The organism is Streptomyces sp. enrichment culture (assembly GCF_964272895.1).
Taxonomy (GTDB): Bacteria; Actinomycetota; Actinomycetes; order Streptomycetales; family Streptomycetaceae; genus Streptomyces.
This window is the reverse complement of record NZ_OZ186833.1, coordinates 1-56,709: the sequence shown is the minus strand read 5'-3', so window position 1 is coordinate 56,709 and position 56,709 is coordinate 1. Positions and strand designations below refer to the sequence as shown.

General features: G+C 70.2%; 50 protein-coding genes (1 of these 50 only partly in view). 21 read left to right on the top strand and 29 right to left on the bottom strand.

The features are described 5' to 3' along the window. The 8 genes from ACSU6M_RS33830 to ACSU6M_RS33795 all read right to left on the bottom strand — a co-directional run. Nucleotides 1-335, bottom strand: partial view of an alkaline phosphatase family protein gene (locus tag ACSU6M_RS33830; protein ID WP_437075557.1) — the start only. Its footprint begins 1,069 nt before the window's first position; the window shows 335 of its 1,404 coding nt (coding positions 1-335); it begins with the start codon at nt 333-335; its stop codon lies beyond the left edge, outside the window. Continuing rightward, on the bottom strand, nt 332-1,501 hold the full coding sequence (eboE, locus tag ACSU6M_RS33825; protein ID WP_437075555.1) for a metabolite traffic protein EboE: 1,170 nt from the start codon (nt 1,499-1,501) through the stop codon (nt 332-334). The genes ACSU6M_RS33830 and eboE overlap by 4 nt, the downstream gene beginning before the upstream one ends. Next, nucleotides 1,501-2,382, bottom strand: coding sequence for a TatD family hydrolase (locus ACSU6M_RS33820; protein WP_437075554.1), 882 nt, complete (start codon nt 2,380-2,382; stop codon nt 1,501-1,503). Before ACSU6M_RS33820 ends, eboE begins: the two co-directional genes overlap by 1 nt. Next, nucleotides 2,382-3,038 carry an EboA domain-containing protein gene (locus ACSU6M_RS33815; protein WP_437075553.1) on the bottom strand — a complete coding sequence of 219 codons (657 nt, stop codon included), beginning with the start codon at nt 3,036-3,038 and terminating at the stop codon, nt 2,382-2,384. The genes ACSU6M_RS33820 and ACSU6M_RS33815 overlap by 1 nt, the downstream gene beginning before the upstream one ends. Further along, on the bottom strand, nt 3,035-3,931 hold the full coding sequence (locus ACSU6M_RS33810; RefSeq protein WP_437075551.1) for a sugar phosphate isomerase/epimerase family protein: 897 nt from the start codon (nt 3,929-3,931) through the stop codon (nt 3,035-3,037). Before ACSU6M_RS33810 ends, ACSU6M_RS33815 begins: the two co-directional genes overlap by 4 nt. Beyond that, on the bottom strand, nt 3,928-4,782 hold the full coding sequence (locus ACSU6M_RS33805; protein ID WP_437075549.1) for an SCO3242 family prenyltransferase: 855 nt from the start codon (nt 4,780-4,782) through the stop codon (nt 3,928-3,930). Before ACSU6M_RS33805 ends, ACSU6M_RS33810 begins: the two co-directional genes overlap by 4 nt. After that, the gene (locus ACSU6M_RS33800; protein WP_437075547.1) at nt 4,779-5,933 is read right to left on the bottom strand and encodes an inositol-3-phosphate synthase; all 1,155 of its coding nucleotides are present in this window, start codon (nt 5,931-5,933) and stop codon (nt 4,779-4,781) included. The genes ACSU6M_RS33805 and ACSU6M_RS33800 overlap by 4 nt, the downstream gene beginning before the upstream one ends. Before the next feature lie 93 nt (nt 5,934-6,026). Then, nucleotides 6,027-7,223 (bottom strand): ScyD/ScyE family protein, encoded by a 1,197-nt coding sequence (locus ACSU6M_RS33795; RefSeq protein ID WP_437075546.1) that lies wholly within the window; start codon nt 7,221-7,223, stop codon nt 6,027-6,029. 569 nt (nt 7,224-7,792) lie between these two features. On the opposite strand from ACSU6M_RS33795, the gene ACSU6M_RS33790 reads away from it, so the two are divergent. After that, nucleotides 7,793-8,716, top strand: a complete 924-nt coding sequence (locus ACSU6M_RS33790; RefSeq protein WP_437075545.1) for an aromatic prenyltransferase — start codon at nt 7,793-7,795, stop codon at nt 8,714-8,716. 82 nt (nt 8,717-8,798) lie between these two features. On the opposite strand, the gene ACSU6M_RS33785 is transcribed toward ACSU6M_RS33790, so the two are convergent. From ACSU6M_RS33785 to ACSU6M_RS33775, 3 genes are all read right to left on the bottom strand, one after another. Beyond that, complete coding sequence (locus ACSU6M_RS33785; RefSeq protein ID WP_437075543.1) at nt 8,799-9,788, bottom strand: sigma-70 family RNA polymerase sigma factor; 990 nt, start codon at nt 9,786-9,788, stop codon at nt 8,799-8,801. 263 nt (nt 9,789-10,051) lie between these two features. Next, entirely contained in the window at nt 10,052-10,354 is a 303-nt protein-coding gene (locus ACSU6M_RS33780) for a hypothetical protein (RefSeq protein ID WP_437075542.1), read from the bottom strand. Nucleotides 10,355-10,470: 116 nt separating this feature from the next. Next, nucleotides 10,471-11,613, bottom strand: a complete 1,143-nt coding sequence (locus ACSU6M_RS33775) for an AfsR/SARP family transcriptional regulator (RefSeq protein ID WP_437075540.1) — start codon at nt 11,611-11,613, stop codon at nt 10,471-10,473. A gap of 482 nt (nt 11,614-12,095) precedes the next feature. On the opposite strand from ACSU6M_RS33775, the gene mvk reads away from it, so the two are divergent. From mvk to ACSU6M_RS33740, 7 genes are all read left to right on the top strand, one after another. Next, a complete protein-coding gene (mvk, locus tag ACSU6M_RS33770; RefSeq protein WP_437075539.1) occupies nt 12,096-13,325 on the top strand; it encodes a mevalonate kinase in 1,230 nt (409 codons plus the stop codon). After that, entirely contained in the window at nt 13,315-14,370 is a 1,056-nt protein-coding gene (mvaD, locus tag ACSU6M_RS33765; protein WP_437075538.1) for a diphosphomevalonate decarboxylase, read from the top strand. The genes mvk and mvaD overlap by 11 nt, the downstream gene beginning before the upstream one ends. Further along, complete coding sequence (locus tag ACSU6M_RS33760; RefSeq protein ID WP_437075536.1) at nt 14,367-15,491, top strand: phosphomevalonate kinase; 1,125 nt, start codon at nt 14,367-14,369, stop codon at nt 15,489-15,491. Before mvaD ends, ACSU6M_RS33760 begins: the two co-directional genes overlap by 4 nt. Continuing rightward, entirely contained in the window at nt 15,488-16,582 is a 1,095-nt protein-coding gene (gene fni, locus ACSU6M_RS33755; protein ID WP_437075535.1) for a type 2 isopentenyl-diphosphate Delta-isomerase, read from the top strand. The genes ACSU6M_RS33760 and fni overlap by 4 nt, the downstream gene beginning before the upstream one ends. After that, the gene (locus ACSU6M_RS33750; protein WP_437075533.1) at nt 16,579-17,640 is read left to right on the top strand and encodes a hydroxymethylglutaryl-CoA reductase; all 1,062 of its coding nucleotides are present in this window, start codon (nt 16,579-16,581) and stop codon (nt 17,638-17,640) included. Before fni ends, ACSU6M_RS33750 begins: the two co-directional genes overlap by 4 nt. A gap of 3 nt (nt 17,641-17,643) precedes the next feature. Continuing rightward, nucleotides 17,644-18,813: a hydroxymethylglutaryl-CoA synthase gene (locus ACSU6M_RS33745; RefSeq protein ID WP_437075531.1), complete on the top strand. Its 1,170-nt coding sequence runs from the start codon at nt 17,644-17,646 to the stop codon at nt 18,811-18,813. A 153-nt stretch (nt 18,814-18,966) separates the two neighbouring features. Beyond that, nucleotides 18,967-19,956, top strand: a complete 990-nt coding sequence (locus ACSU6M_RS33740; RefSeq protein ID WP_437075530.1) for a 3-oxoacyl-ACP synthase III family protein — start codon at nt 18,967-18,969, stop codon at nt 19,954-19,956. A 134-nt stretch (nt 19,957-20,090) separates the two neighbouring features. Here ACSU6M_RS33740 and ACSU6M_RS33735 read toward each other — a convergent pair whose 3' ends face one another. The 8 genes from ACSU6M_RS33735 to ACSU6M_RS33700 form a co-directional block, all read right to left on the bottom strand. Further along, nucleotides 20,091-23,594: a condensation domain-containing protein gene (locus ACSU6M_RS33735; protein WP_437075528.1), complete on the bottom strand. Its 3,504-nt coding sequence runs from the start codon at nt 23,592-23,594 to the stop codon at nt 20,091-20,093. A gap of 537 nt (nt 23,595-24,131) precedes the next feature. Next, nucleotides 24,132-24,884 (bottom strand): thioesterase II family protein, encoded by a 753-nt coding sequence (locus tag ACSU6M_RS33730; protein WP_437075526.1) that lies wholly within the window; start codon nt 24,882-24,884, stop codon nt 24,132-24,134. A gap of 249 nt (nt 24,885-25,133) precedes the next feature. Beyond that, a complete protein-coding gene (locus tag ACSU6M_RS33725) occupies nt 25,134-25,955 on the bottom strand; it encodes an AfsR/SARP family transcriptional regulator (RefSeq protein ID WP_437075524.1) in 822 nt (273 codons plus the stop codon). 194 nt (nt 25,956-26,149) lie between these two features. Continuing rightward, entirely contained in the window at nt 26,150-26,986 is an 837-nt protein-coding gene (locus tag ACSU6M_RS33720; RefSeq protein WP_437075523.1) for an AfsR/SARP family transcriptional regulator, read from the bottom strand. A 153-nt stretch (nt 26,987-27,139) separates the two neighbouring features. Further along, complete coding sequence (locus tag ACSU6M_RS33715) at nt 27,140-27,814, bottom strand: ScbR family autoregulator-binding transcription factor (RefSeq protein ID WP_437075521.1); 675 nt, start codon at nt 27,812-27,814, stop codon at nt 27,140-27,142. Nucleotides 27,815-28,167: 353 nt separating this feature from the next. Continuing rightward, entirely contained in the window at nt 28,168-29,031 is an 864-nt protein-coding gene (locus tag ACSU6M_RS33710; protein ID WP_437075519.1) for an AfsR/SARP family transcriptional regulator, read from the bottom strand. A 316-nt stretch (nt 29,032-29,347) separates the two neighbouring features. Beyond that, nucleotides 29,348-30,940: an acyl-CoA carboxylase subunit beta gene (locus ACSU6M_RS33705; protein WP_437075517.1), complete on the bottom strand. Its 1,593-nt coding sequence runs from the start codon at nt 30,938-30,940 to the stop codon at nt 29,348-29,350. Nucleotides 30,941-31,015: 75 nt separating this feature from the next. Further along, on the bottom strand, nt 31,016-31,204 hold the full coding sequence (locus tag ACSU6M_RS33700; RefSeq protein ID WP_437075516.1) for an acyl-CoA carboxylase subunit epsilon: 189 nt from the start codon (nt 31,202-31,204) through the stop codon (nt 31,016-31,018). 343 nt (nt 31,205-31,547) lie between these two features. On the opposite strand from ACSU6M_RS33700, the gene ACSU6M_RS33695 reads away from it, so the two are divergent. Further along, nucleotides 31,548-32,474 carry a ScbA/BarX family gamma-butyrolactone biosynthesis protein gene (locus ACSU6M_RS33695; RefSeq protein ID WP_437075514.1) on the top strand — a complete coding sequence of 309 codons (927 nt, stop codon included), beginning with the start codon at nt 31,548-31,550 and terminating at the stop codon, nt 32,472-32,474. A gap of 134 nt (nt 32,475-32,608) precedes the next feature. Here the strand turns inward: ACSU6M_RS33695 and ACSU6M_RS33690 are convergent, their stop codons facing one another. Beyond that, nucleotides 32,609-33,253: a ScbR family autoregulator-binding transcription factor gene (locus ACSU6M_RS33690; RefSeq protein WP_437075513.1), complete on the bottom strand. Its 645-nt coding sequence runs from the start codon at nt 33,251-33,253 to the stop codon at nt 32,609-32,611. Nucleotides 33,254-33,562: 309 nt separating this feature from the next. Then, nucleotides 33,563-34,228: an HAD family hydrolase gene (locus tag ACSU6M_RS33685; RefSeq protein ID WP_437075511.1), complete on the bottom strand. Its 666-nt coding sequence runs from the start codon at nt 34,226-34,228 to the stop codon at nt 33,563-33,565. A 196-nt stretch (nt 34,229-34,424) separates the two neighbouring features. Between ACSU6M_RS33685 and ACSU6M_RS33680 the strand changes: the two genes are divergently transcribed. Beyond that, nucleotides 34,425-35,189: a glucose 1-dehydrogenase gene (locus ACSU6M_RS33680; protein WP_437075510.1), complete on the top strand. Its 765-nt coding sequence runs from the start codon at nt 34,425-34,427 to the stop codon at nt 35,187-35,189. A 71-nt stretch (nt 35,190-35,260) separates the two neighbouring features. Here ACSU6M_RS33680 and ACSU6M_RS33675 read toward each other — a convergent pair whose 3' ends face one another. Next, the gene (locus ACSU6M_RS33675) at nt 35,261-35,662 is read right to left on the bottom strand and encodes a DUF6009 family protein (RefSeq protein ID WP_437075508.1); all 402 of its coding nucleotides are present in this window, start codon (nt 35,660-35,662) and stop codon (nt 35,261-35,263) included. Next, nucleotides 35,659-37,128: a DNA primase family protein gene (locus ACSU6M_RS33670; RefSeq protein ID WP_437075507.1), complete on the bottom strand. Its 1,470-nt coding sequence runs from the start codon at nt 37,126-37,128 to the stop codon at nt 35,659-35,661. The genes ACSU6M_RS33675 and ACSU6M_RS33670 overlap by 4 nt, the downstream gene beginning before the upstream one ends. A gap of 702 nt (nt 37,129-37,830) precedes the next feature. Between ACSU6M_RS33670 and ACSU6M_RS33665 the strand changes: the two genes are divergently transcribed. The 3 genes from ACSU6M_RS33665 (at nt 37,831) to ACSU6M_RS33655 (ending at nt 39,804) form a co-directional block, all read left to right on the top strand. Continuing rightward, nucleotides 37,831-38,403, top strand: a complete 573-nt coding sequence (locus ACSU6M_RS33665; RefSeq protein ID WP_437075505.1) for a transcriptional regulator — start codon at nt 37,831-37,833, stop codon at nt 38,401-38,403. Nucleotides 38,404-39,043: 640 nt separating this feature from the next. After that, nucleotides 39,044-39,496 carry a MarR family transcriptional regulator gene (locus ACSU6M_RS33660; protein WP_437075503.1) on the top strand — a complete coding sequence of 151 codons (453 nt, stop codon included), beginning with the start codon at nt 39,044-39,046 and terminating at the stop codon, nt 39,494-39,496. After that, nucleotides 39,493-39,804 (top strand): replication initiation protein, RepL2, encoded by a 312-nt coding sequence (locus tag ACSU6M_RS33655; RefSeq protein WP_437075501.1) that lies wholly within the window; start codon nt 39,493-39,495, stop codon nt 39,802-39,804. The genes ACSU6M_RS33660 and ACSU6M_RS33655 overlap by 4 nt, the downstream gene beginning before the upstream one ends. Before the next feature lie 107 nt (nt 39,805-39,911). Here the strand turns inward: ACSU6M_RS33655 and ACSU6M_RS33650 are convergent, their stop codons facing one another. After that, entirely contained in the window at nt 39,912-41,075 is a 1,164-nt protein-coding gene (locus ACSU6M_RS33650) for a ParB/RepB/Spo0J family partition protein (RefSeq protein WP_437075500.1), read from the bottom strand. Beyond that, complete coding sequence (locus ACSU6M_RS33645; RefSeq protein ID WP_437075498.1) at nt 41,072-42,337, bottom strand: ParA family protein; 1,266 nt, start codon at nt 42,335-42,337, stop codon at nt 41,072-41,074. Before ACSU6M_RS33645 ends, ACSU6M_RS33650 begins: the two co-directional genes overlap by 4 nt. Nucleotides 42,338-42,634: 297 nt before the next feature. Between ACSU6M_RS33645 and ACSU6M_RS33640 the strand changes: the two genes are divergently transcribed. Then, nucleotides 42,635-42,946, top strand: a complete 312-nt coding sequence (locus ACSU6M_RS33640; protein WP_437075497.1) for a hypothetical protein — start codon at nt 42,635-42,637, stop codon at nt 42,944-42,946. Nucleotides 42,947-43,127: 181 nt separating this feature from the next. Beyond that, the gene (locus ACSU6M_RS33635) at nt 43,128-43,676 is read left to right on the top strand and encodes a sigma factor-like helix-turn-helix DNA-binding protein (RefSeq protein ID WP_437075495.1); all 549 of its coding nucleotides are present in this window, start codon (nt 43,128-43,130) and stop codon (nt 43,674-43,676) included. 775 nt (nt 43,677-44,451) lie between these two features. On the opposite strand, the gene ACSU6M_RS33630 is transcribed toward ACSU6M_RS33635, so the two are convergent. Further along, on the bottom strand, nt 44,452-44,880 hold the full coding sequence (locus ACSU6M_RS33630; protein WP_437075494.1) for a hypothetical protein: 429 nt from the start codon (nt 44,878-44,880) through the stop codon (nt 44,452-44,454). Between the two features lie 306 nt (nt 44,881-45,186). On the opposite strand from ACSU6M_RS33630, the gene ACSU6M_RS33625 reads away from it, so the two are divergent. After that, a complete protein-coding gene (locus tag ACSU6M_RS33625; RefSeq protein ID WP_437075493.1) occupies nt 45,187-45,816 on the top strand; it encodes an LUD domain-containing protein in 630 nt (209 codons plus the stop codon). Between the two features lie 244 nt (nt 45,817-46,060). Continuing rightward, nucleotides 46,061-46,825: a glucose 1-dehydrogenase gene (locus ACSU6M_RS33620; RefSeq protein WP_437075491.1), complete on the top strand. Its 765-nt coding sequence runs from the start codon at nt 46,061-46,063 to the stop codon at nt 46,823-46,825. A 147-nt stretch (nt 46,826-46,972) separates the two neighbouring features. Here ACSU6M_RS33620 and ACSU6M_RS33615 read toward each other — a convergent pair whose 3' ends face one another. Together ACSU6M_RS33615 and ACSU6M_RS33610 are read right to left on the bottom strand one after the other, a co-directional pair. Then, nucleotides 46,973-47,785, bottom strand: a complete 813-nt coding sequence (locus ACSU6M_RS33615) for an LLM class F420-dependent oxidoreductase (protein ID WP_437075489.1) — start codon at nt 47,783-47,785, stop codon at nt 46,973-46,975. An 18-nt stretch (nt 47,786-47,803) separates the two neighbouring features. After that, nucleotides 47,804-48,985, bottom strand: coding sequence for a cytochrome P450 (locus ACSU6M_RS33610; protein WP_437075487.1), 1,182 nt, complete (start codon nt 48,983-48,985; stop codon nt 47,804-47,806). A 384-nt stretch (nt 48,986-49,369) separates the two neighbouring features. On the opposite strand from ACSU6M_RS33610, the gene sigJ reads away from it, so the two are divergent. The 4 genes from sigJ to ACSU6M_RS33590 all read left to right on the top strand — a co-directional run bounded on the left by sigJ (nt 49,370) and on the right by ACSU6M_RS33590 (nt 54,548). Next, nucleotides 49,370-50,311: an RNA polymerase sigma factor SigJ gene (sigJ, locus tag ACSU6M_RS33605; RefSeq protein WP_437075485.1), complete on the top strand. Its 942-nt coding sequence runs from the start codon at nt 49,370-49,372 to the stop codon at nt 50,309-50,311. Nucleotides 50,312-50,663: 352 nt separating this feature from the next. Beyond that, nucleotides 50,664-52,160 carry an FAD-dependent monooxygenase gene (locus tag ACSU6M_RS33600; protein ID WP_437075484.1) on the top strand — a complete coding sequence of 499 codons (1,497 nt, stop codon included), beginning with the start codon at nt 50,664-50,666 and terminating at the stop codon, nt 52,158-52,160. A gap of 284 nt (nt 52,161-52,444) precedes the next feature. Further along, a complete protein-coding gene (locus ACSU6M_RS33595) occupies nt 52,445-53,488 on the top strand; it encodes a ketoacyl-ACP synthase III family protein (RefSeq protein WP_437075482.1) in 1,044 nt (347 codons plus the stop codon). 391 nt (nt 53,489-53,879) lie between these two features. After that, nucleotides 53,880-54,548, top strand: coding sequence for a sigma factor-like helix-turn-helix DNA-binding protein (locus tag ACSU6M_RS33590; RefSeq protein WP_437075481.1), 669 nt, complete (start codon nt 53,880-53,882; stop codon nt 54,546-54,548). A 41-nt stretch (nt 54,549-54,589) separates the two neighbouring features. Here the strand turns inward: ACSU6M_RS33590 and ACSU6M_RS33585 are convergent, their stop codons facing one another. Continuing rightward, nucleotides 54,590-55,639 (bottom strand): methyltransferase, encoded by a 1,050-nt coding sequence (locus ACSU6M_RS33585; protein ID WP_437075479.1) that lies wholly within the window; start codon nt 55,637-55,639, stop codon nt 54,590-54,592. Nucleotides 55,640-56,709 lie beyond the last annotated feature (1,070 nt).

Genomic DNA, 56,709 nt, shown 5'->3' with positions numbered 1-56,709 from the left:
CACCAGCAGATGTTGGCGACCGTGTATCCGGGGTGGCGGCGGCGTGCCGCGTCCCACAGCTTGTCGCCGCCCACGAGCTTGTTGTGCTGGCGCCACAGCAGGACCTCGCCGAGGTCGCGGAAGTACCAGCCGTTGCCGACGATGCCGTGCTCGCTCGGCGGTGCGCCGGTGAGCAGCGTGGCCTGCACGGAGCAGGTGACGGCGGGCAGCACCGGGGCGAGTTCGGCCTGCCAGCCCGTGCGGGCGATCGCGGCCAGCCGCGGCATGTGCTTGAGCAGACGCGGGGTGAGCCCGACGACGTCGAGGACGACGAGGGGAGTGGGTCGGGGGGTCACTGGATCATCTCCCTCACGGGTTGTTCGCGCAGCCCCAGAGCGAGCAGCTCGTCGCGGGCGAACGCCACCTCGGCGGCGATGCCGTCGGCCAGCCCGCCGGGGGTGGTGGGACGCTGGTCGGGCGGCAGCACGTTCCAGGTGTACGTCTCCACCTCCAGGTGGTCGCACAGCGCCCGGTCGCCTCCGACGAGCAGGGCCAGCGCGCCGCGCAGCACGTCGAGCGTGGAGTGCAGCGGCGGCTGCGGGACGGCGTGCAGCGGCACGTGGTAGTGGATCCGCCACGGCCCGGAAAAGCCCGCGTCGAGCGCCTCGCCCAGATCGTCGGCGGCATGCCCGGCGGCGGACCGGGTCTGGTGCAGGAACCGGGGCTCGGCGTACCCGCGCAGCGCGGCGGACGTCGCGGCCTGTTCCGGATGGTCGGCGCCGAGGGCGGCGGACACCTGCACCTTCACCACGGGCAGGCCCGCCGCGGCCAGCCGGGCCAGCGCGGCGCCCGGCTCCTCCCAGCCGCACGCCAGGTGGGCGAGGTCCAGGCACACCCCGAGGTAGCGGGTGTCGATGCCGGACAGCCCCTCGGCCACCTGCTCGGTCGTCTCCAGGACACAGCCGGGTTCCGGTTCGAACCCGACGCGGATCAGCCGCCCGGTCCGCGCGTGCACGGCCTGAAGCCCGTCCGCCAGTTCGGCGAGCCGCCCCTCGGCCGCCGCCCTGTGCCGGGCCGTCCAGGGCGTGCGCCAGGCCAGCGGCAGGGTGGACACCGAGCCGCGGGCGGCGTCGTCGGGCAGCAGTGCGGCCAGCACCCGCGCCAGGTCGAGGGTGTAGGCCATGCGGTCGTCGCTCAGCCAGTCCGGCCGGTACACGTCGTGCTTGACCACGGGGGCGTGGAAGGCGCGGTAGGGGAAGCCGTTGCAGGTGACCACCTCCAGTCCGCGCGCGTCCAGGTCGCGGCGCAGCTGCTCCACCGCGGCGGGGTCGGCGGCGAGCTGCGCGGCGACGGGCGCGGCGAGCCACAGTCCGACGCCGAGCCGGTCGGCGCCCAGGGCCCGGCGGGCCGGCACCGCGTAGGTGTCGAGCTGCCCGACGATCTCCGCGAGTTCCTCACCGGCGTGGACGTTGGTGCAGTAGCCGAGGTGGACCGTCTGCCCGTCGCGGTGGAGCAGCCGCATCAACTGCCTCCGCGGGCGATGGAGTTGCCGGCGAACGCCGAGGCCGGCTCGCCCGCCTCGGACGACCGGGACGCCTCGGACGCCTCCGCCGACAGGTCCAGGCGCCCGGACTGCCCGTAGAACTCCACGGGGTTGCGCCACAGCACCCGGTCCACGTCGTCGTCGGTGAACCCGGCGGCCAGCATGGCCTCGCCGGTGGCGCGGGTGAGCAGCGGGTCGCTGCGGCCCCAGTCGGCGGCGGAGTTCACCAGCATCCGCTCCGGCCCGTACTCGCGCAGGATCGCCGCCATGCGGTCCGGTGACATCTTGGTGTCCGGGTAGATGGAGAACCCCATCCAGCAGCCGCTCTCGGCGACCTGGCCGACGGTGACCTCGTTGAGGTGGTCGACGACGACCCGTCCGGGGGCGATGCCCGACTCCTTGACGACGTCCAGGGTGCGCCGGGTGCCGTTCTGCTTGTCGCGGTGCGGGGTGTGCACGAGCACCGGCAGATCGTGCTCGACGGCCAGCTGGAGCTGGACCGCGAACACCTCGTCCTCTTCCGGGGTCATCGAGTCGTAGCCGATCTCGCCGACCGCGACGACGCCGTCCCTGGCCAGATAGCGCGGCAGCTCGCCGAGCACCTCGCGGCAGCGCGGGTCGTTGGCCTCCTTGGGGTTCAGCGCGATGGCGCAGTAGTGGCGGATGCCGAACTGGCTCGCGCGGAACGGCTCCCAGCCGGTGAGCGCGTCGAAGTAGTCGAGGAAGGACCCGGCGTTCGTGCGGGGCTGGCCGAGCCAGAAGGCCGGCTCGACCAGTGCGCGCACCCCGGCCGCCGCCATGCGCTCGTAGTCGTCGGTGGTCCGTGAGGTCATGTGGATGTGTGGGTCGAAGATGCGCATCAGACTGCCTTCTCCTTGTCCTCGCCGGACCGTGCGGGTGCCCGGTCGCCGATCAGCGCCAGCAGGACGGTCGCGTCGTCGGGCAGGCTCCGTCCGGCGGCCCGCCGTTCGTCGTCCAGGTCGGCCAGCATCCGGGCCAGTTCACCGTCGGCACGCCGGTCCAGGTCGGCCACCGCGGTCAGCGGTATGTCCATGAACACGCACTTGAGCACGGCCTGCCGCCACATCCCGTCGTCGAGGTGACGGGCGCCGGGGCCGACCGCGGCGGCGATCAGCCGCGGGTCGTTGGTGCGGAGCGCGTCGTGCAGCAGGTCCACCGCGGCGGAGCCGATGTCCAGGTGCGCCAGGGCGCGCAGCACCGCGCGCCTCTCGGCCGCGGCACCGTTCCAGTACAGCGCGGTGACCTGCTCGGCCAGTGCGGCGCCGTGCAGGGGCAGCGCGGTCAGCAGCAGGACGCGGGCCGCGTCGTCGACGGTCCAGCCCGCCAGTTCGGGGCCGGGGTCGGTGAGCTCGTCGCGGCCGCACTTGCGGCCGGCGGCGGGGAACAGCGCGGCGACGGCGGCCGGGTCCTGTGCCACCCGCCGCTCGGCGTCGTGCAGCCACGCCGGGTCGGCGACCTGCTCCTTCAGCACGTCTGCGAGATGTCCGCCGGTCACCTTGGGACCTCCTCCGCTTCATGGACTTCGGCCAGGGCCTCGGCCGCGGCGCGGGCGGCGGTGAGGAACTCCAGCGACGCGCGCGCGACCGAGGGTGCGGCGTGGGAGTGGCGGGGCAGCTCCACGGCCGTCAGCCCGCCGTATCCGGTGTCGGCGAGGGCGCGCAGCGCGGCCGGGAAGTCGACCTCGCCCGTGCCGAACTCCAGATGCTCGTGCACATCCCGCCGCATGTCGTCGATCTGCACGTTGACCAGGTGCGGGCCCGCCTTGGCGACACAGTCGGCCACCGGCAGGGGTTCGACGCAGCGGCAGTGCCCGATGTCGAGCGTCAGGCCGAAGCCGTCCGGCGCGCCGAGTCTGCCGCGCAGCGTGAACCAGTCGTCGATCGTCTCCACCAGCATGCCGGGTTCGGGTTCGAAGCCCAGCCGCACACCGGCGGCCTCCGCTACGGCCACCACCTCGTCGCAGCCTCGCACCAGGCGGTCCCACGCCTGGGCGTGCGGCACCGCGGCGGGCCGGACGCCGGCCCAGAAGGAGACGGCCTCCGCCCCGAGGTCCGCTCCGATACGGACGGCCCGCCGCAGGAAGTCGAGCCGGGCCGCGGGTTCGTCGTCGAGCAGGGTCGGGGCGTGCTTGTGCCAGGGGTCGAGCAGGTACCGGGCGCCGGTCTCGATGACGACGGCGAGCCCGAGCCGGTCCAGCCGGGCCGCCAGGGCGTCGACCCGGCGGGGCAGGTCCGGCCCGAACGGGTCGAGGTGGTGGTGGTCGAGGGTGAGCGCGACACCTTCGTAGCCGAGGTCGGCGATGACGGTGAGCGCGTCCTCCAGCCGGTGGTTGGAGAACCCGTTGGTTCCGTAGCCGAAGCGCACGCCGGTGCCTGCCGGGGCGCTCATGTGGGCGACACCTTGGCGGCCAGGAGCCGGCCGATGGGTGCGCAGGCGGCCACCATCGCGGCGGCGACGGGCCGCGCCGACCGTGCGACGAGCGCGCCCTGCAGCGTCGGCAGGCCGGTGATGCCGGCCGCGACCGCCGCCCGGACGTTGCCGGCGTCCGGGGTGGCCAGCGCCCGGACCTGGGCGTCGCCGTAGCCGGACGCGTACCAGGCGGCCAGTGACCCCACCAGCCCGGGCCGCGGTGCCCGTCCCGAGGCGGCGAGGGCCACCCCGGCGGTCGCGGCCAGCGTCGCGCCCGGCAGCAGGCGGCTGCCGCCGGTCACTTCGCGGCGCGAGAGAGCGGTGACCGTGTAGGTGTGCGCGGCGACGGTGAGCGCGGGGGCGAGCGCGCGTCGCCAGCCGTCCCGGCGGGCGCTCGCGCCGAGGAGCACGTCGAGTCCTCGGCAGGCGGCCATGGCGGCCGGGCCGGCCGCGGTGCCCTTCAGCTTCAGGTCGTACGCCCACACCGCGCCGGTCAGCGGCACGGCCACGGCGAGGGCCCGACGGCCGCCGGCCAGGTGGGCCAGCGCGAGACCGGCCGCGCTGAGTCCGGCGGCGACGCCCAGGGCGGCACCGGCCGTGACCCGGCCGGACGGGATCGGCCGGCCGGGGCGCTCCTCGGCGTCCAGGTCCCGGTCCGCCCAGTCGTTGGCCGCCATGCCCGCCCAGTACAGGCAGACCGCGGCCGCGGACAGTCCGGCGGTGCGCGGCCCGAGGTCGCCCGCGGCGGCGGCGCCGGCCACGGCGTCGCCGGGCACCGACAGGGCGGCGGGCGCGCGGACCAGTTCCATGAGGTCGCGCGTCGTGGTCATCGGCCGCCGCCGGGTCGGGCCCCGAGCCCGGCGAGGTAGGTGCGCAGCGCGTCCCACTGGGCGTGCAGGGCGTGGTCGACGTCGCCGAGCGGGTCCTTGAAGAAGTAGGCGAGTGCTTCCAGCGGTCCGGTCTGCCCGGCCGCGTGCGCGGCGGCGGTGATCCGGGCCAGGTCCAGGACGAGGGGTGCCGCGAGGGCCGAGTCGCAGCCCTGCCAGGTGAACTGCAGGCACATCCCGGTGCCGAGGAATCCGTCGAACGTGATCAGGTCCCACGCCGTCTTGAAGTCGCCGATGTCGGCCACGTAGTCGATGCGGGTGTCGCCGTCGGGGGCGTAGCCGAGGGTCTCGTGCAGCACGCGCTGCTTGCTGGCCGTCTTGGCCGCGTTGGCGTGCGGGTCCGTCAGGCTGGCGCCGTCTCCGCCGCCGAGCAGGTTGATGCCGGACCATGAGCGGACCGCGAGGTTGCGCATGGCGAACATGGGGGCGAGCACCGACTTCAGCAGTGTCTCGCCGGTCTTGCCGTCGTGGCCGGCGTAGGGCAGGCCGCGTGCGGCGGCGAGTTCGGCGAGGGCCGGCAGCCGGGCGCCGGTGGAGGGGGTGAAGTCCACGTAGGGGCAGCCCGCCTCGAACGCCGCGTAGGCGTACAGGGAGCTGGGCGGCAGGACGTCGCCCGGCGCGGCCAGCGCGGAGACCAGCGTGCCGAGGTCGGCGTGCGCGGGGTGCTCCGGGGGCGCGGGCTCGGTGGAGGACACGTTGACGACGACGACCCGGTCGAGGCCGTGCCGTGCGGCGAACGCCTTGATGTCGTCGGCGATCTGCGCCGCGTCCTCGGCCTGGGTGGCGCCGGCCGGGGCGGGCCGCAGGTTCGTCTCGACCTCGTCGAGGTCCTGCGCCAGCGCCTGCACCAGCCGGCCGGGCACGATGCCGGCGGCGGCCAGTTGCTCGGCCTTCTTGGCCACCGGGATGGTGGCCACGTCGTGACCGCCGAAGACCAGGTCCCCGAAGCCGGGCAGCGCCGAGGCGTCCAGCGCGGGATGAGCGGTCACGCAGCCCACCGGGTCGGCCAGACCGGCGCGCAGCGCGAGCGCTCCGATCACGCTGGTGGTGGCGACGGATCCGCGGGCACCGATGAGCCAGATGCCAGCACGCACGTTGTCTCCTTCGATCACGAGCACGGTGGGTGTTGCGGTCTTCGCCGCGGGCCGGGCCGGGGGCACGGCCCGCGACGAGACGACCGGAGGGGATCAGCCGATCTTGACGACCTCTCCGGCACCGACCGCCGGGTAGATGTTGGAGCTGGTGCAGGCCGGGGCGTCCGTGCAGGCCGGCCACATCATGGTCTTGCTGGCCACGTAGATGGAGCCGTCGGCACCGGCCGCGAAGCCCGTCGGCGCGAACAGCTTGCCGTCGGCGAGGACCGTGCGGGAGTTGTCCTCGTGGTTGATCTGGATGACGTTGCCGATCGGGTCGCCGGTCGGCAGGAAGCCGGTGGTGTCGAACTGGACGACGTAGAAGTCACCGTTGGCACCGAAGCCACAGCCGCCGATGGCGCTGAAGCCCTTCTGCCAGACCTTCAGCTTCCCGGTCTTCGGGGAGTAGCGGTAGATGTTGGCCGCGGTCGCGGAGTTGCCGTGACCGGTGATCTGGCCGATGTACACCGCGCCGTCGGGGCCGACGTCGAGGCAGGTGGGCACGGCGTCGGTGCCGGCGGGCGTCCTGGGGATCCAGGAGAGGACCTTGGTGCGGCCCTTACGGTCGATGGAGCTGAGCGTGTTGGCGCCCGCGTCCACCATGTAGAACCCGCCACCCGGCTTCGTGGTCAGCGCGTAGGGGTTGGTGGCCGGGTAGGTGTTGGACAGGTCCGGGTGCTCCTCGGTCCACTTCCAGTTCACCGTACCGGGGCGCGCCACGACCTTGCGCTGACCGTCGGTGATGTCCATGACCGTGCCGTACTGCTCCTTGAGCGTCTTCTCCAGGTCGTCGGGCAGGACCTCGGGGACCTGCTCCTCCGAACCGGCCTGGAGCGTGTAGATGTGACCGTTACGGCCGACGGCGATGCCGTTGGGGCCGATGGTCTCTTCCTGGTTGAACGCGTTCGGCAGGTTCTCGGCGATCCGCACCGGCTTGCCGGAGGAGACGTCCGCGACCGACGCGGTGGTGCCGTAGCACTGGGTGGCGAAGCCCGTTCCCCGGCACGCGGTGGGGGTGGGCCCCATCTCGGTGACCAGAAGACGGCCGTCCTTGGTGAAGGCCAGGCTCCGAGGAGAGTTCAGCCCGCGGGCCACCACGGTGACCGGCGCGTCGCTGGTGAGATGTCCGGTCACACGGGGCGACTTCTTCGGGGCGGCCTCGGCGGCCTGCCCCGTAGGTGCTCCCAGACCGACGAGCGCTGCTAGGGCCGCCGCACCGGCGGCCAGCGTCCTGCTCGTTTTGAGACGCATCTTGGCCTCATTCCCTCCGAGTCGAGTGGAACCACGACTTGCTGACTGGTGTGCACGACAGGACGCACCGGGACCGACTCGCACTGTTGCGACATGACCCGCTCCCTGCATCGTGTTCAGGCGCCTCAGCATCGGTGATGTGGCTTGTTTGCGGCTGTCGATCGAGTTGGCGCCGACTTGGCGGCAGGCCGGAGCGGCAAACCGGGCGGCAGGTCAGAGGCCGGAAGAGCCGGTGTCATGGGGTGCGTGAACGTTCACGGGATCCCCGGTGCCACCGGCCGTGATCCAAGGACGAGGGCGGCCCGAGGACCCGGCCGTGTCCCTCACGGCCGGGAAGTTGGCGAGATCTGATCTGCGACCCGGTCGCGGTCCGAGGGGCGTCCGGCCGGCGAAGGCCCCGGTGGGACAAGCCGACGCCCATCGATCCTCCAGCGGAGTTCGAGGGGGGTGCCCGACTCTGGGCCGCGGGACGCAGCGTAGAAGGGCGCGGCCGGACGGCATCGCTTCGTGCCGTGTCCCAGATCGGATCGCTCTGTGACGTCTTCCGGATTTTACGCGTGGAGGTTCGAATGTCCGAAGCCGCTGATGTCGAGCGTGTGTATGCGGCCATGGAGGAAGCGGCTGCGCTTCTGGGCGTGACCCCCGCACGCGAGAAGATCTATCCGCTGCTCACCACGTTCCAGAGCACCCTCGCCGAGGGCGGCAGCGTCATCGTCTTCTCCATGGCGAGCGGGCGGCACTCCACCGAGCTGGACTTCAGCATCGGGCTGCCGGGCAGCCTGGGCGACCCGTACGCCACCCTGGTCGACAAGGGGCTGTTCCCGGCCACCGGCCACCCGGTGGACGATCTGCTCGCCGACACCCAGAAGCACCTTCCGGTCTCGATGTTCGCCATCGACGGCGAGGTCACCGGCGGCTTCAAGAAGACCTACGCCTTCTTCCCCACCGACAACATGCCCGGCGTCGCCGACCTGAAGGCCATCCCCTCGATGCCGCCGGCCCTGGCCGAGAACGCGGAGCTGTTCGCCCGCTACGGTCTGGACAAGGTCCAGATGACGTCGATGGACTACAAGAAGCGCCAGGTCAACCTCTACTTCAGCGAGCTGAGCGCGAAGACCAAGGAGCCGGAGACCGTCCTGGCGCTGGTCCGTGAGCTGGGCCTGCATGTGCCGGACGAGCTGGGGCTGGAGTTCTGCAAGCGCTCCTTCTCGCTCTACCCCACCCTCAACTGGGAGACCGGGAAGATCGACCGGCTGTGCTTCGCCGTCATCTCCACCGACCCCACGCTGGTGCCGTCCAAGGACGAGGGCGACATCGAGAAGTTCTACAACTACGCCACCAAGGCGCCGTACGCGTACGTGGGCGAGAAGCGCACCCTCGTCTACGGGCTCACGCTGTCGCCCACGGAGGAGTACTACAAGCTCGGCGCGTACTACCACATCACCGACGTCCAGCGGCGGCTGCTGAAGGCGTTCGACTCGCTGACGGACTGACGCCTTTCGGCGGGCAGGACAAAGGGGCGGTCCCGGCGGACCGCCCCTTGCGCATGTCCGCCGCCGCTCGGAGCGCGGCGGCTCAGTGCAGGATGACGATGTCCAGGCCGGTCAGATCGGCGCGGATGTCGATGTTGGTGATCAGGCCGTCGGCGATGTCGAAGCGGAACACGGCCTGCGGCACGCCGGCACGGACGTAGGCCAGGCCGGCGGACCCGTCGATGAGGGCGGGCACCGGGGCCCAGGACAGCTTGGAGAAGGCGCGGGTGACGGCGTCGGCGCCGCGGATCTCCTCGGTCAGGCCCATGCCCGTGGCCATCCCCATGCCCGTGTCCATGCCCCGGCGCACGGCCGCCTGGTCGGCGCGGACCACGATGTCGGGGGCGAGGATGGACAGCAGCGCCTCGAAGTCGCCCTCGCGGGACGCGCTGAGGAATGCCTGCACGAAGTCGGCCTTGCCGGCCTGCGAGGCTTCGGCGCCGAGGTCGTGGACCGGCGTGCTCTTCGGAACCGGTGTGCTCTGCGGGGCGGGTGCGCTCGGCGGGACCGCGGCGGCGGCCTCCGGTGCGATGCCCTGCCGCTGGAAGCGCCGGCGGGCGCGGCTGGCCAGCTGGCGGACCGCGGCCGGACTGCGGTCGAGGATCGGTGCGATCTCGTCGAAGGGCACCGCGAACATGTCGTGCAGGACGAACGCCAGCCGCTCGGCGGGGGTGAGCGTGTCGAGGATGAGGAACATGGCGGCACCGACCGACTCGGCGAGCAGCGCCTCCTGCTCGGGGTCGGCCGCGTCCGTCTCGCGGAGGTGCGCGGACTCGGTCTCGGGGGTGTCCACCAGGTCCTCGCGGCGGGACTTGCGGGACTGGAGCATGTTCAGCGACACGCGGGCCACGATGGTGGTGAGCCAGCCGCTCATGTTCTCCACCTCGCTGGCGTCCGAGCGGGTGACCCGGATCCAGGCTTCCTGGACGGCGTCGTCCGCCTCGGCCATCGAGCCGAGCACCCGGTAGGCGACCGCCCGCAGCCGCGGACGGTCGGTTTCGAATCGGTCGGCCAGCCAATCGTTTTCGTTCATCAGGTCGCTTCCTCCCGGCAGTGCCTCGCCTGTGTGACAAGCAGCAGCCGCCAAGTGTGACGGGCCGCCGGGCGCACAGGGCTCCTCCGCGCTCGAGGATCCCCCGTGATGTGCTCAAGGCGGTGCCGCCCGGACGCGGCCGCTGCCCCGAGGCCGGTCCTTTCCCCCGCCGCGGCGGACCGGCGACCTCGGCCGCCGCGGTCCCCCACCGAAGCCCTGATGCGTGCCGCCGGCCGCCGTACGAGGCGCCCGATCGGGGTGGATCAGAAGAGCCGGTACGAGCCGATGGGGGTCAGCTGCTCCATGGTCAGCGGCTCGGCGATCCAGTCGCCCTTGAGTTCCGCCATCACGTCGGTGAAGGCGGACAGGGCGGCGAGGGGATTGGCGTCGTCGTCCTCGAGATCCACCAGCAGCAGGAAGGTCTCGCCGTCCTGGAGCTTGCACCAGGTGTAGCGGACGCCCTTCGGCTGGGCGGCCTCGATGGCCGCGAACATCTCCTTGCCCGCGGCCTCCATCTCGGCGACCTTCTCGGGCTTCACCTTGGCGCGGAACATCCGCACGCTCATCAGCACTCTCCTTCGTCGCGGTGCACGGGTTCTTCTGCGCCCCGCCGGACATACGGACCGGCGGCGAACGCTCCGATGCCCCCTCGGCGTACCGAAGGGGCATCGTGGTGGGACCGTCAGGTGCCGGCCAACGCGACCGAGGGCACCCGCCGTTCGGCGGGTCCGGGCGCGGGGGAGGCGGCCGGTGACGGCCGTACGGGTGCGAGCCACGCCGTTCCCCGAGGCCCGGCGGGGCGGGCCGGCTTCGCGACGGCCCGGGGGTCGGGCCGCCACTCCAGCGACGGCGCCTGGTTGAGGATCTGCTTCTCCAGGAGTTGCAGCGCCGGCCTCGGGTCGATACCCAGTTCCTCCGCCAGCCGTCTCTGGTTGGTGCGCAGCACCGCGAGCGCGTCGGCCTGCCGGCCCGCCCGGTACAGGGCGAGGCTCAGCAGCTCGCAGCCGTACTCGCGCAGCGGATGGGCCTGGACGAACGCCTCCAGCTCGGCCACCGCGACCTCGTGGGCGCCGACCGCGAGCAGTGCCGCGCAGCGCCCCTCGACCACCGACAGCCGCAGCTCCTCCAGCCGCGACACGTCCGGTCGCATACGGCTGGTGTCGGCCACCTCGGCGTATGCCTGTCCGCGCCACAGCGCCAGCGCCGCCTCGAACTCGTCCACCGCGCGCTGCGGGTCGCCCTGGTCCAGCGCCTGCCAGCCGGCGACGGCCCGCTCGTTGAAGTGGTGCACGTCCACCTCGACAACACGGCTGTCCAGCAGATAGCCGCGGCCGTAGGTACGGAGCACCATCGGCGGGGTCCGGGGCGCGCGGCCCGGCTCCAGCATGCGGCGCAGGTTGGCCACGTACGCCTGGAGCGAGGCGATCGCCGAGGGCGGCGGGTTCCCGGCCCACAGTTCGTCGACGATCACGTCGACGGCCACCGGCTCTCCGACCTTGCCGACGAGGAGGGCCAGCAGTGCGCGCTGCTTGGGTGCTCCGGGGTCGACGAGGCGGCCGCCGACGACGACCTCGATCGGTCCCAGTGCGCGGAACTCGACCATGGGGCACGGCTGTTCGGGGTTCCGGGGCGAGGGACGCTCGTCGTCCGCTCGCCGGGCCGGTGCGACCGCGGCGTTCCTGACCCCGCGCGTGACACCGTTCAAGAGTTCGAGTTCGCCGGCCACGTACACCCGCAGTGCCTCGTTGGTGCGGCGCAGCTCCCGAACCTCACGCTCCAACTCCGCGATGCGCCACGCGTCCAGATTGCCGGGCTCGTTCGCCATCCGTGAACCCCCATCTCCATGGCCTGATGTGGTCGCCCGGCCGGGCGGGCGGCGGTGCCGGCCAGGCCGTATCGGTCATCCATGTCCCCTTCGCGGCGTTGGGCAGGCGATGCCTCCGCCACTGCTGCGCGACCCTACGGACCGAGCGTATGCGCGCCAAGCCACCACCATGTTTGGGCCAAGCCATCGCCAAGCGGTCCTTGAGTCACACTCAGGGGGGCGCGAAGACGAGGGCGGACACACAGAGAAAGGGAGAGGGGGCGACGGCCCGACGGCCCTGTCCCAAGGCCGTGGTTCAGGTCACTTCGGCGGAGAGTTGGCGCCGACGGAGGCCCCGTGTCACTATCTACCCACGCCTACCCTGCCCAAAATTGGCCTGTGAGGCAGTGGATCGCGTGTCGTGCCCGCCGGTCTGCACAGACGGACCGTGTCCCTGAGCGCAGGGCGCCAGTCTTCCGCATCCGACCAACCGCTCGTGTCAGGTGCTGTGCGTCGACGGCCTCGCCGTCCTTCGCCGGCGTAGCGCCGGGCTCTCGATCGACCGGCCCGCGAACGTCCCCGATCACCTACGGCGGTCGGTGCTCCGTGCCCTCACGAGGGCGGCACCTCACACGTCCTGCTCCATCGCTTTCTCAGAACAGTGGACGAAGCGATCCCATGACCACGCGATCTCCGTGCAGAAAAGACAAAGGGAGCTGAGTGCGTTGACTCTACCGACCTCGGCTGAGGGGGTATCAGAAAGCCACCGGGCCCGCTCGGTCGGCATCGGTCGCGCCCACGCCAAGGCCATCCTGCTGGGAGAGCATGCGGTCGTCTACGGAGCGCCGGCACTCGCTCTGCCGATTCCGCAGCTCACGGTCACGGCAAGCGTCGGCCGCTCCTCCGGGGCCTCCGACAGCCAAGGTGGCCTGTCCTACACGATGACCGGCACGCCGTCGCGGGCGCTGGTGACGCAGGCGTCCGACGGCCTGCACCGGCTCACCGAGGAATTCATGGCACGCCTGGGCGTGACGGACCGGCCGCACCTGGACGTGATCCTGGACGGCGCGATCCCGCACGGCCGGGGGCTGGGCTCCAGCGCGGCCGGCTCACGCGCGATCGCCTTCGCCCTCGCCGACCTCTTCGGGCGCGAACTGGCCGAGAGCACGGCGTACGAACTGGTGCAGACGGCCGAGAACATGGCGCACGGCCGGGCCAGCGGCGTCGACGCGATGACCGTCGGCGCGTCCCGGCCGCTGCTGTTCCAGCAGGGTCGCACCGAGCACCTCGCCATCGGCTGCGACAGCTTGTTCATCATCGCCGACAGCGGTGTACCGGGCAGCACCAAGGAAGCCGTCGAGATGCTGCGCGAGGGCTTCACCCGCCACCCCGGCACACAGGAGCGGTTCGTCGGCCGGGCGACGGAACTGACCGAGGCCGCCCGGCAGGCCCTCGCCGACGGCAAGCCCGAGGAGCTCGGCTCGCAGCTGACGTACTACCACGAGCTGCTGCACGAGGCCCGCCTGAGCACCGACGGCATCGACGCGCTGGTCGAGGCCGCGCTGAAGGCAGGCAGCCTCGGCGCCAAGATCACCGGCGGTGGTCTGGGCGGCTGCATGATCGCACAGGCCCGGCCCGAGCAGGCCCGGGAGGTCACCCGGCAGCTGCACGAGGCCGGTGCCGTACAGACCTGGGTCGTACCGCTGAAAGGGCTCGACAACCATGCGCAGTGAACACCCGACCATCACCGTGCCCCGGCCGCAGGAGCAGGGCACCGCGTCACGCGCCACCGCTGTCGCGCACCCGAACATCGCGCTGATCAAGTACTGGGGCAAGCGCGACGAGCGGCTGATCCTGCCCTGCACCACGAGCCTGTCGATGACCCTGGACGTCTTCCCGACGACCACCGAGGTCCGGCTCGACCCGTCCGCCGAGCACGACACGGCCGCGCTCAACGGCGAGCCCGCCACGGGCGAGACGCTGCGCCGTATCACCGCGTTCCTGCAGCTCGTACGGGACATGGCCGGCAGCGGGCAGCGGGCCGTGGTGGACACGCGCAACACCGTGCCCACCGGCGCGGGCCTGGCGTCCTCCGCCAGCGGGTTCGCCGCCCTCGCCGTCGCGGCCGCCGCCGCCTACGGACTCGACCTCGACGACCGTGCACTGTCCCGTCTGGCCCGGCGCGGCTCCGGCTCGGCGTCCCGGTCGGTCTTCGGCGGCTTCGCCGTCTGGCACGCCGGCCCGGACACCGGCACCGCCGAGGAGGCCGACCTCGGCTCCTACGCCGAGCCGGTGCCCGCAGCCGACCTCGACCCGGCGCTGGTCATCGCCGTCGTCAACGCCGGCCCCAAGCCCGTCTCCAGCCGGGAGGCCATGCGCCGCACCGTCGACACCTCGCCGCTGTACCGGCCGTGGGCCGACTCCAGCAAGGGCGACCTGGACGACATGCGGGCGGCGCTGCTGCGCGGCGACCTGGAGGCGGTGGGCGAGATCGCGGAGCGCAACGCGCTCGGCATGCACGCCACCATGCTGGCCGCCCGCCCCGCCGTGCGGTACCTGTCGCCGGCTACCGTCACCGTGCTCGACAGCGTGCTCCAGCTGCGGCGCGACGGCATCGCCGCCTACGCGACCATGGACGCCGGACCGAACGTGAAGGTGCTGTGCCGCCGCACGGACGCGGAGCGCGTGGCCGACGTCGTCCGTGCCGCCGCGCCGGACGGCTCGGTCCTCGTCGCCGGGCCGGGACAGGGCGCCCGCCTGCTGAGCGAGGGCGCATGACGACAGGTCAGCGCACGGTGGTCCGGCAGGCGCCGGGCAAACTGTTCGTGGCCGGCGAGTACGCGGTGGTGGACCCCGGCAACCCGGCGATCCTCGTCGCGGTCGACCGGCACATCGCCGTCACCGTGTCCGACGCCGACACCGGCGCCGCCGACGTCGTGATCTCCTCCGACCTCGGGCAGCACGCGGTCGGCTGGCGCTGGCACGAGGACCGGCTCGTCCTCTGCGGCACGGACGACGGACAGCAGGCCCGCAGCGCGCTGGCCCACGTGGTGTCGGCGATCGAGACCGTGGGCCGGCTGCTGGGCGAACGCGGACTGAAGGTCCCCGCCCTGACCGTCTCCGTCAGCAGCAGCCTCCACGAGGACGGCAGGAAGTTCGGACTGGGCTCCAGCGGCGCGGTGACCGTGGCGACCGTCGCCGCCGTCGCCGCCTTCTGCGACCTCGAGCTGTCCACCGACGACCGGTTCCGGCTGGCCATGCTCGCCACCGCCCAGCTCGACCCCAAGGGCTCCGGCGGTGACCTCGCCGCCAGCACCTGGGGCGGCTGGATCGCCTACCAGGCGCCCGACCGGGCGTTCGTGCTCGACCTGGCCCGGCGCGTGGGCATCGACCGGACGCTCAAGGCGCCCTGGCCGGGGCACTCGGTGCGCCAACTGCCCGCGCCCGCGGGCCTCACGCTGGAGGTCGGCTGGACCGGGGAGCCCGCCTCCACCGCGTCCCTGGTGTCCGACCTGCACCGCCGCACCTGGCGGGGCAGCGCCTCGCACCAGCGGTTCGTGGAGAGCACCACCACCTGTGTGCGCTCCGCCGTCGCCGCCCTGGAGTCGGGCGACGGACCGGGCCTGCTGCACGAGATCCGCCGGGCCCGCCAGGAACTGGCCCGCCTGGACGACGAGGTCGGCCTCGGCATCTTCACCCCCAAGCTGACGGCACTGTGCGACGCCGCCGAGGCGGTCGGCGGCGCGGCCAAGCCCTCCGGGGCGGGCGGAGGCGACTGCGGCATCGCACTGCTGGACGCGGAGGCGTCGCGGAACATCACACACGTACGGCGACGGTGGGAGACGGCCGGGGTGCTCCCCCTGCCCATCTCTCCGGCCTTGGAAGGGATCGAGGAATGAGCAGCGCCCAACGCAAGGACGACCACGTCCGGCTCGCCATCGAGCAGCACCACGCGCACAGCGGACGCAACCAGTTCGACGACGTGACGTTCGTCCACCACGCCCTCGCGGGCATCGACCGGCCGGACGTGTCCCTGGGCACGACCTTCGCCGGCATCGAATGGCAGGTGCCGATCTACATCAACGCGATGACCGGCGGCAGCGAGAAGACCGGGATCATCAACCGGGACCTGGCCATCGCCGCCCGCGAGGCCGGGGTGCCCATCGCGTCGGGGTCCATGAACGCCTACCTCAAGGACCCGTCCTGCGCCGGCACGTTCCGTGTGCTGCGCGACGAGAACCCCGACGGGTTCGTCATGGCCAACATCAACGCCACCACGACGGTCGACAACGCGCAGCGCGCGATCGACCTGATCGAGGCGAACGCCCTCCAGATCCACATCAACACGGCGCAGGAGACGCCGATGCCGGAGGGCGACCGGTCGTTCGCGTCCTGGGTCTCGCAGATCGAGAAGATCGCGGCGGCGGTCGACGTCCCCGTGATCGTCAAGGAGGTCGGCAACGGCCTGTCCCGGCAGACCGTCCTGCTGCTCGGGGAGCTCGGTGTGCAGGCGGCGGACGTCAGCGGCCGCGGCGGCACGGACTTCGCCCGCATCGAGAACGGCCGCCGGGAGCTCGCCGACTACGCGTTCCTGCACGGCTGGGGGCAGTCCACCGCCGCCTGCCTGCTGGACGCGCAGGACGTCCCCCTGCCGCTGCTCGCCTCCGGCGGGGTGCGCCACCCGCTCGACGTGGTCCGCGCCCTCGCCCTCGGCGCCCGCGCTGTCGGCTCCTCCGCGGGCTTCCTGCGCACCCTGCTGGACGACGGGGTCGACGCGCTGGTCGTGAAGCTCACGACGTGGCTGGACCAGCTGGCGGCGCTGCAGACCATGCTCGGCGCACGGACCCCGGCCGACCTCACCCGCTGCGACCTGCTGCTCCACGGTGAGCTGCGTGACTTCTGCGCCGACCGGGGCATCGACACGCGTCGCCTCGCCCAGCGCTCCAGCTCCTTGAAGCCCCTCCACCAGACGACGGGAAGCACACGATGACGGAAACGCACGCCATAGCCGGGGTCCCGATGAGGTGGGTGGGACCCCTTCGTATTTCCGGGAACGTCGCCGAGACCGAGACCCAGGTCCCGCTCGCCACGTACGAGTCTCCGCTGTGGCCGTCGGTGGGCCGCGGGGCGAAGGTCTCCCGGCTGACGGAGAAGGGCATCGTCGCCACCCTCGTCGACGAGCGGATGACCCGCTCGGTGATCGTCGAGGCGACGGACGCGCAGACCGCGTACATGGCCGCGCAGACCATCCACGCGCGCATCGACGAGCTGCGCGAGGTGGTGCGCGGCTGCAGCCGGTTCGCCCAGCTGATCAACATCAAGCACGAGATCAACGCGAACCTGCTGTTCATCCGGTTCGAGTTCACCACCGGTGACGCCTCCGGGCACAACATGGCGACGCTCGCCTCCGACGTGCTGCTGGGGCACCTGCTGGAGACGATCCCGGGCATCTCCTACGGCTCGATCTCCGGCAACTACTGCACGGACAAGAAGGCCACCGCGATCAACGGAATCCTCGGCCGCGGCAAGAACGTGGTCGCCGAGCTCCTCGTGCCGCGGGACGTCGTCGAGAACACCCTGCACACGACGGCCGCCAAGATCGTCGAGCTGAACATCCGCAAGAACCTGCTCGGCACCCTGCTCGCCGGCGGCATCCGCTCGGCCAACGCCCACTTCGCGAACATGCTGCTCGGCTTCTACCTGGCCACCGGCCAGGACGCCGCGAACATCGTCGAGGGCTCGCAGGGCGTCGTCATGGCCGAGGACCGCGACGGCGACCTCTACTTCGCCTGCACCCTGCCCAACCTGATCGTCGGCACGGTCGGCAACGGCAAGGGCCTCGGCTTCGTGGAGACGAACCTCGCCCGGCTCGGCTGCCGGGCCGACCGCGAACCCGGGGAGAACGCCCGCCGCCTCGCCGTCATCGCCGCGGCGACCGTGCTCTGCGGCGAGCTGTCGCTGCTCGCGGCCCAGACGAACCCGGGTGAGCTCATGCGCGCGCACGTCCTGCTGGAACGCGACATCAAGACCGCAAAGGTTGGTGCATAGGGCATGTCCATCTCCATCGGAATCCACGACCTGTCGTTCGCGACAACCGAGTTCGTCCTGCCGCACACGGCGCTCGCCGAGTACAACGGCACCGACATCGGCAAGTACCACGTGGGCATCGGCCAGCAGTCGATGAGCGTGCCGGCCGCCGACGAGGACATCGTGACGATGGCCGCGACCGCGGCCGCCCCCATCGTCGAACGGCACGGCAAGAGCCGTATCCGCACGGTCGTGTTCGCCACGGAGTCCTCGATCGACCAGGCGAAGGCGGGCGGCATCTACGTCCACTCCCTGCTCGGGCTGGAGTCGGCCTGCCGGGTCGTCGAGCTGAAGCAGGCGTGCTACGGGGCGACGGCCGCCCTGCAGTTCGCCATCGGCCTGGTGCGCCGCGACCCCGCCCAGCAGGTCCTGGTGATCGCCAGCGACGTCTCCAAGTACGAGCTGGACAGCCCCGGCGAGGCGACGCAGGGCGCGGCCGCGGTGGCGATGCTGGTCAGCGCCGACCCGGCCCTGGTGCGCATCGAGGAGCCGTCGGGCCTGTTCACCGCCGACGTCATGGACTTCTGGCGCCCGAACTACCTCACCACCGCGCTCGTCGACGGCCACGAGTCCATCAACGCCTACCTCCAGGCCGTCGAGGGCGCCTGGAAGGACTACGCGGAGCAGGACGGCCGCTCCCTGGAGGAGTTCGCGGCGTTCGTCTACCACCAGCCGTTCACGAAGATGGCCTACAAGGCCCACCGCCACCTGCTGAACTTCAACGGCTACGACACCGACAAGGACGCCATCGAAGGCGCCCTCGGCCGGACGACGGCGTACAACAACGTCATCGGCAACAGCTACACCGCGTCGGTCTACCTGGGCCTGGCCGCCCTGCTCGACCAGGCGGACGACCTGACGGGCCGCTCCATCGGCTTCCTCAGCTACGGCTCCGGCAGCGTCGCCGAGTTCTTCGCCGGCACCGTCGTCGCCGGATACCGCGAGCGCCTGCGCACCGAGGCCAACCGGGAGGCGATCGCCCGGCGCAAGAGCGTCGACTACGCCACCTACCGCGAGCTGCACGAGTACACGCTCCCGTCCGACGGCGGCGACCACGCCACCCCGGCGCAGACCAGCGGCCCGTTCCGGCTCGCCGGGATCAACGGCCACAAGCGCATCTACGAGGCACGCTGACCGCACCTTCCGGGCCGTCGAGAGCGCGGGCGGCTCCCCACGCCGCGCGCGTTCGGCCCGTCGCCCGGCACGGGGTGCGCCACCACTGGCGGCGCACCCCGTGCCGGGCGCCTTCGCACAGATTCCACAACCACTTGAGGGGAGGGCAGCCGCATGACCGACGTCCGATTCCGCGTTTTCGGTACGGGTGCCTACGTACCGGAACGGATCGTCTCCAACGATGAAGTCGGTGCGCCTGCCGGGGTGGACGACGACTGGATCACCCGCAAGACCGGGATCCGGGAGCGTCGCTGGGCCGCCGACGACCAGGCCACCTCGGACCTGGCCACGGCCGCGGGGCGGGCCGCGCTGGAGGCCGCCGGCATCACGCCCGAGCAGCTGACCGTGATCGCGGTCGCCACCTCCACGCCGGACCGCCCGCAGCCGCCCACCGCGGCCTACGTCCAGCACCACCTCGGCGCGGCCGGCACGGCGGCGTTCGATGTCAACGCGGTCTGCTCCGGCACGGTGTTCGCGCTGTCCTCGGTGGCGGGCACCCTGGTGTACCGGGGCGGCTACGCGCTGGTCATCGGCGCGGACGTCTACTCACGCATCCTCAACCCGGCCGACCGCAAGACGGTCGTGCTGTTCGGGGACGGCGCCGGCGCGATGGTCCTCGGCCCGACCTCGACCGGCAAGGGCCCGGTCGTGCGGCGCGTCGCCCTCCACACGTTCGGTGGCCTGACCGACCTGATCCGGGTCCCCGCGGGCGGCAGCCGGCTGCCGCTGGCCAAGGAGGGCCTCGACGCGGGCCTGCAGTACTTCGCGATGGACGGGCGTGAGGTGCGGCGCTTCGTCACGGAGCAACTGCCGCAGCTGGTCAAGGGGTTCCTGCACGAGGCGGGGGTCGACGCCGCCGACATCAGTCACTTCGTGCCGCATCAGGCCAACGGTGTCATGCTCGACGAGGTCTTCGGGGAACTGCACCTGCCGCGGGCCACCATGCACCTCACGGTGGACACCTACGGCAACACGGGAGCCGCCTCCATCCCGATCACCCTCGACGCGGCCGTACGCGCCGGTTCCTTCCGGCCGGGCGAGCTCGTCCTGCTGGCGGGGTTCGGCGGCGGCATGGCCGCGAGCTTCGCGCTGATCGAGTGGTAGCGGCCTGCACCAGCACGGCGGCCCGCGTCGGCCGTCCCCGGCGCCGGGCCGGCGGTTCCCGGCGCTGAGCCGGCGGTTCCCGGCGCCGGCCCGCCTCTCGGGCCCCGGCCGGCGGGCCCGGTCCCGGCAACAGCTCAGGTGTCCGCCGCGACGGCTTCCCGAAGGGCCCGGGCGAGTTCCCGTACGCCCTTGTGCTCGTCCGAGGCCGTTCCCGCGAGCACCACCCGCGGCGGCCGGCCGTCGTCCTCCGCGATACGCCCGGCGAGATCGCAGGCGAGCACACCGGCCCCGGAGAAGCCGCCCAGCAGCAGGGACCGGCCGACCCCGTGCGCGGCCAGGGCAGGCTGCGCCCCGTCGGCGTCGGTGAGGAGCACCACCAGTTCCTGCGGACCGGGGTAGAGGTCGGACAGCCGGTCGTAGCAGGTCGCGGGCGCGCCCGGCGGCGGGATCAGACAGATGGTGCCCGCCTGCTCGTGCCCCGCCGCCCGCAGAGTGACCAGCGGAATGTCCCGCCCGGCCCCCGACACCTCGGCCAGACGTCGTGCGGCGGTGTCCTCCAGGAGCTTCAGGGCCTCACCGACGGTGGTGTACTCCCCCGCCGACGCGGACAGCGCCCGCAGCAGCATGGCGCACTGCGCCAGCAGTTCGGCGACCGTCCCCTCCTCGAAGAGGGCCCGGTCGTAGACCCCGGTCAGGACCAGGCCGCCCGCGCTGTCGTGGTGGGCGAGCAGCCCGATCGGCGGCACGGAGCGGGCCGGTACGGTGACCGGGAACTCGGCCCCGATGCCGTGGGCGGCGAGGTCGGCCTCCAGACCGTCCACCGGGTGCGGCGCGTCCTCGAAGACGACGACGGTGTCCGCGGCACCGCCGAAACCCCGCCGCGCCCAGGCCCGGATCCAGTCGCCGGGAACCCATTCGTAGGCGGCCATGTCCAGAGCGCGATCGCGCAGTTTCCGCAACAGGCCCGGCACGGTGGCCGCCGGATCCACCTCCACGTACATCGGCAGAGGATTGCGCAGCGGCCCCGGCATGCGGGCCGCGCCGTCGAAGAGGATGCCCCGCCCCGACACGGTCACGTCGAAACGGACCGGGGCCGGGCCGTCGGCGCCCGAACCCTCGTGGATCAGCATGGCCCACACGGCCTGCACCACGCTGCTCTCGGCGCATCCCCAGGTGCCCGCCCAGTGCGCGAGGCGGGTGGTCTCGACGGGGTCCAGGCGCAGCCGGGCGTGACCGATGCCGGTCCGGCCGGTGGGCGCGGTGTCCCGGCCCGGCCTGGACGCCGCGTCGTCGGGCGGCATGCTGTCCGCCCAGAACCCCTGGGCGGCCTCCGGGTCCTGGGCGGCGACCCAGGCCGTGTAGTCGCGCAGGTCGGGGCGGCGTTCACCGCCGGGCAGGGTGCCGCCCGCGAGATAGGCACGGTAGAACTCGCGCAACAGGATGTGCGCGCTGCGGGTGTCGAGCAGTGCCTGGTGGTACGTGACCAGGATCCACGTAGGGGCGACAGTGCCGCTCCGCACCCGCTTCCGCTCCAGCAGCGTCAGACGCAGTGCTCCGGGCCGGTGCAGGTCGAAGCCGCGCAGCCGGTCGCGCTCCAGCAGGGCGGACCAGTCGCCGTCGTGGAAGACCTGGCGGTCGATGTCCGGTACGACCCGCTCGTGCACGACGAGTTGCGGCTCGAGCCCTCCGGTGAACGCGGTGCGCAGCACCGACTCGCAGTCGTACACCGACTGCCAGGAGGCGGTGAAGCGGGCCAGATCCAGCGGGCCGTGCCAGGCCCACACGAGCTGTTCGACATGGCGTCCGGTGCCGGGCCGCGCATCGCCGCCCGCGTACAGCGCCGACTGCTGGGGGGTGGCCCGGAAGGCGGGCAGGATCCGGGCGGCGGGTGAGTCGGCCAGCTCCTCCAGCAGCTCCCGCAGCAGGCGGGCGAGTGCTCCGACAGCCGGGCCGGTGAGGCCGTCCGCGGGGTCGGTCACACCCGCGAGGCCCACCGACAGCCGGTCGTCCCGCACATGGGCGCGCACCTCAAGCCGGTGCGTGGGCCGGGCGGAGCCGGGCAGCGTTCCATCGGGGTCGTCGAGGAGCAGACACGCCTGCGCGGGCGCCAGTTCACGCAGAGCCCGGCGCAGCGACGGGTCGGGGCTCCATTCGCGGCACGCTCCGAAGCCCGCGCCGCCTCCGGCACGGCCTGCGCAGACGGCCAGGGAGTCGGCGAGAGCGGTCAGCTGACCGAGGGCGTCGAGCCCGGGCTCGAGGACGAGATGGACAGGGTACGGCTCGGTGAGGCGGCCCACGTGCCCGCCCAGGCCCCGGCGGTCGGCCCGCGGATCGCTGCGTACGTCGAAGGCGACCGCCTCCGTTCCCTGCCAGCGGGCCAGGGCCAGCGCGAACACGCCGGTGAGCACCTGCCCGGTGGTCAGCGCGAGCCGCCGGGCCAGACCGTGGGCGATCCGCTCGGTGGCCTCCTCCTCCAGCACGAACCCGGCCCGCCGCACCTCCCCCGACCCGGCGGCCCCTTCGGGTGCTTCAGGTGCTTCATGTGCTTCAGGTGCTTCGCAGGTTGCGGTCCCTCCCGCCCCGCCCGGCCCCGCCTCGGCCCCGCCCACCGGCCCGGCCGCGACGCCTTCCCCGCAGCCGCCCCCAGCCCCGTCGGCCGCATCCCGGCGCAGCGCCACCGCTCCGACGGCGACAGGCCCCTCGGCCACCTCCCCATACCCGGCAGCTCCGTCGGCGCCCGCCACCCGGCGCCGGTCGGCCGGCCGAGACCTGCGCTCGGCGACCAGGGCCCAGTGCTGCGCCTCGACGGCGTCACGGGCCAGCTCCCGCAGTTCGGCGATCCAGTCGGCCAGGCCGGCCGGTGCGGACCGCGGCCGCACCGGAACGGGCCCGCCGGCCGCGCCGAGGGCGGCGGTCAGGTCGTCCAGCAGAGCGCGCCGGCACGCGGCGTCCACGGCGACGGCGTGCACGACGACGGCGAGCCGGTCGGCGCGCGGCCCGATGGGACGGCGGTCCCTGGCCAGCAGGCCCCGCAGCTGGACGCCGGCGTACACGTCGAGCGTGCGGCCGGTCGTCTCCAGCAGTGCGGCGAAGCCTGCCTCATCGGCGAACTCCCCCTCCACCAACGGATCCTGGCCCCCCACGGCCCCGTCACCGGCCTCCACGGTGCGCCAGCCCTCCGCGGCGTCGAGGCGGGAGTGCAGCTGGGGGTGGGCGGCCACGACGGCACGCAGCGCCTCGCGCAGCGCCCCGGCGTCCGGCGCGACCACGGTGTCGACCAGCAGCACCTCGTAGCGGTGCCCGATCGGGCAGGTGAGGGCCGCGTGCTGGGCGGGGGTGAGCGGGAGGTCGGCGGCCGGTGGCGGCTGGGTGAGCCGGTCGGCGACGCGGCCGGCGACGAGCGCGGCGAGCGCCCCTTGCGACGCGGAGAACCTCAGCGTGTGCCGGTCGGGGCCGTGGCGCAACAGCCGGTGCTGTAAGGAGGGTCGGTCGGTGTCCTCGGCGGTCAGCTCGCCCATGAGGTGTTCCAGGGCGGCGGCGTCGAGCGGCCCGTGCAGCCCGACGTCCCACGGCGCGGGAGGGCGCCCGGGGTCGACGACGACGGAGATCGGCTCGTTCGATAAGTGGCGAGGAGTCATGATGTCCTGGGGTGCGCGGTCCGCTGCGCGTGGCCGGGTACCCTCCTTCTCCCTTCTGCGGGCGCGAGACGAGCATGCGGGGCTCGGGAACGGCCCGGGCGCCGTGCCCAGGTGCGGCAGAGTCCGGGAGTCGCGCGCAGGCCCGGCGTGGCCGGAGGGAAAGGTGCGGGTGCGGCGTCGGCGGCACACGGAAGCCGGGACGGGCCGTCCTGGCTCGTACCCCATTGCCTCTCCCCCATGACGGCCTCCTGGCCTGTCTGCGTCCACAACGGTCGGGAAGCGCCACATTAAGGGCAGTGCGCGGCCGAAGTCCGTTTTCCCGAGCGGGTATGCAGCCGAGTACGACCGGAGCCCGAGCGTGGCAGGCGACGACGTGCTTCTTGCGAGCCGTTCATGGGGGGAGCGACGACGGTGGCCGACCCCTCGCGGAGGGGCCCGACCACGCCGTGACCCCGGTCCGACCGGAACGCGAGCGGACTCCGGGCGGCTGGGGACGAAGAGGCGGAGCAGCCCGGGCGGGTGCCCGGGACGGGTCGGTCAGCCGACGGGTGCCGGTTCCTGCACGAGCCGGCGGACGGCACGGCAGGCCCGGCCCAGCAGCCGGGGCAGTTCATGGTCGCCGCGTGCGGCGAGGTGACGTCCGGGGACGGTCCGCTCCAGGACCGGTCCCTCGGTCCGTCGCCGCCAGCTGTCGGCTGTGGTCTGCGCGGCCGCCGGGTCGTCCTGGGGGGCGACGACGAGCACCGGGGTGGTGAGCGGTCCGGCGGTGGAGGCCGTGTCGAGCGCCTCGTCGAGGTCCTGGGCCAGCTCCAGCTCGGCGCGCAGCACGGGCAGCATGGCCTGCAGCCAGACCCCCTCGTCGCTGCCGAGCGGCACCGCCCCCTCCCCGCTGAGCGCATGCAGCAGTTCGGCGTCCGAGGCCCGGCGGGCATCGGGCAGCCCGGCGGAGGCAGGCGGCGCTGACCAGGCGCCGACGGCGAGGAACGCCGGGCCCGGCAGGCCCGCCTCGTGCAGGGCGCGCGTCACGGCGAGTGCCATCGTCGCGCCGGAGCCGTGGCCGTACAGGGCGTACGGGCCGGGGGCCGGGTCGGTGAACAGTGGCAGCACGTCCGCGAGCAGGGCCGCGTGCGTGGTCACCCGTGCTTCGGTGCGCCGCTGTGTGCAGCCCGGCAGAAGCACCGGTACCGGCTCCACGCCCGGTCCGACGTGCGCCGCCCAGTCGTCGAAAACGGAGACGCCCTCGGCGGAGTGTGCGAAGCAATGCAGCCGCAACGGCTGTTCGACCGACATGTGCACCCTCCTTTAGGTCCGCTCCTGGTACCACGGGGCGGGGTACGAGAATGGCCGTACGCTCTCGAACCGCACTTGAACCCAACCCGAGGCCCCACCCGCGTCCCACCGACGGGGCCGCCTGCCGTTTCCCTGCCCCGCCCCGTGCCCCCGGCGAGAACCACCGGTGCCCGACCGGCCACCGCCGGCCCGCAGCAGGAGACACAGTGCCCCGTCCGGTGACTCGCACCCCCCGCGGGACGCCAACTCCTAGGCCGCGTACCGGTCGAAGGTGGAGACGCGGCGCGGGCCGGCCACCACGTCGAGCTCCGGGTCGACCGCGAGCATGGCCTGCTGCAGCCGCTGGAGCTGCGGCGAGGGTTCCACTCCGAGCTCCTCTATGAGCCCTTCCCTGAGTCTGCGGTACACGTTCAGCGCCGCGGCCTGCCGTCCGGACCGGTACAGCGCCACCATCGCCTGCGCGTGCAGACCTTCGTGCTGGCGGTGACGGGCGATCAGGTCGGTGAGCTCGGCGATGAGCTCCGCGTGCCGGCCGAGCCGCAGATCGGCGTCGATACGCCGTTCCGTGGTCATCAGCCGGGACTCCTCCAGCCGCATCACCTCGATGTCCAGCACCGGCCCGAGTCGTACGTCGACCAGCGCGGGCCCCTGCCACAGGGCGAGGGCCTGCCGGTAGCAGCGGGCGGCCCGTTCGTCCTGCCCCTGCTCGAACGCCTCCTGGCCCTCGGCGACCAGACGCTCATAGGTGTGCACGTCCACGGACTCCGGCGGGATCTGCAGGAGGTAGCCGCCGTGCCGAGTGGCCAAAACGTTTTTCGCCGCACCCGGCGCATCGGAGCCCATCGCCGAGCCCAGGCACCGGCGCAGCTGCATGATGTACGTCTGCAGCGTGGTCATCGCGCTCTGAGGCAGTTCCGTGCCCCAGATCTCCTCCATCAGCGTCGATACCGGCACCACACGGCTGGGATACAGCGCCAGCAGGGCGAGAACCTGCCGGGGCTTTCCAGCGGTCGGGACGATCGAGTCCCCGTTCACGGCGGCACACAGCGGACCCAAGACCTGAATCTCCATGGTTCCCTCCGTTCGTCGTCGGGCACTCCCGATGGCGGAAAGTCGTCGGCGAGCTTGCACGCTAGCCGTACTCACACCGGAGGCATCGGTTCCTTCAGTGGCATTTGAGCAATCCTCGAACAACCGGACGGCAGGCGAATGCGCACTTGGGAACGCGGCGGGAGATGACCTCGACCGGGTGTGGGTTCCCGCGTTCAGGTGGTGCGCCGACGGCGCTCGACGATCTCGTCCGTCCCCTGGTCGACGGAGGTGTCGGGGCCGGACGCGAGGATCATGTCCCGGATCCGCCACAGGTCCGCCGACGGTTCGAGCCCGAGGTCCCGTACGAGAGTCGTGCGGATCCGCTGGTACGTCCTCAGGGCCTCGCTGCGCCGCCCGGAGCGGTGCAGGGCCAGCATGTACTGGCCGCAGAGGGTCTCGTGGGTCGGGTAACGGCTGACGAGGCCGGCGAGTTCGGCGACGAGGTCGCGATGGCGGCCGAGCCGCAGATCCGCGTCGATCCGCCGGTCGAGGGCGCTGAGCCGGGTCTCCTCCAGCCGCTTGGCCTCCACCTCCAGCTGCGCACCGGCCTGCACCCCGGCGAAGGCCGGCCCGGTCCACAGATCGAGCGCCTCCCGCAGCTGCTCCGCCCCGCCCTCCAGGTCACCCGCGTCCGTCAACCGCAGTCCGAGATCCGTGAGCCGCTTGAACTCGCGTACGTCGCTGATGCCGTCGGCACTGTCGAGGCGGTAGCCGCCCGGCACCGTGGCCAGGACGTCCTTGGCTGTGCGCCGCTTCCCCTCCGTCGCCGGGTCCTGCTCCAGGGCGGCGCCTATGAGTTCCCGCAGTTGCAGCACATAGGTCTGCAGGGTGGTGCGCGCGCTGCGCGGCGGTGTGGTGCCCCACAGCTCCTCGGTGAGGGAGGCGACGGAGACCACACGGTCGGCGTGGACCGCGAGGAGCGCGAGCACCTGGCGTGCCTTCGGGGCGGTGGGCGTGATGGAGACGCCGTTCTCCCGGACGTCCAGGGTGCCCAGCACCGAGATGTTCACGAGGCCTCCTGATGCCCGGGCTGTCACGAAACCAAACCGCACAACCCGTATGTATTTAGCCGAGGACAGGAATACCACAGGCAACACGCCGTCTCAACCTGCGCATGCCCCAGGGAAGTTGGAGCGAAGGCCGGGCGAGCCGGACATGCCTGGTCACAGCTTCCGTTCGCGGGCCGCGACCTGCGACGGGACGCCCACCGAGACGGTGGCCTGCCGCGGGGGGCCGGAGCACACCAGCGTGCCCACGGCCTTCCGATCGGTGAGCGGCAGCAACAGCAGCTCGCAGAACCGGGTGACGTTCTGCTGCGACAGCCAGAACGAGTCCTTGCCGCCCAGCACTTCCAGACCCACGGTCAGGACGACGATGACCCGGGCGGCGTCCACCCAGGACACCCCGTCCGCCAGGGCGCCGCCACGTGCGGCCCGGCGCAGGCTGTCCTCGACCCAGCGCTGCCACTCCTTGCGCAACGGGGAGGCTTGGCGGCGCGCGATGTCACCGGCGAGCTGGAAGCCGGCGCGGACGACGACGTCCCGGGCCAGGGCGTTCATCAGCTCGTGCACGGCGTCCACGACGGACTGCAGGGAATCGCCCTGGCGCGCTCGCGCCGACTCGGTGAGCCGGCGCAGCTTGTCGGCGGCCTCCGCCTCGACCGCCTCGGCGAGCATGATCTTGTTGGCGAAGTGGAAGTGCAGTGCCCCGTTGCTGACACCGGCCCGTTTACTGATGGTCGCCAGTGACGCCGGTACGAAGCCCACCTCGGCAAACACCTCTGCCGCGGCCTGGATCAGCGCCCGCCGCGTGCGTGCGGCTCGCTCCTGTTTGACCATGTGCTGCCTCCTGGGCACAGGCTGCCGGAAGCCCGACAGGACACCGACGGCTCAACCCCCTGCACCGGCACGACGTGCAGGATCCGCACAGCAGGATAACAAACCGCGTGCGCGGTATCATATAGAGCGGCAGAACCTAACTGTTTAAAGACTGAGAGGCCGCTCAATGGCGGCCTCTCAGTCTTCTTCGTATGCGTCTTGTCGGTTGCTCTCCCCTGCACACTGCACCGCGGTGCGACACCGGGATGCAACGCAGTACGCCGACCGGCGCGACGTACGCCGACCGGCGCCAAGTCCCGCTCCCCGCCTGGGGGGCACCCGCGCGACGCAGCGCGCGGCCGGGGCGGGACGGCCTAGGAGACGGTGCTGCCCACGCGCACGGCAGCGGCCGTGGCAGGCACACGCTGCTCCGCCGTCGGCGGCATCTCCTGCGCGGCCATCAGGATCGACCGCTGCAGCCGGCGCAGGCGCGCCGAGGGCTCCAGGCCCAGGTCCCGCACGAGGGTGTTGCGCAGCCGGTGGTAGACGTCCAGCGCCTCACCGCGCCGGCCCGAGCGGTGCAGCGCCAGCATGAACTGCGCGTGCAGGTTCTCGTGGGTGCGGTAACGACTGGTCAGCACCGTGAGCTCGGCGAGCAGTTCGCGGTGGCGGCCCAGCCGGAGGTCGGCCTCGATGCGCTGGTCGAGAGCGCACAGCCGGCTCTCCTCCAGGCGCCTGGCCTCCATCTCCAACTGCGCACCGGTCTGCACGTCCGCGAAGGCCGAGCCGGTCCACAGGCCGAGGGCTTCCCGCAGCAGGCGCGAGGCACCCTTGAAGTCCTCCTCGTCGAGCGCCCGGTAGGCCATGCCCGCGAGCCGCTCGAACTCCCTGACATCGCTGCTGCCGCCGCCGGAGACGAGCATGTACCCACCGGGCGCGGTGACAAGGATGTCCTTGGCGCTGCGACGCGGGGCGGAGTCGGACCCGTCCGCGGGCGCGTCCTTCTCCAGCGCCACGGTGATGAGGTCACGCAGCTGGAGAACGTAGGTCTGAAGAGTGGTGCGCGCGCTGCGCGGCGGCCGGCCGGCCCACAGCTCGTCGATGAGCGCGGAGACCGGCACCACCTGGTCGGCGTGCAGCGCCAGAAGGGCCAGCACCTGCCGGGGCTTCGGTGCTGTCGGAGCGATGGAGACCCCGTTCTCCCTGACGTCCAATATCCCCAATACCTCGATCTGCACGCAGTCGCCCCCTAGGTAGGTGCCGTCAGCTGGCACCTCACGAGTACAAAACAGTCCAGACGGTTTGTCAACATCAAACCGCCTGCGCTGTTTTGACGCCCCGTCTAGTTGACTCGCCGCATTCCCTACAGAAGCCCCTGACCTGCGGATTCATCCGATTCTCAGGTCCCGCTCCGCAAGGGAACGATCCGCAGCCTACCGAACGCACGTGTGGATCTACCACGACAAACAGGCGATCAGACGGTTACGAGAGACGAGTCTCAGCAGGAAACCGACCTTGCGTGCGGTTGAACCGGACCGCTCTCGGCCCCGTGTGTCACTGCGGGGGGTTGCCGTGCTTGCGGGAGGGCAGGTCGGCGTGCTTGGTCTGGAGCATGGCCAGGGAGCGGATGAGGACTTCGCGGGTCTCGGTGGGGTCGATGACGTCGTCGACGAGGCCGCGTTCGGCCGCGTAGTAGGGGTGCATCAGCTCGGCCTTGTACTCCTTGACCATCTTCTGGCGCATGGCCTCGGGGTCGTCGGCCTCGGCGATCTGCCGGCGGAAGATGACGTTGGCGGCGCCCTCGGCGCCCATCACGGCGATCTCGTTGGTGGGCCAGGCGTAGGTGAGGTCGGCACCGATGGACTGGGAGTCCATGACGATGTACGCACCTCCGTATGCCTTCCTGAGGATCAGGGAGATCCGCGGCACGGTGGCGTTGCAGTAGGCGTACAGCAGCTTGGCGCCGTGGCGGATGATGCCGCCGTGCTCCTGGTCGACGCCGGGCAGGAAGCCCGGCACGTCCAGAAGGGTGACGATGGGGATGTTGAAGGCGTCGCACATCTGCACGAACCGGGCGGCCTTCTCGGACGCCTCGATGTCCAGCACACCCGCCAGCGACTGCGGCTGGTTCGCGACGATACCCACGACCTGACCGTCCAGCCGGGCCAGCGCGCAGATGATGTTCCGCGCCCAGCGCTCGTGGACCTCCAGATACTCGCCGTCGTCGACGATCTCCTCGATCACCTTCGCCATGTCGTACGGCCGGTTGCCGTCCGCCGGAACCAGATCCAGCAGTACCTCGCTGCGCCGGTCGACCGGGTCCTCGCAGGGCACACGAGGCGCCGCCTCGCGGTTGTTCTGCGGAAGAAGAGAGAGGAGATAGCGCACTTCGGCGATGCACGTCTCTTCGTCGTCGTAGGCGAAGTGGCACACACCGGAGGTCTCGGCGTGCACGTCCGCACCACCGAGCCCGTTCTGGGTGATCTCCTCACCGGTCACGGCCTTGACCACGTCCGGACCGGTGATGAACATCTGCGAGGTCTCACGCACCATGAACACGAAGTCCGTCAGCGCGGGCGAGTAGGCCGCACCGCCGGCGCACGGACCCAGCATCACACTGATCTGCGGGATCACACCCGAAGCCCTGGTGTTGCGCTGGAAGATCCCGCCATAGCCGGCGAGCGCCGAGACGCCCTCCTGGATACGGGCACCCGCACCGTCGTTCAGCGACACCAGCGGAGCCCCGGCCGCGATGGCCATGTCCATGATCTTGTGGATCTTCGTGGCGTGGGCCTCACCCAGCGCACCACCGAAGATCCGGAAATCATGCGCGTACACGAAGACCGTCCGGCCGTCCACCGTGCCCCAGCCGGTGATCACACCGTCCGTGTACGGCCTCTTCGCCTCCAGACCGAACCCCTGCGCACGGTGCCGCCGCAACTGCTCGACCTCCCGGAAGGACCCCGGGTCCACCAGGAGCTCGATCCGCTCCCGCGCCGTCAGCTTGCCCTTCGCATGCTGCGCCGCCGTCGCCTTCTCACTCGGCCCGGCCACCGCCTGCGCACGGATCTCGTCCAGCTCCGCCACTTGGCCGCGCAAGCCTCTCGGTGCGGTGCCGGTCGACGCGGAGGCAATCGTCATCGCCATCACTGGGCCCCTTCGATTAAAGCCGCTTGTCGGTGTCTTTGGCTTGTGCTGGAGGGCTCACGGGTAGCGGTCGGCTCACCGCCAACTGCCGGGCGCCGCATACCCCTTCGTCTGCTTCCACCAGCTCCATCCGAGCGTCGGCGGCTGCTGGGGCTCGGCCTGGCCGCGTGCCCGCAGGATCAGCAAGACCGTTGTGAGGGCGGCCAGTTCGTCTCCATCTGCCTGACCGCGTTCCACTCGGAGCACAGTTTCGGTGCTCTCCATCGGGCCTTCTCCCCCTCTTCTACGGCTCAGGACATGGTCAAGCCGGAAACTTGAGAAGCACTGAGGCGGCACTCGAAGCAGGGTCGGCAGAGTGGCCACCGAGGCCAGAGGGCCGGTGTCCTCGAGCAAAACCGACGCGGAAGCAAACGGTCCGGAACGAGTGAGGGCGGAGTGACTCGTACCGCTAGAAATTAAACCGTACGGTATGTATCTTCGCTGGCCTGAGGACAGCCATCCACCGCGCTATTCACGCCAACGCAGCTCAGGGGGAACAGACATGTCTGCGAGCACGTTCCGCGTCGAGCGCCCCATACGCGGCACACAGCACGCAGGGGACGACACTATGGGGAGAGGGCACACCTCTCGCTTACTGAACACGGCTCTGACCACCACTGTTCCCAAGGAATTCGTCCATCGCGCGGGCATCGCTGAGGTACTGCTCACGGACTGGGAGCGCCAGGACGACACCCACTTCACGGTGACGGCGCAGTGGCCCCGGCGCCATGCGTTCTTCGCCACCTTCGAGGGTTGCCACGATCCCCTCCTCGTGGCCGAAACGATCCGCCAGGCTGGACTCCTCCTGGCCCACGCCGAGTTCAACGTACCGCTCGGCTATCAGTTCCTGATGTGGGACCTCTCGGTCGACGTACGGCCGGAGCAACTGCTCGTCGACACCAAGCCTGCGGCTCCGGTGATCGAGGTCTCCTGCATGGACATCAACCGCAGGGGCAACAGCATCTCGGGCCTGCATCTGAAGGTCGTGATCCGTCGCGACGGACAGGTGGTCGCGACCGGAGCCGCCACCTTCAGCTGCACGTCACCGGCGGTCTACCGGCGCCTGCGGGCCGCCCGCATCGGCGACGGCATCCCGACGCCGATCCCGCTGACCAGCCCGCTGGCACCGCAGGATGTGGGCCGTGTCTCGCCGACGGACGTCGTGCTGTCGCCGCTGCCCGAACAGGGCCGCTGGCAGCTGCGGGTGGACATCCGGCACCCCGTGCTCTTCGACCACCCTCTCGACCACGTACCGGGCATGCTCCTGATGGAGGCGGCCCGCCAGGCATCCGCCGTGTTCCTCGGGCGGCCGTGTCTGCCGGTCGGCCTGACCAACGAGTTCTCCCGGTACGCGGAGCTCGACGTTCCCTGTGTGATCGAGGTCTGTGCGCTGCCGCGTGACGACCGGGGCAGGGAGCGCCTGCTCGTGACGGGCCGCCAGGAGGGGGACGTGGTCTTCACGTCCGCCGTGACCCTGGCACCGGCCACCGTCTGATCGTTTTCCCGCTACTCCGACCTTGAGTCGCTTCGGTCGCTGTCCGATCCGTGTACCCGCTCTGAGCAGGCACGTCGCTCAGCGGCCGAAGCGACTGTGCAGCACCCGGCCGAGGCCAGGTGCTGCCTCAAGCCTCACACTGCCGCGGCCAGCGGAACCGCCTCGTGGACCAGCCGGGCGCCGCGGTCCGGGGCCACGTCCAGTCGCATGAGAACCGCCGGCGAGGCGATGGAGGGCAGCAGGTGCTTCAGCAGTACCGACACCCGGTGCTCGACGTCCTGCAAATTGGTCTCAAGCTGGGAGTACAGCTGCACCCCGTTGAACGCGCCGACCACCATCTCGGCGATCTCGCGCGGCACCACGTGCGCCAGGGTCTCTCCCCGTCGATGGGCCTCGTCCAGGATCTCCGTCAGCCTCTCGACCCACAACGACCAGGCACTGCCGTAGTGCTTGCGGCCGACGGGATCGGCGGAGAGCCGGGCACCGGCACGCAGCACGAGATCGTGCTTCAGCCGGTGGGCCACCGACATGGCGACGTCCACCATCTCCTGGAGCTTGATCTCCTGTTCGGGCAGCGCCTGGTCGACCTGCACCTCCAGAATGCCCCTGGCCAGCGCTTCCTTGGAGTCGAAATGGAAGTAGAGCGCGCCCTTGGTCACCCCGGCAGCCTTCAAGATGTCGGCAACCGTCGCAGCCGTGTACCCGTGCTCGGCGAAGACCGACGCAGCCGCCTCCAGTACCGCACGGCGGGTCCTGACCGCTCGTTCTTGTTGGGCCATTGGACCTCCCCTTCAGTGAACCGCGCTCCGCAGCAGCGCACGGGAAAATTAAGAAAAAACCGTCTAGGAGGTACCGTAAGCATCAAGGGAATGCGGCACCAGTGTTCCGCAGCCGTTCACTGCCTCTTTTGTACTGCACAGCAGCACGTCAGAGCGTGCGGGGCGGAACGGGAGCGGCGCTTGTGGTGTGAGGATGCTCCTGCGACCACGAGGTCGCAGGCCACCCTCCGCGGGGCGTGTTCCCCGAGGCCGGGAAAACATTCCATTCGAGCGGTTTTGTTGCCAGGCCGACGGGTGAGGCACGCGGTACTAAGCCCCGGTGGGGGCCCTCTCACCGGCGCTCACCTGCGGCCAGAGGCGGCCCTCGGCGGCCTCCGTGTCCACGGCCCGCAGCAGCCGCTCGTCGATCTCGTCGAGCGACCCGACCACGTGAGGCACCCCGGCCTCCCGCATCAACTGCCGCTGGAAGCTGTGCTCGAAGTCGGTCGGATGCCCGATGAACGCCGCCCCCACCTCTCTCGCGACCTCGGCCACCCGCGCCACGTCGTCGATGAACAGCACCTGGTCGCAGCGCAGCCCGAAGACATCCTCGGCGATCTCCCGGATGCCGGGGCGGATCGCGTCGGTGCACACGTACCGCGGCTCGTCGAAGTACTCGGCAAGCGGAGCCAGATGGCTGTCGAAGTGACTGCGCCCGAGCCCTCCGTAGCACACCAGCTGCGCACCCGTGGAGCGCAGCCGCTCCAGCAGCGCGCCGGCACCCTCCAGCACCCGCACCGGATGCTCCTCCAGGTACTGCGTCCGCTCACGGAAGTACGCCTCGACCACCTCCTCGGGCGTCCCCGGCAGGCCCAGCGCCGCCGCGGCCCGAAGCTGCGGCTGGGAGAACACCTCCCGCTCCAGCTCGGCGGTGTAGGCGCGGCCGTGACGCGTCACGAACCGGTGGATGACCGGGCTGAAGGTGTCGTTCAGCATCACACCATCGATATTCACCGCGATCAGACGCAGATGCCTTAAAGCCATCGGAACCGCCTAGCCTCGAAGCGCTCGGACACTGTTGCAATAATAAACCGGCCATGCGGTTTATTCAAACAGACTTTTTACCTGTCTCGACAGACTTGCGCACCAAAAGGCGCATACGGACACGACAAGGGCACGGGGGGAACGCAGGATGAGTGATCTGAAGGGAAGAACGGCGTTGGTCACGGGCGCCGGCCGGGGAATCGGCCGGGCCATCGCCCGTCGACTCGCCGCGGACGGCGCGCTCGTCGCCGTGCACTACGGCAGCGACGAGTCCTCGGCCCGCGAGACCGTCGAACTCATCTCCCGCAGCGGCGGCCGCGCCTTCCACGTCCACGCCGTGCTCGGCGTGCCCGACGACGTCCACACGCTCTACGAGCGGCTCGACCGCGGCCTGGAGGAGATGGGCGAGCCGACCGCCCTGGACATCCTCGTGAACAACGCCGGCTTCAACGTCCGGGGCGGGCTGGCCGACGTGACCTCGCACGACTTCGACCGGCTCATGGCCGTGCACGCCAAGGCGCCGCTGTTCCTGGTGCAACAGGGCCTGCCACGGCTCCGGGAGGGCGGCCGGATCGTCAACATCAGCTCGGCGGCCACACGGGTCGCCTTCCCGACCTCCCTCGCGTACTCGATGGCCAAGAGCGCGCTGGAGGCCCTCACCCGCACCCTCGCCAAGGAGTTGGGGCCCCGGCACATCACGGTGAACTCCGTCGCGCCGGGCTTCGTCAAGACGGACCTCAACAAGCAGCGCTGGTCCACGCCCGAGGCGGAGGCCACCCACGCGGCGCTCTCCGCCCTGGGACGCATGGGACAGCCCGATGACATCGCCGATGTCGTCGCCTTCCTCGCCTCCGAAGACTCCCGCTGGGTGACGGGCCAGTGCATCGACGCCTCCGGCGGCACGGGCCTGTGACACCCCGCCCCGCCCGACGGAACACCTGAGGCGGCCTTCCGGCCCCACACGCACGCCAGGAGCCCCCTCACTCACATCGGCAGCGTGACACCCGACGCGCGCATCGCCGAGGAGGGAGGGCCGCCCTCGGAACGCTCCGTCTTGCGGCCCTTGCTGCCCGGCGCCAGCGTGCTGGGGTCCACAGCCTCGGCGGGGGCCCCGGTGGCGTACAGCCCGTCGGGGGCGCTGTCACGGTCGTGCGGGAGCAGCCAGAACACGCGCCGGCGGAAGGTACCCGACGAGCGGGACGGCTTGGCCTCCGGGCCCAGCAGCGCGTAGCCGACCATGCGGCCGTCGCGGTGGTAGGCGGGCCTGCCGCGCCGCGTCGGCAGCCGGTCCAGGCTCTGGCGCACATAGTCGAGCGAGGCCACGTCCTCCAGCCAGACGAGCTCGACCTCGTGGATGATCTCGTCCTCTGCGATGAGGGCGCTCATGCCGTCTCCTCGTCGGAAACCAGTCCGATGCCCGGGTAGTACTTCCGCTGGTTGGACAGGATCATCTCCTTCGGCGACGCCAGTCCCGCCACCTCACGGACCCGTGCCGCGAAGGCCCGGGACGAGACGGCCGGGGCCCCCTCATTCTGACACCACGCCTTGTACGCCGCGTAGAGCTGCGCCTGTTCCGCCCTCAAGGCGGGTTCGATCCTGCACGACTCGCTCAGGAACCGTCCCGTGTGGTCCTCGGTCTCGGCATAGGCGGTCGTGGCGATACGGACCCGCTCGGGCCCGGAGAGGTCCTTCTCCCCCGACAGATACCGACGGGCGCCCGTGATGAGCCAGTTGAGGATCCCCGGTCCCTCCTCGGTGACCAGGATGTCCGCCAGGTTGTCGACCTTGTGCGCGTCGGCGACGACCCGCTCGAACGGGATGAGCCGCATCCGGCGCCAGAACGCGAAGCCGCCCGTACCGACTTCGGGCCGGTGATTGCCCAGCAGCCATAGCTTGTGCGTCGGTGCGAAGCTGAAGAAGTCCTGCCGCATCCGACGGGCCTTGATCCGGTCGCCGCCCGTGAGCAGCTTGACGCGGGCCTCGTCGAAGCGGTCCCCGGGCTTGACCTCGCTGCACACCACGACCCGGCGGCCGTGCAGCTCGGCCAGGTCCGTCGGGTGCCCCTCGTACGGACGGGCCATCAGGAAGCCGGGCGGAGCGGCGTCGGCGTAGTCGCCGAGCAGCTTCATCAGGACGTCCAGCAGCACGGACTTGCCGTTCTTGCCTGAGCCGAACAGGAACGGCATCACCTGCGCGCCGACATCGCCGGTGATGGAGTAGCCCAGCAGCAGATGCAGGAAGTCGATCATCTCCGCGCCCTCGGGGCCCTCGCCGAAGGTGTCGGTGAGGAACCGCGTCCAGCGGGGCGTGGGGACCTGCTGGGGGGCCGCGCTGGTCGAGCGGGAGTGGAAGTCCTTGTGCGGGTCCGGGGAGCGGGTCAGGCCGGTACGCAGGTCCACGATCCCGGCAGGGGTGCACAGGGCGTATGGATCGGCGTCCAGCAGCGCCGGGTTGAGCACCATGCCCGGCGCGGACTTCGCCTGGACGAGCATCGCGGTCATGCCGCTGGTGCTCAGTGCGCGGCGGCGGTGCTGCTGGAGCGCGGCCGTGCTGTGGATGCCGCGTGGGTCGGTGGTGGCCAGGGCCTCCGCCAGATCGCCGGCGGCCCACAGGACGGTGTCGTCCTCGTCGATCTGCCAGCGGTTGTTGTCCCAGCGGTGCCAGCCCAGACCGGGCACGTGCCGGTAGTCGTTGGAGTACAGCCGGACGAACAGCTTGGCATTGCCACGGTCACTGAGGGTGTCGGGCAGCAGCCCGTCCGCCGTGACCCTGCTGCCAGCCGCGAGGTCCTGGGCGCGGCTGTCCACCAGCCGGGGGACCGGCACGGATTTCTCCAGGATCCGAGCCGTCATCGGCCCGGACTCCCAACCCTTGCCACTCCCCCGGTCGCTGTGCGATTCCCGCAGCTCAGCAGTCATCTGCACCCCCCGTGAGCGACCGAAGCGACTGAACGACTCAGTCAGCCTAGCGAAGCGGGAGGGGCCAACGGGAAGCCTGTGGACAGTCGTTGCGGGTTGTGGGGGGTGGACAGCTACTGAGCGACTGAGGGGGAGCGACTGAGCGACTCTTGGTCGCTGTGTGGGTCGCTGGGTGAAAGTGCAGGTCAGATGGGGGTTGGGGAGGGAAACAGCGACTGAAGCGACTCAAGGTCTCTATCTATGACGGTGACGCGCGTACGCGCACGCGCACGTGCGAATGTCGTTATATACCTGGGGGTTGAGTCGCTTGGGTCGCTGATCGGGGTAGGTGGGGCTTGTGACCTGCGGGTTTGTTCAGCGACTGAGAGCGACTGAGGGTGTTTTGGGTCGCTGCGGTTGAGTCGCTGGGGCCGTCCGAGGCCCCGCTTTTCACACTGACGGGACCTTCCTCACACATCTGCTCGTCAATGTGGTGATAGGTCGATGTCCCTCTTGTGGTGAACTCAGGTCTCCAGCCGAGCTCCACCGGTTCTGCACCGCGCATGGAACTCGCGGGACGTCATCGAACCCCCTCACAGCCGATCCGCGATACTGAGGTCCACAGCAGGTCAGGACGGCGACGGAAAGGAGGCCCTCGTGCCAGAGCGCACCCATGACTTCGGCAGGTACGGTGCCCGAGGCATCAAGGGGCACGAGGCCGTCGCCCGCCGCCTGGACGACCTCGCCGGCTACATCGCCACGCCGGTCACCACTCGCCGAGGTCTGCTGGCAAGGCTCCACTACCTCACCCGCACCGACCACGCTCGGGCGGCCGCCAGGAAAGCGGGACTGACGGTCAGCGACCGCACTCTCAGGGCCTGGCTCGAGAGCAAGCGCACCCCGACGAAGCAAAACCTCGAACGCATCGACGCCGCCTATCGCACGGTGCGTCGCAACAACGTCGCTCGCTACTTGCTGGCTCGCCTCAACCGTGAGGGCCGGGGCACCCGCGTCGAGATCCACCCTCTCAACCAGTCCCACGTCCCCGGCCCGCGCCAGCGCGTGGTCGAGTTCCGCACCCTCAACATCCGTCAGTGGGACCGCATCGTCGAAGCATGGGCTGCGGGCGACACACAGGCCCTCGACGAAGCCTGGGTCGACCGGATCGTCGACCTCGGCTCGCAGTGGGGTCAGTACGAGTACGTCACCAACATCGGGTTCGCGGCCTGACGCTGAGTCAGATTCCGTGGCTCTGCGCGCGGGACCTACGCCACAGGACACTCGCCCCTCCCCCGCCGTCGGCGGCCGACCGAGCGTGGTCCTTGAGGATCCCTTGAAAACGTGGCTGATCCCGCAGGGTGGTTGCTGGAGACACACGCGCGCCTGACCGACCGCGTGCGGCGCCGTCGTGGCTGACTTTCGTCGGTACAGGTCCAAGAGGGGCGGCAGTAAGTCCCCCATCGCTCGACCGTCCACGGACCGTCAGTTGGAAGATTAAGAGAGCGCCGTGGCCAGACCCCCGCTGACCTGCGGAAACGCCCCAGGAGACCAAGTCCGTAGGAACTGCCAGGCAGTTCCTACGATCGTGGAGGCGGTTCACAGGAACTGGGTACCCAGTTCCTACGATCGTGGTGCCCGGTTCCCAGGAACTCCCTAGATTGCCGTGACGGCAATGAGCAGGGCCCCTCAAGAGGCCTGTTTTCGAGGCGTTTTCGGGCTGTGCGGAGGTCGGTCGAGGGGCTGTCGAGGGCCGGCGACACGGCCGGGAGGACTGACTTGATTGACTTCCTGCTCATGTACGTTAGGTTCATCAGGTCGGCCTCACGGCCGTACTTCTGAACCGTCCATCCACCGTGTACCGGAGGCCCCTTTGGGAGCAGTACGCAGACTGGTCGACGCCGATACAGGCGAGCCGGTCCCCTATGCGCCGTACGCTTTCGCCGGGCGACACACACAGGTGGACAAGGCGAGGGTCGAGGCCATCACCGAATCCAAGGCCTTCACGCCCAGTCAGAAGTTCCTCGTCCTGTGGTGGATCGGCGTCTCACCCGAAGGCATGGAGCCGCTGCGGGCGACGGGCGCGGACATCGCCAAACGAGTGGGAATGTCGACCGACGCCGTCGGAAAAATCAACCGGAAACTGGCCAAACACCGCATCCTGGTTGTGCGAGGGCGCATCGGCAACTACAACCTTTACCGCATCAGCCCCTACATTGCCTTCCATGGAACAGGGCTGGAGCAGCGTGAAGCGGTGAAGACATGCAACCCGCCGGACATCCCTGGATTCGACGAGAAGACCCCTGCACGGTGGGAGGCCCAGTGACCAGCGACGACAAGCAGAAGAACCTGGAGCTGCTCAAGGCCACGGCCGGCATGACCGCCAACCAGCGCCTTGTCGTCATGCTCTATGCCCTTCACCCGACCGACCGAGCAGGAGCGGTCGTGGAGACGGCGGCGAACCTCGCGGCCCTCGTGGGCATGTCCGCCCCCGTCTTCTCCCGCACCCGCAAGCAGGTCATCGAGGCGGGCTGGCTTGAGGAGTCGGACAAGCTCGCCCACATCCGCTACTACCGCCTGAGCCCCAAGGCCCTCGGCGAGAACGTGGTCGTCCCGCTGCGTCGGGCGACCTGACACCCGCAGCACTGACGTGGACGCAATCAAGGCGTCCTGACGAACGCCCCTCATTGACGTCACGTCAATGAGGGGCGTTCGTACGACCACACTGGAATGCGCTCAGGTCAGCCGACCTTCGCCTGAGCCTCCTTCACGAAGGTCTTCGCCAGCTCCCCCAGTCGTGCCGGATCCCGCTCCAACGCCCGCATGCTCAAGAACCGCAGCAGGTCGAAGAACAGGTCGTCGCTGTCCACCTTCGCGTTCAGCAGCATCGCCAGCGCTCCCGGCTGGTCGTACGGCACACGGCGCGCCCGCGCCTCCCCGGCGACAGCTGAGTCGGTACGAGGCTCTGGCACGACGTCGGCACCGGAAGCCGGGGCTTCGCTGATTACGCCGTAATCACTCGGCCGCTCCTGCTCGGCTCCCTCGGTGATTACGGCGTAATCACCCCCGCCACTCCCCTGCTCCTGGCCCTCGCGGTCGTCACCCGACCGGGAGCCGGTCCTCGAGCCGTCCTGGCTGTCATCGATGATTACGGCGTAATCACGTGGGCCCGGCCGACTCTCGGAACCACGCTTCTCCCTCTCCTGCTCCCGCTGCTGCTTGAGCTCCTGGAGAGCGGCCTCCTGCTCCTCGGCAGGCTTGTTCCCCACGGCCCGCAGCAGATCGATCGGCTCCTCACCGATCCGTGCCTGAAGCTCAGGAGTCAGATTCAGCAGCGCCAGCCGCTGCGACACCCACCCCTGGGACCGGTGCAGCCGCTTGGCCAGCGCCCGCTGACTGCCATGGATCGCGAGCAGCCGCTGCAGCGCCCGTGCCTCGTCCAGCTCCTCCAGGTCCTGGCGATGGATATTGGCGACGAGCGCGGACTCCAGCAGCTCCTCGGCCGTGGCCCCCTGCTCATCACTGACCATGACCTTGACCGTGGCCAGCCCGGCCTCGCGCGCGGCGGCGAGCCGGCTGCTGCCGTCGATGACGACATGAGTGGCATCGGGCTCAAGCATCGCCTCGTGCGAGGGATTGGCCTTCACATAGGCGTCCCGGTTCATCACCGTGATGGCCTGCTTCTGCCCGTGCGTCTTCAGGCTGCCGGCGAGATCGCTCAGATCCCCCAGAGTGGAGCGCGGGTTGTCGGGGTTGGGGCTGATCCGATGCACGGGAAGCTCAGTGGGCGGAGCGATCCCCTCGGTAGGAACCCCGGTGGCCGCGGCGACGGCCTGCCGCCGTGCGCTGACGGACCGCACTCCCCCACCGAACCGGCCGGCTCCCAGCTGATCCGCCTTGCTCACAGCACCTCCCGGGCCAGCGCGCGCATCCCGACGGCCTGCTGCGACTTGGGCGCGTAGGACAGCAGAGGCTTCTTCACCCGCACGGCCTCCTTCTGTTCCTTCAGATCCCCGATCACCCCCACGACCCGAGGATCCTTTATGTCCACCCACCCCTGAAGCGAGGAGGTGGCGATGAATCCGCGCCGGGAGTCATAGAGGTTGACGACGATCCCCAGATAGTCGATGTCGACCTGGAGGTCGCCGCGCAAATCGTCGATCTGAGAGGTGAGCAGCTCGTAGGCGTCGGCCGAGCTGTCCTCGGCCTGCACCACAATGAGCGCCCCCGACTGTCCGGGCTTCTCCCCGTCCCTGCGCCGCCCGTAGTAGGCGGCCGCATCCATGCTCAGACCCAGGCTCGGCGGACAGTCGACGATGATTACGTCGTAATCACTCTCCAGCGGAGCCAGCGCCCGCTCCAGCGCGGCCTCCCGCGCCCGCACCGCCGACAAGCGCACATCGAGCAGGAACGCGTCATGACAGGCGGGCAGCAGATGCAGGCGCCCTCCGAACACGTCCTCGTCGATCGACACCACGAGATCCCGGAGCTCCCCCTTGGGGTCCCCGGCCATGTGGTTGGTGAGGCTGTCCCCCGACATGGGCAGCGGAGTCGCCCCCAGTTGGTTGGTCAGGTGGCACTGCGGATCGAAGTCGACCAGGAGCACGCGCAGTCCGGGCCCCGGCAGGTTCTCGACCTCCAGCGGGTCATCGAGCCCGAGCCCCTCCTCGCTCTCGCCTTCACTGGCCCGCAGGGCCCGGGCGAGGGCCTTGGCGACCCGCACGGCATGCAGCGAGTTGGGGTCCTCGGCCAACGCCTCTCCCAGACCGGCGGTGATGGCGGTCTTCCCCACCCCACCCTTCTGGTTGCAGACGATGACTCGCCGCGTCACCGTCGGCCGCTGGATGTCAGGCGCCGGATTGGTGTCGAGCCACAACTTCACCGACTGCGCGAGCCCCTGGATCAGCGACACCCGCCGATCCGCGGCAACCTGCCGAAACTCCTCCCACTGCCCGGCAGGCAGGAACGTGGCAAAGGAATCGGCCCCCGCTGTGTCCACGGGCGCCGTAGCGGAAGCAAGGCCACACCACTCACGGATGCCCTGCTCGACGGCCGCCTGGATCTCGATCCCGTACTGCGCGGCTCGGATTTTGAGGCTCTGCCGGAGCCATCCCGGCAGCTTCGATACGACCTTCTCCCGGTCGCTGGAGGTGACTGGCGAACTCATGGAGGACACCATACTAACGCGCAAGATCAATCAGTAGCCTGACACGTTAGCAAGCCAGTGTTTCCTGCACTGATTACGCCGTAATCACCCATCCCCTCAGCTGATCCTCGACCGTTCCTCAACCGGCCCGGTCCGCCGGGAGGTGATTACGACGTAATCACCCCGCCTCCACCTCCCGCCAGTCGGCACTCCGCACACGCTCCACCCACCCCTGGTACGACGGCGCTATGGCCTGCGTCTGAAAGAGCCAAGGAACAGCAGCCGCCACCCCGCACGGACCAACCGAGGAGTGCCGCCATGCCGAGCCCGACGCCCCCCACCCGCAAGGCCGAACTCACCGCCGATGCCTGGGCCGAAGCCCTCGCCATGACAGGCACCGGCCCCGGCCGCACCCCCAGCTCCCCCGGCAACCTGACTGCCGCCGCCCTACGGGCCCACCGCACTCTCTCCGCAGGGCTGGGCCAGCACATCCCGTTCACCGCCCTCGACCAGAGCGGCGGAGCACGAGCGCTGGCCACCTTCCTCGCGGTCTACGCAGCCCAGAATGAGGACACCCAGGAGCGCAGAGACCGGCCCACCACTCGCCAGGACCTCCGCACCGCGGCCTGATCTGGACGACCACTGCAAGTGAGCTCAAAGTTCCATAGCCCTCACGGGACTTGCTCCCCGCACACCCCTAGCTTGGAGCGGGGCAACCCCCTTCCCCAGTCTGCGCCCGTCCGCCCGAATCCCCCGAGGGCGGGCGGGCGCAAACGACTGGCGGCCCAGCTGCTGCTCTAGGAGGAACACGGTGAGCCGCAACACAGACGTCGACAAGGCCCTCCTGACAGCCGGGGCCACCCGACTAGTCCTGGACACAGAGCCCTACGCCGACCCGCCACCCCGCGATGAGGACCCGCTCCAGGCGGCCCTGGCCACCCTCACCCGCCTCTCCGCCGTTGAGCGTGCGGCCCTCATCCTCAGCGAAGTCCTCAAGTGCGACACCCCCGACATCGCCTCAGCCCTCGGCTGCTCCGAAGAGGCATGCCACCAACTCCTCACCGCCCTCTCGGCGAGGACCACCTTCGCCTGGCCCAAGACCATCACCGGCCCGGAAAACGTCGCCAGAGCTCTCACCACCATCACCCCACCCCTCCTCCGCATCGGCGTAACCCTTCAAAGCCACACCTTGAGCAACCACTCCGCCACCACCTTCCGGGACCGCTCCGGCCGGGCCCTCAACGCCCTTGTCCTGACGGCCGGCCACACCCTCACCCTTGCCATCAACCCCGACGACCTGACCCACCTGGACCCAGTAGCCGAAGCCCAAGCCGCCCTCCCCGGCACCGACGGCACGTGATTACGCCGTAATCACCTGGGGAGGGGCGAAGACACGGGAACGCTCCGGTCGGGATACGCCGGGTCGCGAAGGCCGCCGCCGGTGAACTCCCTCAAGAACCCGGCGTGACGGGCGGCGGAGGAGGCGGAGGCGGGAACGGCGGCCGAGGAGGGACCCGAGGTCCGGCCGGAGCCACAAACGGCGGCGGAGGAGGCGGGCCCGCCGGGAGACGACCAGGCCGCCGACGCTGAGACGCCGCCGCCGGGGCCACAGCCGGCGGAGGCGGCGGCGGGGGAGGCGGCGGCTCTTCGAAGGGCGGCAGGAGCGGCCCACCCGCACGCAGCCGGGCAACAGTCAGCTCGTTGCGACGACGGGCATGCGGCGTATCGTCCCGCTCGAAGTCCAGCCGAACCCCGCGAAGTCCAAGGCTGTGAACCGCCAGCAGCCGATACCCGAGCGCATGGGCGATGTCCTCGATCCGCCGCCGCTGCTCCGCCGTGGCATGGCCAGGCAGCAACTCGACCCGGCTGCGCCCGTCGAACCGCGCCCGAACCTCGTCGTCCTTCACCCGGTTCCCCCTTCCCGCGGACCACTCTCACGATCCTTGCACCGCGCACCGAGTGTGAGGTGATTACGGCGTAATCAGGCGGCCATCGCTGGAGAGCGTCTCAGGAAGGGGGAGAGGCCCTGCCTCATTGCCGTCGCGACAATGTGGGGCGCTCTCAGGAACCTGGCAGGCAGACCAACCACTCGGCCGCCCCACGAGCGTGGGGACAGGCGTCGCGCGGGCCAGGGCTCACCTTTCGCCGGCGCTGACCCCTAGAGCAAGAGTGAAGGCCCTCAGGGTGTCTTCGTCGCGGAAGCGGTACCCCTGTACCTTTCCCGAGCCCGGCCCGAGCGCGATGATCGGCGACAGCATGCCGCTGTGCCACCAGCCCTCCGTGGCGCCCCGCTTGAGGACCCGAGTGAAGGCGCTGGCGTGGCCCCGAAGGCTGGCGTCCTCGTTGTCGCGGAGCTCATCGGCGGATACCTCGCCGTCCACGCCGGCAAGGGCCGCTCGGAGGATGCGCTGGGACCGGGGAGCGAGAGCTTCGTAGAAGGTGCGGGCGCGGGGGATGTCCCAGCCGGGGTTGTACCGCAGGGAGGCACGGTGCTTGTCGAGCAGCGCCAGCAGCTCCTGCTCGAACTCGGGGGTCGGGTTCTTCACGCTGACCGTGATCTCCAAAACGGTCTCCTGTTGCATTAGACGCGAATAAAACCGATCCGAACCGTACTGTGCCGACACCCTCCCGGACAAGGTCTATCCGCGTTTACTCAAACCCTGCGGATCAGGGCCTCCACCTGCTAGGGAGACAGCTCGCCTCACATTCCGGAGGGCTGTCTTGTCGTAACTGGAGAGGGCGAACCGCCATCCAGCGAGCAGGAACCCCGCGGAAGCACACCCCCCGGCTCCCGCGTCCCCCGCCATCGCGCCCGGACGGCACCGTTTGCTCCGTATCACCAGCACGCAAGACCTGCCAGGAGGAACACCATGACCGACACGGTCCCCACGACTTCGTTCACCGACCCGGCGTCCGACGAGCGACTGGAGCGGGTGGCCGCCGCGCTGAAGGAGAACAACTTCAATGTCGAGATCCTCGAAGACGCAGCCGCCGCGCGGGCCCGGATCAAGGAACTGATTCCCGAGGGCGCCTCTGTGTTCACCGGGGCCAGCGAGACGCTCCGGCTGTCCGGCATCGATGAGGACATCAACGGCAGCGGGCGATACGACTCCGTCAAGGTGCGCGGGATGAGCATGGACCGCGCGACTCAGATGAAGGAGATCTGGCAGAACCTCGCCTGCCCCGATGTCATGGTCGGCAGTGTCGCCGCGGTCACCGAGACCGGTGCCCTCGTCGCCGCCTCGGCGAGCGGGAGCCAGCTGCCCGCCTACGCGGGTGCCGCGCAGAATGTGATCTGGATCGTCGGTGCCCAGAAGGTGGTGCCGGACCTGGACGCCGCGCTGCGCCGCGTCGAGGAGCACTGCCTCCCGCTGGAGGACGAGCGCGCCAAGAAGGCATACGGCGTGCCCAGCTCCCTCAACCGCATCCTGATCCTCAACAAGGAGCCGCACCCCGGTCGCGGCACCGTCCTGCTGGTCCGCGAGGCGATCGGCTTCTGACGCCGGGATCAGTCACCTACCGTTGCGTGGCAGCCGCCAGGCAGCTGCCACCCCGTCAACTGCGATCCGTCGGAGGAGTCCATCGCACGCGGGGGAGCGCTGGTGTTCGTCGCGCTGCCGGTGGTCGGTGCGGATCGGCACAGGCCCTCCTCGTGGAAGCGCTGGGTCGTCTGACTCCGGCGGCCGGACGGCGCCGGCCTGGCGGCGCGGCCGATCCACCGCATGAACACGAGGAGGGACGAGCATGGCTGGTCTGCAGGACAAGGTTGTGATCGTGACGGGCGGTTCCGGCGGACTGGGCGCGGCGATGGCCGCCTGCCTGGTCCGGGACGGGGCCAAGGTGGTGATCACCGGCCGGGACAGTGAGGCAGGTGAGAAGACCGCCACCGAGACCGGGAGTGTGTTCCTCCGCCACGACGTGACGAGCGAGGACGACTGGCGGACCGTGGTGGACACCACCATCGAGCGCTATGGCCGGGTGGACGGTCTGGTCAACAACGCCGGTGTCGACGCCTGGTCCCTGATCGAGAACGAGACCGTCGAGCAGTTCGAGCGGGTCCTGAAGGTCAATCTGACCGGAGTGTTCCTCGGACTGAAGGCGGTCATCGCACCGATGAAGGCGGCCGGTGGCGGCTCGATCGTCAACATCGGCTCCGCCACAGGCCTGACCGGCCACCCCATGACCTCGGGCTACGGGGCGTCCAAGTGGGCTGCCCGCGGCCTCACCAAGACGGCCGCGGTGGAGCTGGGCCGCTACCGGATCCGGGTGAACTCCGTCCATCCCGGCCTGGTGTACACCCCGATGACCGAAGCTCATGGCGCGCGGCTGGGGGAGGGCAACTTCCCGTTCGCCCCGCTGGGCCGGATCGGCGTGCCGGAGGAGATCGGCGAGGCGGTGTCCTTCCTGATATCCGATGCGGCCGCGTATGTGACGGGTGCGGACATCTCCGTGGACGGCGGCTGGACGGCCGGGGAGACCGCCTTGATGCAGCATGCCGACACCCCCTGACCACCGACACCCCCTGACCACCGGCACCTTCGCTGACCTGAGGCAGACGCGGCACGCCCGCGGCAGAGCTCAGCGCCCCCGGGGGCCGCCCCGACGACGTCGGGACGGCCCCTGTCGGATACCAGGGCCACAGGAACCTGGCTGCCGTCAGCCCAGCAGCTCGGCCATCCGGTCGAGGCGGCGCAGCGTCTCGTCGCGCGGACCGGGCGGCAGGTTGAAGGTGATCTCGTCCACGCCGGCCTCCGTCAGCTCCGCGACGGTCTTCCGCTCAGGCGCGGCCGCGTGCACCACGACCAGTACCCGCCGCCCCGCGCGCGCCCGCAGCTCGGTGATCGCGGCGGCGAGTGCCTCAGGGTCCGCGGCGTAGGGGAACCAGCCGTCGCCGTACTCCACCACCCTGTCGAACGTCCCCGGTCCCCAGCCGCCGACCAGCACCGGGATCGGGTGGAGCGGCTTCGGCCAGGAGTACGACGGGGGGAAGTCCACGTACGTGCCGTGGAACTCGGCCTGCTCCTTGGTCCACAGCGCTCTCATCGCCAGGACGCGCTCGCGCATCAGCGCCATCCGGGTGCGCGGGTCGGTGCCGTGGCTGCGCATCTCCTCGCGGTTCCAGCCGGCCCCGATGCCGAGGACGGCGCGGCCGCCGGACACCTGGTCCAGCGAGGCCATCTCCTTGGCGAAGAGGATCGGGTCGCGCTGCGGGATCAGCGCGATGCCGGTGCCGAGCCGCAGTCGCTGCGTGGCGACGGCAGCGGCGGTGAGCGCGACGACGGGGTCGAAGGTGCGGTAGTAGGCCGGCGGCAGCTCGCCTCCGCCGGGGAACGGGGTTTCCCGGCTGACCGGGATGTGCGTGTGCTCGGTCACGAACAGCGAGTCGAACCCGCGCTCCTCCAGCGCCGCCCCGAGCTCATGGGGGGATATCCCCTCGTCGGTCACGAACGTCGATACGCCGAATTCCATCTGCGATCACCTCACCGGTCAGCGGGGCTTGATTGTGGTGGGCAGCGAGGCGAACCCACGGATGTTGGTGGTGTAGACGCGGACGGCCTGGTCCGCGTCGATCTCGTAGTCGCTGATCCGGGCCACCACTTCCTCCAGCACGATCCGGGACTCCAGCCGGGCCAGAGGAGCACCGAGGCAGAAGTGCGGGCCACCCCCGAAGCTGATCGCCCGGTGGGTGTCGCGCCCGAGGTCGAAGCGTTCGGCGTCCGCGAACACTTCTTCGTCGTGGTTGGCGGCCGCGATCAGCAGCAGGACGCGCGCTCCTCGGGGCACGCGGACGCCGTGCAGGGTCCGGTCCTCGGTGAGCGTGCGGACCAGGTACTGGACGGGAGTGTCGTAGCGCAGGGTCTCCTCGACCCACTCCGTGATCTGCCCGTCGAAGGCGCGGGCGCGCTGCTGCGGATGACGCCACGCCCAGTACCAGGCGTTGCCCAGCAGCCGCAGGCCCGTCTCATAGCCGGCCGTGACCAGCAGGCCCAGCAGCGCGACGATCTGCTGCTCGGTCAGGGGCGCGCCGTCGACCGAAGCGTGGGCGACCGTGGTCAGCAGGTCTGCGGCCGGCGTGCGGCGCCGTTCGTCGACCCAGCGTATGTAGTACTCCGCCAGCGCGCCCATCGCCTGAGCGTTCTCCGGCGTGAGGTCCCGGGCGCCCGGCGGACGGTGGAATGCGAGGTTGATCAGGCGACGTGCTTCCGCCCGGTCCTCGTCCGGAACCCCGATGAGCTCCGAGATCACATCCATCGGGACCGCGGCCGCCACATCGGTGATGAAGTCGAACGAGCCGCGCTCCAGGGCCGGTTCGAGGTGACCGCGCACGATCTCGCGGATCCGCGGCTCGAGCCCGGAGATGCGCCGGGCCGGCGTGAACACCTTGGACACGAGGGCCCGCATCCGGGTGTGCTCCGGCGGGTCCATGGCGTTGAACGACATCACCTTGTGCGCGTCGGGCCCCCACACCGCGGAGTCCAGAAGAGGGCCGTTGGCACTGGAGAACCCCGCCGCGTCGCGCAGAGCGGCGTCCACATCCGCATGCCGCGACAACGCCCAGATGTCCAGGTCCTCGTTGTGATGCACGGGTGATGTCTCCCGGAGCCGTGCATACAGCGGATACGGATCAACGTTGAGCTGTTCGTCGTAGGGGCTGTACTCCACTGCCACCGTCCATCGCCTCCACCGTGGTCTGGTTCGAGCGTCCCGGCGCCGGTGCCGACCGGGTCTGGTCATGCGTGTCAGGTCATGACGAGCAGGTGGTTCCGTCCGAACGCGATCGCGGGGACGCGGAAGCGGGTTGTGATGCCTCCTGGATTCCTGCTCGTTGGAACTGGATGACGTCTTTGCCTCACCAGTACGACAAGACAGCCCGTCAGAATGTGAGCTTCCCGTTCCCGCCCACATGTCCCAGCCCTCCATCCCACCGTCTCGGCGACTAAGATCAAGATCAACGATCAAGCTGAGGCCGGTCGCCAAATCCTCATGATGTGGGGTGCGTTATCTTGTCGTTATGGTGGTTCGGGTGGATGTGCGGGAGGGGCTGGCGACACGATGACCACTGAGCCGGGACCCGGACCAGGGCATGCCGGGCCAGTGCCAGGCTCGAGCGTGATCACGAGTACGAGTGAGAGACGGTTGATCAACCTCGCCTACCGGCTCCTGGGTTCACTGGCCGATGCCGAGGACGCCGTCCAGGAGGCATACGCCCGCTGGTACGCGATGCCCCGCACGGACCAGAACGCCATCGAGTCCCCCGACGCCTGGCTGACCACGGTCACCAGCCGGGTCTGCCTCAACCTGCTCGGCTCGGCACGCGCCCGCCGCGAGACCTACGTGGGCGAATGGATCCCCGAGCCGTTACCCGACCGCACGCAGTGGAGCACCACACGACCCGGCGGCACCGTCATGGACCCCGCCGACCACGTCACCCTCGACGAGTCCGTCAGCATGGCCTTCCTCGTCGTCCTGGAATCCATGACCCCGGCCGAACGAGTGGCGTTCATCCTGCACGACGTCTTCCGCTACTCCTTCACCGAAGTAGCCGAGATCGTCGGCCGCACCCCGGCGGCCTGCCGCCAGCTCGCCTCCTCCGCCCGCCGCCGCATCCGCGCCAGCCAGGCACCCACACCTCCCACCACCCAACACGCCGACATCGTCCGGCAGTTCAAGCAGGTATGGGAAGCCAAGGACATCAACGGACTCATCAACCTCCTCGACCCGAACGCCACGGTGATCGCCGACGGCGGCGGTCAGGTCTCCGCCGTGACCCGCCCGGTCACCGGCGGCGCGGAGATCACGCGCGCCTGCATCAGACTCGCCGAGCAGGCTCCGCTGACGATCCTGGAGCGTACGGTCAACGGTCAGCCCGGCCTGGTGAGCCAGCAGGACGGCGTCACGGTGGCGGTCCTGGCCTTCGACATCGTCGACGACCGGATCAAGCACATCTGGGCGGTGCTCAACCCCGAGAAGCTCCGCTCCTGGCAGATGGACTGACCGGACCGACCCCATGACATGACAGCCCGCTCCCGACGCGTACGCCGGCACACACGGCTGGAGATGCCTCGTACCAGCGGGCGTACGCCGTCCTGGACGGCGTCCTCGGCATCGGCCACGGCATCAGCGCGCGACCGCTGTCATGTCGGTCCACGGCATCGTGCTCAAGGCCGTGCCGACGAGGCAGAACCGCCGCCCGGCCACTGAATAGCACCCCCTGATTCCCGTCGGGGGTCAGAACGAGTCGAGCACCTGTTCCTTGAGACCCGCTAGGCGTCCACTTGGTGCCCAGTTGGTGCCCACTTGTTCCGCCCTTGACGCCCTCAAGAGGCGGTCCTTAGCGTCAAACGCCATGACGGGATCTCAGCAATCGCCGTTGGAACGGGTCCAGGTGCTGATTGTGGGCGCAGGTCCGGCAGGCATGGTGGCTGGCATCACCTTGGCCGGCTACGGGATCGATGTACTGCTCGTCGAGAAAAGGGCCGAGGCTTCGGCCCTGTCACGCGCCATGCTGATCAGCACGCGGACCATGGAACTGATGCGCCGATGGGGCCTCGAAGCGGCCGTACGCGCCAAGGCGAGCGACGTCGACGCATACACCTACGTAACGGAGTCACTGGCCGCCGGCACCGGCAGCGAACTGCCGATGGCCATCCCGACACGGGCCGAGGCCGTCGCGGTCAGCCCAACCCGGCCGGCCTGGGCACCACAGGACGACATGGAGCCGATCCTGCTCGCCCGCCTGCGCACCATGCCGACCGCAGCGGTGCGGCTGGGCTGCGAGCTGACCGAACTCCGCCAGGACGACAACGCTGTCTACGCCACCCTGCTCGACCGGCGGACCGGAACCACCCAACCGATCGAGGCGCAGTACGTGATCGGTGGAGACGGGCCGTACAGCACGGTACGTGACCACCTGCGCATCGCCATGGAGGGCGTGGACAACTTAGGTGACTACGAGTCGGTCCAGTTCCGGGCGTCACTCGACGCCGTCATCGGGGACCAGGAGCGGAAACCCGCCGTCTACATGATCACCCGGCCGGACGCCGCCGGCTTCCTCAGCCGACGCGGCCAAGGGGACCGATGGAGCTTCGCGCGCGGACGCGCGCCGGGCCAGACCAAGCTCTCCGACCTCAAAGAGACCGAAGTGGCCGAGCTCCTGGCCCGCGCCGCAGGCATCGACACACTCCAGCCCCGGATCGAGCGGTTCAGCAGTTTCGCACTCGCCGCCATGCTCGCCGAGCGGTACCGAGAGGGCCGCGGCTTCCTGATCGGCGACGCGGCCCACCGGATGACCCCCCGGGGCGGCACCGGCATGAACACCGCGATCCAGGACGCCTTCGACGTCGGCTGGAAACTCGCCTGGGTACTGCGGGGATGGGCACCAGCCGACCTGCTCGACACCTACGAGACCGAGCGCCGCCCCGTCGGCCGCCACAACGTGGACTTCTCCGCCGCACCACCCACCGAGCCCGCCACAGCCGCCGAAACCCTCCCATGGGACCTCAACGGACGGCTGGCCCACCACTGGCTCCCAGCACCCGCCACCGCCGCCGCAGCGGCCGACCTCATCTCCACCATCGACCTCATCGGGGACGGACTCACCTTGCTCGCCGGGCACGCGGGGGAGCGCTGGACCGCCACCGGTGCCCTCGCCACCGGCCCGATTCCACTCACCGTCCACATGCTCGACCAAGGCACCACCGACGCACTGGGGCTGCCGCCCGGCGGGGCGATGCTCGTACGCCCCGACTGCCGGGAGATCCGGCGATGGTCGCACTACGACGAGGCCGACCCGCCACGGGTGGAGAGCCTGGCCGCGGCCACACAACCACTCCCCGCCTACTGAGGCGCCGACGCGGACGATCACGCTCCTGGGGCGCAGGCCCGGGTCACTGCGACGCCCGCATTCTCTTCGCATCCGGAGCCGTTGACCCTCGACAAAGGCCGGGAAGTGCGGCCTCACATTCCGGTGCGGTGCTTTGTCTAACCGGTAAGGCAGATACGCCCGAAGAGGGCCGAGCACCAGCAGGGACCCGGGCCAACCGGGGCACCTCCGCTCAACCGCGTGATCGCTAGTCGCCGCCAAGATCGTCCGCGTACCTCGCCCAAGCGCCCATACGGAGGCTCACCATGGCACAGCCCGACTTTCCGGATCTGACCCCCAGCGCCACCGACTTCACGTCGGGAGGCGGAATCTACATCGCTTCAGCGGCGACCGAACTTCCGCCCGCCACCTCTGTCGAAGACGCCGTCCGTGACGGGCGGTACCCGAAGGAAAACGCCGAGACCGCCGGATACAGCTCCATCACCATCGCGAAAGAGTCGACCACCGTACTCGACCTCGCAACCGGCGCAGCCCTGTCAGCCACGGAGCGCACGACCGTACCGAACACGGATATCCGCAGCCTGCTCCTGGTGAGCATTTTCCCCTACTCGCACACGCCTCTGTACAACATGCCCGCAGCGATCGCGGAAACCCTGCGCGTTCCCGCCGCCTTCGCCACGCAGATATCGAACTCCTCCTGCGCCGCCGGCGTCGACGCCCTCGCCATGGCCGGGCAGCGCCTGCTGCTCACCAACGACCGCGCGGCCCTGGTCGTCGCCGGTGATGTCTGGCGGGAACCCCACATCGATCGCTTCGACTGCAACCCGAACTTCGTCTTCTCCGACGGAGCCTCCGCCGTCGTACTCAGCCGCGACGTCGGATACGCCCAGCTCGTCTCCGCGGCCACCCTCACCGACCCGGTCCTGAGCGGCCTGCACGCCGACGTCCCCTCCGACCGGACGGCCATCGACATCACCGCGCGGGCTCGCGCGTTCTTCCAGAGCCGCATGAGCCCCGACGATGCTCACGCCCGCCTCCAGTCCGGTCTGACGTCCACGATCGACGCCGCCCTCTCCCTGGCCGGCGCCAGCCTCGACGACGTGGCCTACGCGATTCTGCCGGCCATCGGAAAGGAATTCCTGCAGCGATACCTCGACATCCTGAACATACCCGTCTCCCGCACCACCTGGGATCACTACGCGACGACCGGCCACATCGGCCCCGGCGACCAGTTCAGCGGACTCTCCTACCTCATCGAGAACGACCGCTGCAGCAGCGGAGACGTCATCCTCCTGATCGGTGAGGGAATCGGATTCCAGATGAGCGTCGCGGTACTCAAGGTCCAGTAAGGCATCTCATCCGGGAACACCAAAGCGGGCACGGTCAGGACCGCAGGCGCGGCCGGCCTGGACGCTCAAGCCACGAACTGGCACGTTCATGCCGTGAACTGGTTCAGGCCGTGCCCGCGAAGCGCACCCAGCAAGCTCGGATCATCGTCGGCCAGGACGCCGACGACCTCGGTCACGCACCGGCCGGCGGCCACGGAGAACACCGTGCACCCGGATCCCAGCTGCACGAGTGAGAGTCCCGCCCCCTCCACGACGAAACATCGCCGCCCGGCCCCTGGCGGCCGGGCGGCGACGGCGTACGCGGCCCTACGACGCTCCTCACCGGGAGCAGCCCGTGCAGGATCCCGGCGCGATGGCGTGAGCGCGGACTCCCGCTCAAGAAGGAGTACGTGTGAATAGGGCCGAGGAGTTCGAAGAGCTGCGGCCGCTGCTGTCCGCGATCGCCCACCAGATGCTGGGCACCGCTGCAGGGGCGGAGGACGTGGTACGCGAGGCCCGGCTGCGCTGGGAGAACGCCCCGGCGCAGCCCTCGACCGCCAGAGGCTTCCTCCTGGCCGCGGTAACGAGGATGTCCATCGACATCCTGCGGACGGCCGGCGAGCACCGGCAACGACACCGCCAAGACCACCTCGAGGACTCGCTGCTCACAGCGGCCCTGCTGCTCATCGAGGAACTCCCCCCGCACGAGCGGGCGGTCTTCGTGCTGCGCGAGGTCCTCGGATGCGGCTTCCCAGCCATCGCATCCGCTTTAGGCTGCTCGGAGACCGCCTGCCGTCAGCTGGCCGAAGCCCTCTGCCCGACAGCCGAGGACAGTGCCAGGGCCGCGCCATGGCCCCGGCACATCAACGGCGCCGAGAACGTGGCCCGGACGCTCGTCGCGATACTCCCGCCGCTCAACCACGTCGGCATCACCCTGGAACACCACCAGGTCGCCGGCCGCCCAGGAGCCGTCCTGCGCGACCGGAACGGAAAGGACCTGGCTCTCGTCCTGTTCGACATCGCCGACGGCAAGGTCCGCACGGTTCACCTGGGCAGCAACCCCACACTCAACTCCGCCTGACCAAGAGCAGCACAAGGACGGACGACAGACCCGACACCGAGTCAGGAGGCCACGACCGCCTCCAGGACCGACGCATGCGAAGAGGTGTCCAGGACGCGAGTGACAGTGAACCCGGCCTTCTGAAGCAACGTCTCGTACTCGGCACGGGTGCGGCCCCGGCCGTTGAGGACCGTCATCATCAGCACATCACCGGTCTTGCCGGCGTGAGGCTCGTTGCCCGGCGGGATCAGGGCGTTGATGACGAGAAGCCGGCCATGCGCGGGCATGGCCTCGCGGCACGTGCGCAGGATGCGTACGCAGTCCTCGTCCGGCCAGCTGGCCAGAACGTGCTTGAGGAGGTACACATCGGCGCCGGTCGGCACCGAGACGAAGAAGTCCCCGGCCTCGGCGCTCCAGCGCCCGGCCAGCTCCGGCGTGTCGAGGAGGTGGTCCGCCACCACCGACTCCAGGTCGACCAGCGTGCCCGTCATGTGCGGGTTACGGCGCAGCACCGCCCGCAGCAGACCTCCGCGCCCCCCACCCACATCGACAGCGGTCTTGAAGCCGGAGAAGTCGAAGGCCTCGGCGATACCGTTGCTCAGCGCCTGCGAGAACGCGGCCATGCTGGAGTTGAAGATCCGGCTCAGCTCCGGGTCGGCGGCGATGTAGTCGTAGAAGGGAACGCCGTACACGTTCTCGAAGGCAGTAGTGCCGGTGCGCACCGCCTCATGGAGCTGCGCCGCCGACTGCCAGAAGACCGGCTCGCCGCGCGCCATGACATAGTCCCGCAGCGAATCCTCCTTGTCCGTGCGCAGCGGCTCCGCGAGCGGAGTCAGGTGGAAGCGACCCTCCTCGTCCTCGCGGAAGACACCCTTGGTCGCAAGAAGCCTCAACACCCGGTACAAATGCTGACCGTCGACCTCCACCGCCGCCGCGATCTCCTCAGCCGTGCGCGGTCCGTCCGCCAGCTGATCAGCGATGGCGAAGCGCGCTGCGCAGTGCAGGGCCGCCGAGTACAAGTATCCCAGGGAGAGTTCGAGCAGCTCGTCCGTCACCTGCGCGGCACTGGAGGGCTGCGAGACCTCGGCGGCCTCCGGGCGGGCGCCTACCATCGGCAAGGTTCCCCTTTCTCCGCCCCCGCACGAAGCGGCGGCGCATGGATCGAGCATCAACATCCAGGCACGTACGCCCTCAGCGTTTCCGCCGCCCTTAGCGTCCGACTAAAGCACCACTCGGGCCCACCCCGAACGCCAAAAGGTTGAGCACAAGCAAGCCATTTCCGACCGACCAACCCCCTGAGCTGGCATCTTGCACAGCTGTCGGCATCCGGGGGCGGGTTAGCGGGTGGGTGTGGATGTGGGGACGCCTGCGGCGGCGGGGCTTCCCCACGGGCTGGGGCGGTGTAAGTACAGCGTGATGTTGGTGTCGGTGGTTTGGTGGCTGTGGTGGGGGGGTTGTGGTTTGGCTGGGCGTGGTGGTGGGGGAGTTGGTTGTTTTGGGTCGTCGGTTGGCTTGTGCTGGTGTGTTGAGTTTGAGGCTTCTTGTCTGGAGGTTCCGGAGTTCGGGGTCGGTAAGTTCGGTGAGGTGGGGAGTTTTTGATTAGTCGTCACCTCGTTCTTTGGTGTGTGTTTAGTTTGGCGGGGACGGGTTGGCGCGGGGCTTTCATGCTGGTTTCCGGGCGATCGGCCGCGTGGTGGCGCGTTCTCTTTGGTGGTAGCAGGTCACCCATTGGGTTGCGGTGGTATTTCTTGTGCGGGCCATTGTGGAGAGTGGGATTCAGGTGAGTGGACAGAGTGTCCTTGGTTCATTGCTCACCCGTGGGATCTGACGGTCACTCAGTCTTTTCAGAGTCGCCCCATCCGGGTTTTGGGCCAACGGAGTTGGTCGATTTGTTGATCGGTTTTCGGGTGGTTTGGTGGTGAGCTTCGAGCCCATACTCTATCCCGTTGGAAAAATGACGCACTTGGATGGAGAGGGGAGAGGAGCGGGTGTCCGGTTTTTCCTGGGCAGGCCAGGTAGGCGAAGGGCCGGCCACGGGCGCCTTGTAGCTGCTTGTCTTCTGACGCGCGCGGAGCGTGCGTCAGATCCTGTACTGGACTGCGGAGCAGGCCGGTACAGGATCGATCCGGCGGAGCCGGATCGTCCGGCCACGGAGTGGCCGGCGGTCGGGGCGGAGCCCCGG

Bases quoted from the DNA above. Each gene is read 5' to 3' on its own strand.
- eboE (WP_437075555.1), bottom strand. From the start codon at position 1,501: ATGCGGCTGCTCCACCGCGACGGGCAGACGGTCCACCTCGGCTACTGC.
- ACSU6M_RS33810 (WP_437075551.1), bottom strand. From the start codon at position 3,931: ATGAGCGCCCCGGCAGGCACCGGCGTGCGCTTCGGCTACGGAACCAAC.
- ACSU6M_RS33600 (WP_437075484.1), top strand. From the start codon at position 50,664: ATGACGGGATCTCAGCAATCGCCGTTGGAACGGGTCCAGGTGCTGATT.
- ACSU6M_RS33820 (WP_437075554.1), bottom strand. From the start codon at position 2,382: ATGCGCATCTTCGACCCACACATCCACATGACCTCACGGACCACCGAC.
- ACSU6M_RS33805 (WP_437075549.1), bottom strand. From the start codon at position 4,782: ATGACCACGACGCGCGACCTCATGGAACTGGTCCGCGCGCCCGCCGCC.
- ACSU6M_RS33745 (WP_437075531.1), top strand. From the start codon at position 17,644: ATGTCCATCTCCATCGGAATCCACGACCTGTCGTTCGCGACAACCGAG.
- mvaD (WP_437075538.1), top strand. From the start codon at position 13,315: ATGCGCAGTGAACACCCGACCATCACCGTGCCCCGGCCGCAGGAGCAG.
- ACSU6M_RS33705 (WP_437075517.1), bottom strand. From the start codon at position 30,940: ATGGCGATGACGATTGCCTCCGCGTCGACCGGCACCGCACCGAGAGGC.
- ACSU6M_RS33700 (WP_437075516.1), bottom strand. From the start codon at position 31,204: ATGGAGAGCACCGAAACTGTGCTCCGAGTGGAACGCGGTCAGGCAGAT.
- ACSU6M_RS33585 (WP_437075479.1), bottom strand. From the start codon at position 55,639: ATGGTAGGCGCCCGCCCGGAGGCCGCCGAGGTCTCGCAGCCCTCCAGT.
- ACSU6M_RS33675 (WP_437075508.1), bottom strand. From the start codon at position 35,662: ATGAGCGCCCTCATCGCAGAGGACGAGATCATCCACGAGGTCGAGCTC.
- ACSU6M_RS33715 (WP_437075521.1), bottom strand. From the start codon at position 27,814: ATGGTCAAACAGGAGCGAGCCGCACGCACGCGGCGGGCGCTGATCCAG.
- ACSU6M_RS33680 (WP_437075510.1), top strand. From the start codon at position 34,425: ATGAGTGATCTGAAGGGAAGAACGGCGTTGGTCACGGGCGCCGGCCGG.
- ACSU6M_RS33685 (WP_437075511.1), bottom strand. From the start codon at position 34,228: ATGCTGAACGACACCTTCAGCCCGGTCATCCACCGGTTCGTGACGCGT.
- ACSU6M_RS33725 (WP_437075524.1), bottom strand. From the start codon at position 25,955: ATGGAGATTCAGGTCTTGGGTCCGCTGTGTGCCGCCGTGAACGGGGAC.
- ACSU6M_RS33645 (WP_437075498.1), bottom strand. From the start codon at position 42,337: ATGAGTTCGCCAGTCACCTCCAGCGACCGGGAGAAGGTCGTATCGAAG.
- ACSU6M_RS33780 (WP_437075542.1), bottom strand. From the start codon at position 10,354: ATGAGCGTGCGGATGTTCCGCGCCAAGGTGAAGCCCGAGAAGGTCGCC.
- ACSU6M_RS33785 (WP_437075543.1), bottom strand. From the start codon at position 9,788: ATGAACGAAAACGATTGGCTGGCCGACCGATTCGAAACCGACCGTCCG.
- ACSU6M_RS33730 (WP_437075526.1), bottom strand. From the start codon at position 24,884: ATGTCGGTCGAACAGCCGTTGCGGCTGCATTGCTTCGCACACTCCGCC.
- ACSU6M_RS33795 (WP_437075546.1), bottom strand. From the start codon at position 7,223: ATGCGTCTCAAAACGAGCAGGACGCTGGCCGCCGGTGCGGCGGCCCTA.
- ACSU6M_RS33625 (WP_437075493.1), top strand. From the start codon at position 45,187: ATGACCGACACGGTCCCCACGACTTCGTTCACCGACCCGGCGTCCGAC.
- ACSU6M_RS33740 (WP_437075530.1), top strand. From the start codon at position 18,967: ATGACCGACGTCCGATTCCGCGTTTTCGGTACGGGTGCCTACGTACCG.
- ACSU6M_RS33670 (WP_437075507.1), bottom strand. From the start codon at position 37,128: ATGACGGCTCGGATCCTGGAGAAATCCGTGCCGGTCCCCCGGCTGGTG.
- ACSU6M_RS33760 (WP_437075536.1), top strand. From the start codon at position 14,367: ATGACGACAGGTCAGCGCACGGTGGTCCGGCAGGCGCCGGGCAAACTG.
- ACSU6M_RS33750 (WP_437075533.1), top strand. From the start codon at position 16,579: ATGACGGAAACGCACGCCATAGCCGGGGTCCCGATGAGGTGGGTGGGA.
- ACSU6M_RS33620 (WP_437075491.1), top strand. From the start codon at position 46,061: ATGGCTGGTCTGCAGGACAAGGTTGTGATCGTGACGGGCGGTTCCGGC.
- ACSU6M_RS33775 (WP_437075540.1), bottom strand. From the start codon at position 11,613: ATGGCGAACGAGCCCGGCAATCTGGACGCGTGGCGCATCGCGGAGTTG.
- ACSU6M_RS33790 (WP_437075545.1), top strand. From the start codon at position 7,793: ATGTCCGAAGCCGCTGATGTCGAGCGTGTGTATGCGGCCATGGAGGAA.
- fni (WP_437075535.1), top strand. From the start codon at position 15,488: ATGAGCAGCGCCCAACGCAAGGACGACCACGTCCGGCTCGCCATCGAG.
- ACSU6M_RS33690 (WP_437075513.1), bottom strand. From the start codon at position 33,253: ATGGCCCAACAAGAACGAGCGGTCAGGACCCGCCGTGCGGTACTGGAG.
- ACSU6M_RS33640 (WP_437075497.1), top strand. From the start codon at position 42,635: ATGCCGAGCCCGACGCCCCCCACCCGCAAGGCCGAACTCACCGCCGAT.
- ACSU6M_RS33695 (WP_437075514.1), top strand. From the start codon at position 31,548: ATGGGGAGAGGGCACACCTCTCGCTTACTGAACACGGCTCTGACCACC.
- sigJ (WP_437075485.1), top strand. From the start codon at position 49,370: ATGACCACTGAGCCGGGACCCGGACCAGGGCATGCCGGGCCAGTGCCA.
- ACSU6M_RS33595 (WP_437075482.1), top strand. From the start codon at position 52,445: ATGGCACAGCCCGACTTTCCGGATCTGACCCCCAGCGCCACCGACTTC.
- ACSU6M_RS33735 (WP_437075528.1), bottom strand. From the start codon at position 23,594: ATGACTCCTCGCCACTTATCGAACGAGCCGATCTCCGTCGTCGTCGAC.
- ACSU6M_RS33615 (WP_437075489.1), bottom strand. From the start codon at position 47,785: ATGGAATTCGGCGTATCGACGTTCGTGACCGACGAGGGGATATCCCCC.